This window comes from Denitrobaculum tricleocarpae, from assembly GCF_007004665.1.
GTDB classification, from domain to species: Bacteria; Pseudomonadota; Alphaproteobacteria; order Kiloniellales; family Kiloniellaceae; genus Denitrobaculum; species Denitrobaculum tricleocarpae.
Map to the genome: position 1 here is coordinate 229703 of NZ_ML660056.1, position 54991 is coordinate 284693.

General features: G+C 61.4%; 58 protein-coding genes and 1 pseudogene (2 of these 59 cut by a window edge). 39 read left to right on the forward strand and 20 right to left on the reverse strand.

The window, feature by feature from the left end:
- Both FKG95_RS15870 and FKG95_RS15875 read left to right on the forward strand, forming a co-directional pair.
- Positions 1-1288, forward strand: partial view of a divergent polysaccharide deacetylase family protein gene (locus tag FKG95_RS15870; protein ID WP_142897367.1) — the 3' portion only. Its footprint begins 71 nt before the window's first position; only the last 1288 of its 1359 coding nucleotides appear in the window; the start codon falls outside the window, past its left edge; its stop codon occupies positions 1286-1288.
- Positions 1275-1982: a nucleotidyltransferase family protein gene (locus FKG95_RS15875; protein ID WP_218940217.1), complete on the forward strand. Its 708-nt coding sequence runs from the start codon at positions 1275-1277 to the stop codon at positions 1980-1982. The genes FKG95_RS15870 and FKG95_RS15875 overlap by 14 nt, the downstream gene beginning before the upstream one ends.
- Here the strand turns inward: FKG95_RS15875 and FKG95_RS15880 are convergent.
- Positions 1943-2521 carry an inner membrane-spanning protein YciB gene (locus tag FKG95_RS15880; protein ID WP_142897369.1) on the reverse strand — a complete coding sequence of 193 codons (579 nt, stop codon included), beginning with the start codon at positions 2519-2521 and terminating at the stop codon, positions 1943-1945. The two genes, FKG95_RS15875 and FKG95_RS15880, sit on opposite strands and share 40 nt — an antisense overlap.
- Positions 2522-2588: 67 nt before the next feature.
- Positions 2589-2939 (reverse strand): winged helix-turn-helix transcriptional regulator, encoded by a 351-nt coding sequence (locus FKG95_RS15885; protein ID WP_142897370.1) that lies wholly within the window; start codon positions 2937-2939, stop codon positions 2589-2591.
- Positions 2940-3015: 76 nt separating this feature from the next.
- Here FKG95_RS15885 and FKG95_RS15890 point away from each other — a divergent pair, with 76 nt between their 5' ends.
- Positions 3016-3906, forward strand: coding sequence for a DMT family transporter (locus FKG95_RS15890; RefSeq protein ID WP_142897371.1), 891 nt, complete (start codon positions 3016-3018; stop codon positions 3904-3906).
- Here the strand turns inward: FKG95_RS15890 and FKG95_RS15895 are convergent.
- Positions 3903-5087, reverse strand: a complete 1185-nt coding sequence (locus tag FKG95_RS15895) for a phytanoyl-CoA dioxygenase family protein (RefSeq protein WP_218940218.1) — start codon at positions 5085-5087, stop codon at positions 3903-3905. The two genes, FKG95_RS15890 and FKG95_RS15895, sit on opposite strands and share 4 nt — an antisense overlap.
- Positions 5088-5219: 132 nt before the next feature.
- Positions 5220-5726 (reverse strand): MarR family winged helix-turn-helix transcriptional regulator, encoded by a 507-nt coding sequence (locus tag FKG95_RS15900; RefSeq protein WP_142897373.1) that lies wholly within the window; start codon positions 5724-5726, stop codon positions 5220-5222.
- A 164-nt stretch (positions 5727-5890) separates the two neighbouring features.
- On the opposite strand from FKG95_RS15900, the gene FKG95_RS15905 reads away from it, so the two are divergent.
- Both FKG95_RS15905 and FKG95_RS15910 read left to right on the forward strand, forming a co-directional pair.
- Positions 5891-6505 carry a DUF3237 domain-containing protein gene (locus tag FKG95_RS15905; RefSeq protein ID WP_218940219.1) on the forward strand — a complete coding sequence of 205 codons (615 nt, stop codon included), beginning with the start codon at positions 5891-5893 and terminating at the stop codon, positions 6503-6505.
- 211 nt (positions 6506-6716) lie between these two features.
- The gene (locus FKG95_RS15910) at positions 6717-7298 is read left to right on the forward strand and encodes a methylated-DNA--[protein]-cysteine S-methyltransferase (protein WP_218940220.1); all 582 of its coding nucleotides are present in this window, start codon (positions 6717-6719) and stop codon (positions 7296-7298) included.
- A gap of 90 nt (positions 7299-7388) precedes the next feature.
- Here the strand turns inward: FKG95_RS15910 and FKG95_RS15915 are convergent, their stop codons facing one another.
- Both FKG95_RS15915 and FKG95_RS15920 read right to left on the reverse strand, forming a co-directional pair.
- Positions 7389-7970 carry a GNAT family N-acetyltransferase gene (locus tag FKG95_RS15915; protein ID WP_142897374.1) on the reverse strand — a complete coding sequence of 194 codons (582 nt, stop codon included), beginning with the start codon at positions 7968-7970 and terminating at the stop codon, positions 7389-7391.
- 71 nt (positions 7971-8041) lie between these two features.
- Positions 8042-8629, reverse strand: a complete 588-nt coding sequence (locus tag FKG95_RS15920; protein ID WP_142897375.1) for a PEP-CTERM sorting domain-containing protein — start codon at positions 8627-8629, stop codon at positions 8042-8044.
- Positions 8630-9190: 561 nt separating this feature from the next.
- On the opposite strand from FKG95_RS15920, the gene FKG95_RS15925 reads away from it, so the two are divergent.
- The gene (locus tag FKG95_RS15925; RefSeq protein WP_142897376.1) at positions 9191-9691 is read left to right on the forward strand and encodes a PAS domain-containing protein; all 501 of its coding nucleotides are present in this window, start codon (positions 9191-9193) and stop codon (positions 9689-9691) included.
- A gap of 96 nt (positions 9692-9787) precedes the next feature.
- Here FKG95_RS15925 and FKG95_RS15930 read toward each other — a convergent pair whose 3' ends face one another.
- Positions 9788-9982, reverse strand: coding sequence for a hypothetical protein (locus tag FKG95_RS15930; protein ID WP_142897377.1), 195 nt, complete (start codon positions 9980-9982; stop codon positions 9788-9790).
- Between the two features lie 440 nt (positions 9983-10422).
- On the opposite strand from FKG95_RS15930, the gene FKG95_RS15935 reads away from it, so the two are divergent.
- Both FKG95_RS15935 and FKG95_RS15940 read left to right on the forward strand, forming a co-directional pair.
- On the forward strand, positions 10423-12027 hold the full coding sequence (locus tag FKG95_RS15935) for an alpha/beta hydrolase (RefSeq protein WP_179954120.1): 1605 nt from the start codon (positions 10423-10425) through the stop codon (positions 12025-12027).
- 86 nt (positions 12028-12113) lie between these two features.
- Positions 12114-12869 carry a GNAT family N-acetyltransferase gene (locus FKG95_RS15940; RefSeq protein WP_142897379.1) on the forward strand — a complete coding sequence of 252 codons (756 nt, stop codon included), beginning with the start codon at positions 12114-12116 and terminating at the stop codon, positions 12867-12869.
- Positions 12870-13214: 345 nt separating this feature from the next.
- Here the strand turns inward: FKG95_RS15940 and FKG95_RS29695 are convergent, their stop codons facing one another.
- A complete protein-coding gene (locus FKG95_RS29695) occupies positions 13215-13613 on the reverse strand; it encodes a CARDB domain-containing protein (protein ID WP_179954121.1) in 399 nt (132 codons plus the stop codon).
- A 526-nt stretch (positions 13614-14139) separates the two neighbouring features.
- Here FKG95_RS29695 and FKG95_RS15950 point away from each other — a divergent pair.
- The gene (locus FKG95_RS15950; RefSeq protein ID WP_142897381.1) at positions 14140-14943 is read left to right on the forward strand and encodes a polyphosphate kinase 2 family protein; all 804 of its coding nucleotides are present in this window, start codon (positions 14140-14142) and stop codon (positions 14941-14943) included.
- A 115-nt stretch (positions 14944-15058) separates the two neighbouring features.
- Here the strand turns inward: FKG95_RS15950 and FKG95_RS15955 are convergent, their stop codons facing one another.
- The 3 genes from FKG95_RS15955 to FKG95_RS15965 are packed head-to-tail and all read right to left on the reverse strand — an operon-like array spanning position 15059 to position 18958.
- Positions 15059-15451, reverse strand: a complete 393-nt coding sequence (locus FKG95_RS15955; protein WP_142897382.1) for a GFA family protein — start codon at positions 15449-15451, stop codon at positions 15059-15061.
- Positions 15452-15506: 55 nt separating this feature from the next.
- Complete coding sequence (trpE, locus tag FKG95_RS15960) at positions 15507-17033, reverse strand: anthranilate synthase component I (protein WP_142897383.1); 1527 nt, start codon at positions 17031-17033, stop codon at positions 15507-15509.
- Between the two features lie 20 nt (positions 17034-17053).
- A complete protein-coding gene (locus tag FKG95_RS15965) occupies positions 17054-18958 on the reverse strand; it encodes a peptidyl-prolyl cis-trans isomerase (RefSeq protein ID WP_179954122.1) in 1905 nt (634 codons plus the stop codon).
- Positions 18959-19216: 258 nt separating this feature from the next.
- Between FKG95_RS15965 and tpiA the strand changes: the two genes are divergently transcribed.
- The 6 genes from tpiA to FKG95_RS15995 all read left to right on the forward strand — a co-directional run bounded on the left by tpiA (position 19217) and on the right by FKG95_RS15995 (position 25127).
- Positions 19217-19996 (forward strand): triose-phosphate isomerase, encoded by a 780-nt coding sequence (gene tpiA, locus FKG95_RS15970; RefSeq protein ID WP_142897619.1) that lies wholly within the window; start codon positions 19217-19219, stop codon positions 19994-19996.
- Positions 19997-20245: 249 nt separating this feature from the next.
- A complete protein-coding gene (gene secG / locus FKG95_RS15975) occupies positions 20246-20599 on the forward strand; it encodes a preprotein translocase subunit SecG (protein WP_142897385.1) in 354 nt (117 codons plus the stop codon).
- A gap of 154 nt (positions 20600-20753) precedes the next feature.
- A complete protein-coding gene (locus tag FKG95_RS15980) occupies positions 20754-22382 on the forward strand; it encodes a CTP synthase (RefSeq protein ID WP_142897386.1) in 1629 nt (542 codons plus the stop codon).
- A 49-nt stretch (positions 22383-22431) separates the two neighbouring features.
- A complete protein-coding gene (gene kdsA / locus FKG95_RS15985; RefSeq protein WP_142897387.1) occupies positions 22432-23280 on the forward strand; it encodes a 3-deoxy-8-phosphooctulonate synthase in 849 nt (282 codons plus the stop codon).
- A gap of 77 nt (positions 23281-23357) precedes the next feature.
- On the forward strand, positions 23358-24635 hold the full coding sequence (eno, locus tag FKG95_RS15990) for a phosphopyruvate hydratase (RefSeq protein ID WP_142897388.1): 1278 nt from the start codon (positions 23358-23360) through the stop codon (positions 24633-24635).
- A gap of 276 nt (positions 24636-24911) precedes the next feature.
- On the forward strand, positions 24912-25127 hold the full coding sequence (locus tag FKG95_RS15995) for a hypothetical protein (protein WP_142897389.1): 216 nt from the start codon (positions 24912-24914) through the stop codon (positions 25125-25127).
- A gap of 56 nt (positions 25128-25183) precedes the next feature.
- Here FKG95_RS15995 and FKG95_RS16000 read toward each other — a convergent pair whose 3' ends face one another.
- Entirely contained in the window at positions 25184-26002 is an 819-nt protein-coding gene (locus tag FKG95_RS16000) for a hypothetical protein (RefSeq protein ID WP_142897390.1), read from the reverse strand.
- 140 nt (positions 26003-26142) lie between these two features.
- On the reverse strand, positions 26143-26757 hold the full coding sequence (locus FKG95_RS16005) for an SCO family protein (protein WP_142897391.1): 615 nt from the start codon (positions 26755-26757) through the stop codon (positions 26143-26145).
- 324 nt (positions 26758-27081) lie between these two features.
- On the opposite strand from FKG95_RS16005, the gene FKG95_RS16010 reads away from it, so the two are divergent.
- The 13 genes and pseudogenes from FKG95_RS16010 (at position 27082) to FKG95_RS16070 (ending at position 38653) form a co-directional block, all read left to right on the forward strand.
- Positions 27082-27417, forward strand: a complete 336-nt coding sequence (locus FKG95_RS16010; protein WP_142897392.1) for an FtsB family cell division protein — start codon at positions 27082-27084, stop codon at positions 27415-27417.
- 169 nt (positions 27418-27586) lie between these two features.
- Entirely contained in the window at positions 27587-28633 is a 1047-nt protein-coding gene (gene pdhA, locus FKG95_RS16015) for a pyruvate dehydrogenase (acetyl-transferring) E1 component subunit alpha (protein ID WP_142897393.1), read from the forward strand.
- A gap of 117 nt (positions 28634-28750) precedes the next feature.
- Positions 28751-30127, forward strand: a complete 1377-nt coding sequence (locus tag FKG95_RS16020; RefSeq protein ID WP_142897394.1) for a pyruvate dehydrogenase complex E1 component subunit beta — start codon at positions 28751-28753, stop codon at positions 30125-30127.
- Between the two features lie 16 nt (positions 30128-30143).
- Positions 30144-31469 (forward strand): pyruvate dehydrogenase complex dihydrolipoamide acetyltransferase, encoded by a 1326-nt coding sequence (locus FKG95_RS16025; protein ID WP_142897395.1) that lies wholly within the window; start codon positions 30144-30146, stop codon positions 31467-31469.
- A 12-nt stretch (positions 31470-31481) separates the two neighbouring features.
- Positions 31482-32885 (forward strand): dihydrolipoyl dehydrogenase, encoded by a 1404-nt coding sequence (lpdA, locus tag FKG95_RS16030; RefSeq protein WP_142897396.1) that lies wholly within the window; start codon positions 31482-31484, stop codon positions 32883-32885.
- Positions 32886-32943: 58 nt separating this feature from the next.
- A complete protein-coding gene (gene lipA, locus FKG95_RS16035; RefSeq protein WP_142897397.1) occupies positions 32944-33927 on the forward strand; it encodes a lipoyl synthase in 984 nt (327 codons plus the stop codon).
- A gap of 227 nt (positions 33928-34154) precedes the next feature.
- A complete protein-coding gene (locus tag FKG95_RS16040) occupies positions 34155-34826 on the forward strand; it encodes a tetratricopeptide repeat protein (RefSeq protein WP_142897398.1) in 672 nt (223 codons plus the stop codon).
- Positions 34827-34859: 33 nt separating this feature from the next.
- Positions 34860-34973, forward strand: a pseudogene (locus FKG95_RS30195) (lipoyl synthase); the annotation flags it as partial.
- A gap of 282 nt (positions 34974-35255) precedes the next feature.
- The gene (locus FKG95_RS16050) at positions 35256-35864 is read left to right on the forward strand and encodes a TetR/AcrR family transcriptional regulator (protein ID WP_142897399.1); all 609 of its coding nucleotides are present in this window, start codon (positions 35256-35258) and stop codon (positions 35862-35864) included.
- 2 nt (positions 35865-35866) lie between these two features.
- Positions 35867-36196, forward strand: a complete 330-nt coding sequence (locus FKG95_RS16055) for a DMT family transporter (RefSeq protein ID WP_142897400.1) — start codon at positions 35867-35869, stop codon at positions 36194-36196.
- Positions 36197-36220: 24 nt separating this feature from the next.
- Complete coding sequence (locus FKG95_RS16060; protein ID WP_142897401.1) at positions 36221-36559, forward strand: ClpX C4-type zinc finger protein; 339 nt, start codon at positions 36221-36223, stop codon at positions 36557-36559.
- 59 nt (positions 36560-36618) lie between these two features.
- Complete coding sequence (locus FKG95_RS16065; protein WP_142897402.1) at positions 36619-37860, forward strand: M28 family peptidase; 1242 nt, start codon at positions 36619-36621, stop codon at positions 37858-37860.
- Between the two features lie 340 nt (positions 37861-38200).
- Entirely contained in the window at positions 38201-38653 is a 453-nt protein-coding gene (locus FKG95_RS16070) for a type II toxin-antitoxin system RatA family toxin (RefSeq protein ID WP_142897403.1), read from the forward strand.
- A gap of 30 nt (positions 38654-38683) precedes the next feature.
- Here FKG95_RS16070 and FKG95_RS16075 read toward each other — a convergent pair whose 3' ends face one another.
- Positions 38684-39022 carry an ArsR/SmtB family transcription factor gene (locus tag FKG95_RS16075; protein WP_142897404.1) on the reverse strand — a complete coding sequence of 113 codons (339 nt, stop codon included), beginning with the start codon at positions 39020-39022 and terminating at the stop codon, positions 38684-38686.
- Entirely contained in the window at positions 39009-39467 is a 459-nt protein-coding gene (locus tag FKG95_RS16080) for an SRPBCC family protein (protein WP_142897405.1), read from the reverse strand. The genes FKG95_RS16075 and FKG95_RS16080 overlap by 14 nt, the downstream gene beginning before the upstream one ends.
- Before the next feature lie 414 nt (positions 39468-39881).
- On the opposite strand from FKG95_RS16080, the gene FKG95_RS16085 reads away from it, so the two are divergent.
- The 6 genes from FKG95_RS16085 to FKG95_RS16110 all read left to right on the forward strand — a co-directional run bounded on the left by FKG95_RS16085 (position 39882) and on the right by FKG95_RS16110 (position 42578).
- Positions 39882-40472 (forward strand): TetR/AcrR family transcriptional regulator, encoded by a 591-nt coding sequence (locus FKG95_RS16085; protein ID WP_246116801.1) that lies wholly within the window; start codon positions 39882-39884, stop codon positions 40470-40472.
- Positions 40473-40589: 117 nt separating this feature from the next.
- The gene (locus FKG95_RS16090) at positions 40590-40838 is read left to right on the forward strand and encodes a VOC family protein (protein WP_142897407.1); all 249 of its coding nucleotides are present in this window, start codon (positions 40590-40592) and stop codon (positions 40836-40838) included.
- A gap of 12 nt (positions 40839-40850) precedes the next feature.
- Complete coding sequence (locus FKG95_RS16095) at positions 40851-41204, forward strand: DUF1428 domain-containing protein (protein ID WP_142897408.1); 354 nt, start codon at positions 40851-40853, stop codon at positions 41202-41204.
- Positions 41205-41215: 11 nt separating this feature from the next.
- Entirely contained in the window at positions 41216-41641 is a 426-nt protein-coding gene (locus tag FKG95_RS16100; protein ID WP_142897409.1) for a YybH family protein, read from the forward strand.
- A 69-nt stretch (positions 41642-41710) separates the two neighbouring features.
- The gene (locus FKG95_RS16105; protein WP_142897410.1) at positions 41711-42346 is read left to right on the forward strand and encodes a glutathione S-transferase family protein; all 636 of its coding nucleotides are present in this window, start codon (positions 41711-41713) and stop codon (positions 42344-42346) included.
- Position 42347: 1 nt separating this feature from the next.
- A complete protein-coding gene (locus FKG95_RS16110; protein WP_142897411.1) occupies positions 42348-42578 on the forward strand; it encodes a hypothetical protein in 231 nt (76 codons plus the stop codon).
- A gap of 101 nt (positions 42579-42679) precedes the next feature.
- Here the strand turns inward: FKG95_RS16110 and FKG95_RS16115 are convergent, their stop codons facing one another.
- From FKG95_RS16115 to FKG95_RS16135, 5 genes are all read right to left on the reverse strand, one after another.
- On the reverse strand, positions 42680-45328 hold the full coding sequence (locus tag FKG95_RS16115; RefSeq protein ID WP_142897412.1) for a molybdopterin-dependent oxidoreductase: 2649 nt from the start codon (positions 45326-45328) through the stop codon (positions 42680-42682).
- Positions 45329-45746: 418 nt separating this feature from the next.
- Positions 45747-46568 carry a CPBP family intramembrane glutamic endopeptidase gene (locus FKG95_RS16120; RefSeq protein ID WP_142897413.1) on the reverse strand — a complete coding sequence of 274 codons (822 nt, stop codon included), beginning with the start codon at positions 46566-46568 and terminating at the stop codon, positions 45747-45749.
- On the reverse strand, positions 46568-47107 hold the full coding sequence (locus FKG95_RS16125; RefSeq protein ID WP_142897414.1) for a CinA family protein: 540 nt from the start codon (positions 47105-47107) through the stop codon (positions 46568-46570). Before FKG95_RS16125 ends, FKG95_RS16120 begins: the two co-directional genes overlap by 1 nt.
- Positions 47097-47705, reverse strand: a complete 609-nt coding sequence (locus FKG95_RS16130; RefSeq protein WP_218940221.1) for a phosphatidylglycerophosphatase A family protein — start codon at positions 47703-47705, stop codon at positions 47097-47099. Before FKG95_RS16130 ends, FKG95_RS16125 begins: the two co-directional genes overlap by 11 nt.
- Positions 47706-47711: 6 nt before the next feature.
- Positions 47712-48905 carry a bifunctional 2-C-methyl-D-erythritol 4-phosphate cytidylyltransferase/2-C-methyl-D-erythritol 2,4-cyclodiphosphate synthase gene (locus FKG95_RS16135; RefSeq protein WP_142897415.1) on the reverse strand — a complete coding sequence of 398 codons (1194 nt, stop codon included), beginning with the start codon at positions 48903-48905 and terminating at the stop codon, positions 47712-47714.
- Between the two features lie 149 nt (positions 48906-49054).
- Here FKG95_RS16135 and ccsA point away from each other — a divergent pair, with 149 nt between their 5' ends.
- The 5 genes from ccsA to FKG95_RS16160 all read left to right on the forward strand — a co-directional run.
- The gene (gene ccsA / locus FKG95_RS16140; protein WP_142897416.1) at positions 49055-49861 is read left to right on the forward strand and encodes a cytochrome c biogenesis protein CcsA; all 807 of its coding nucleotides are present in this window, start codon (positions 49055-49057) and stop codon (positions 49859-49861) included.
- A gap of 200 nt (positions 49862-50061) precedes the next feature.
- On the forward strand, positions 50062-51048 hold the full coding sequence (dusB, locus tag FKG95_RS16145) for a tRNA dihydrouridine synthase DusB (RefSeq protein WP_142897417.1): 987 nt from the start codon (positions 50062-50064) through the stop codon (positions 51046-51048).
- Positions 51048-52205: a two-component system sensor histidine kinase NtrB gene (locus FKG95_RS16150; protein WP_142897418.1), complete on the forward strand. Its 1158-nt coding sequence runs from the start codon at positions 51048-51050 to the stop codon at positions 52203-52205. Before dusB ends, FKG95_RS16150 begins: the two co-directional genes overlap by 1 nt.
- Positions 52205-53650 carry a nitrogen regulation protein NR(I) gene (gene ntrC / locus FKG95_RS16155; RefSeq protein ID WP_142897621.1) on the forward strand — a complete coding sequence of 482 codons (1446 nt, stop codon included), beginning with the start codon at positions 52205-52207 and terminating at the stop codon, positions 53648-53650. The genes FKG95_RS16150 and ntrC overlap by 1 nt, the downstream gene beginning before the upstream one ends.
- A gap of 162 nt (positions 53651-53812) precedes the next feature.
- Positions 53813-54991 carry the 5' portion of a sensor histidine kinase NtrY-like gene (locus tag FKG95_RS16160; protein WP_246116803.1) on the forward strand. 1212 nt of this gene lie beyond the right edge of the window, so only the first 1179 of its 2391 coding nucleotides appear in the window; it begins with the start codon at positions 53813-53815; its stop codon lies off the right edge, out of view.

Below are 54991 nucleotides of genomic sequence, written 5' to 3' on the forward strand. Positions count from 1 at the left end.
TAGAGCCCTGTCCTGGCTTAAGATTTTGCTGCCTGCCCTGGCGCTGCCGGTCGTGGTGATCGGCGGGCTCTATGCCGGTGTGGTCCTGCTGGACGAGGCCGCAGAGCCGCCGGAACCGGAGGTTTCTCCGGCTGCTCCCGAGTCGCCGACCGAGTCTGCAGCGTCAAGTACGGCCGAACCGCAAACCGCTCTTGTGCCGCGGCCGCAGCGACCGGTCGAACCGCTCGATATGGACAAGCTGCGCATTACCGACACGGTCGTCAGCGACACGCGGGTCGAGATAGAAAAGCTTCCAGGTAACAGTCAATTAGACAGCGTTCCTCAAGAAAAAACTGCGGGGCCTGAAGTTGTCCAGACAAGTGAGCCGGATAAGGTTCCGTCACCTGTGGCTGGGCCTGAAACGCCCCCTGAACCACAGACCGAAATCGCCGCTATTGAAAGTCCTGCAACGTTACAGAACCCGGTAAAACCCGAAACCTCCGAAAACCAGGGTCAAGCGCAAGTTATCCCACCGTTATGGCTTAGAAATGCCACAGCCCCGAGAGCGAACCGGGGGCAACCCATGATCGCCGTGGTCATCGACGACATTGGCCCCAATCTCCGCAACGCCCGCCGCTCGGTCACCTTGCCTGCGCCCCTGACGCTCGCCTTTCTGCCCTACGCCAATCATCTCGAGGATCTGACCACAAAGGCAAGCCAGGCCGGCCACGAACTCATGGTCCATATGCCCATGGAGCCGAAAGAGAGCAGCCAGAACCCCGGCGAAAACGCCCTGCTGACAGAATTGGGCCCCGAGGAGCTGAAGCGGCGCATCCGATGGAACCTGGAGCGCTTCTCCGGATACGTCGGGGTGAACAATCACATGGGCAGCAAATTCACCGGATCCGGGCCCGGCATGCGCCTGGTGATGAGTGAGCTCTCCAAGCGCGGCCTGCTGTTCCTGGATTCGCGCACAAATGCCCAGAGCCAGGCGGAGCAGGCGGCGGCGCTGTTCCGGGTGCCCTTTGCCCAGCGCGATATCTTCATCGACAACGACCACACGAATCCCGACGCGATCCGCGCCCAGCTCGCCAAGCTTGAGGAGCAGGCGCGCAGCCGCGGTTATGCTGTCGGCATCAGCCATCCCCATGACAAGACGCTCGAGGTCCTGGCCGAGTGGCTGCCCGAGGCCCGCAAACGCGGCTTTGCCCTGGTACCGATCTCGGAGATCGTGAAACAGCGTCTGCAGCTTGCCCGGGCGGGCGCAGCGCAGGACCCAAATGCCGGGAGCAAGAGTGGCCAGCCCTGAACTCCAAGGTCCTGAATTGGACGCCCGTGAATCGGATAGCTCTGACCCGGATGCCGGTTTGCGCCAGCGGCTCCATGACATCCTCCGCGCAGACCGGCAGATCTGGTCCGCGCTTCAAGTGGCGCGCAGCCTCGACCTACCCGATTGCTTCATCGCCAGCGGGGCGATCTACCAGACGGTCTGGAATGCTTTGAGCGGAAGGGCCTCGGGTTACGGCCTCAAGGATATCGATCTGATCTACTTCGACGGCGGCGATCTGAGCTGGGAGGCTGAGGACCGGGTGATCGCGCGCAGCAACGCCGCGTTCGCCCTGTCGGATGTACGCATCCCGGTGGAGACCCGCAATCAGGCACGCGTACACCTGTGGTATCAGAAGCGTTTCGGTTCGCCCTATGCGCCGCTCCGCAGTGCGGCGGAGAGCCTGACACGCTACGCCGCCACGACTCACGCGGTCGCGGTCCGGCTGGAGGAGAATGGCGTGCTGACCATCGAAGCTCCCTTCGGCCTGGAGGATGTCTTCAGCATGACCCTGCGGCCCAACCCGAAGCTCGATAACAAGGGCACCTACGACGAGAAGGCGGCGCGCTGCCGGGATCTCTGGCCGCAGGTCAAGGTCATTCCCTGGCCAGAACGTCACCGCACGGCTTGCGAACCTCAGTCCTCGTCCTCCTCGTCCTCATCCTCCAGCCAATAGTACTCCGCGAGCAGGCGCGTGATCAGGATATAGCCGAGGATCGCAAACGGGGTCAGGACGGTTCTGAAGATCACCCAGTGATCCGTTTCCAGCGTCCGCCAGACCACTTCGTTCAGCCCCGCCAAGCTGAGCGCCAATGCGATCCAGGAGAGGGTCAGGACCCGCCAGCCTTCTTCCGTGAGCTGGATATGCCCGCCGAACGTCTGCACCAGGAAGCTGGGCCTGAAGAGGAGGCCGACGCCGAGGGCCGCCGCAAAGAGACAGTTGCCGACGGTCGGTTTGATCTTGATGAAAATTTCTTCCTGGAAAACCAGGCTTGCGCCGCCCAGCAGCAGCACCATAGCCAGGGTCACGACCGCGAGGACAGGAACCTTGCGGTCCAGGACGACTCCGGTGCCCACCACGACCAGGCTGGTGAGCATGACCGCCGCTGTCGCGGCCATGAGGCCCCAGCCGAAGTTCACGACGAAGAAAACCAGCGCGGGACAGATTTCGAGCAGCAGGGATCTGTTCAGATAACGTTCGGCAAAGCTCATCATGGGTTCTGGATCGTTACAGGTGGCCGGAAGCTAGAGGCGGGAGGCGGGAGATGACTGTGGGTAGAACTTAAGCGCTCGGGCCGTCTGCTGGAAGCCCCTCCGCCCAGCGGATCGCCCAGGCGCCGAAGGGCTCGAGCAGGGTGAAGAGTTCCCGGCCCGTTGCCGTGAGCTCATAGCCGCTGTCACCCCGTGCGAGCACGCCACTTTCCTTCAGTTCCTTCAGGCGTTTGTTCAGCACCGTTGGCGACACGCTTTCACAGCTTTCCTGAAGCTGCCGGAAGGTCATCGGGCCGTTCGACAGCTGCCAGATCACACCGAGCGCCCAGCTACGGCCGAGCAGGTCGAAGAGGGCCATGATGGGTTTTCCGCTCTTGGAGCCGCGCACGGGCGCGCCGGGCCGGGGAATAGAGGACGGCATGAGAGATCTCCTCTTGCTACTTTTTATGTAGCGAGTTATTGCTACTCTTTACGTAGCGGTTTTTCAGGAAGCTGTCATGCTGATTCTGCCTGCCTTTGCAGCCCTCGCGGCCTCGTTCGGCTGGGCGACGGGCATCGTGCTGGCGCAGCGGCCCGCGCGGATGATCGGTGCCTTTGAGTTCACTCGCATTCAGTTGATCGCCTGCGCGGCCATCCTGAGCGTGATCTGCTCGCTGTTGGGATATTGGCCGACGGTGGCGTGGAGCCATTGGCCCGCTTTCACTGTCAGCATTTGTTTCGGTATCCTCCTGGGCAATCTCGCCATGATCGAGTGCCTGCGCCGCGGTGGACCCCGGCGCACGGAATTGCTGCTGTCGCTCAAAGCTCCGATCGTCGCGGTCCTGGCGTTTCTCTGGCTTGGCGAAACGCCTTCGATCCTGGACCTGGCCGGGGCCGGGGTAGCGCTTTGCGGTGTCTGTCTCGCGATCTTCTTCGGCGGGAATGAAGCCTCTGAGAGTGACGAGATCCGGGGATCCATGACTAGTGTTGTCCTGCTTGGAGTTGCGGCGACTGCCTTCCAGGGCTTCGGCTTCCTGATCATGAAGCCCGCCATGCTGGCCGGGACCGAGCCTTTGGCGGCCTCGGCCATCCGCCTGCTGGGGGCGGCCTTCGTGATCTCGTTGCTTGCGCTCTGGCCCGCGCGGGTCTTCCGGTCGCAGGCACGCATGACACCGGCTTTGCTGGGCCGAACCATCCTGCCGGGCTTTATCGGCTACGGGATTTCCTCGTCGCTGCTGCTCTACGCCTTCGCCATGACCGATGCAGGCGTCGCGGCGGTCCTGGGCTCGCTCTCTCCCGTGCTGGTCCTGCCGATCCTCTGGATGAAGGAAGGGCAGGCGCCGAGGCCGCAGGCCCTCGTGGGTGCCGTGCTCGCGGTCTCAGGAACGGCGTTTATCCTCTTGTTTTAGCGGCTTTGCTGGCGTTTCGCCTGCCGGACCAGAGCCTCTCGGAACGCATCCTCGGTCCAGTGGGCCGCCAAGGCCCTGTGGAAGAGCGCCTGCTGGGTTTCCGGCGCGAGGCCGTCCAGCGGCGGGTCGAGGTCGAGGTTGGTCGGGAAGGAGTAACCCTCGGCGGAGGCGGCGATGACGGCTTGGAGCCGGGCGGGGGAGAGCCTGCCGGTCTCCAGGAGTGATAAGAGAACGGGATAGAGCCGCTCGCACATGCCCTGGCGATCGATCGTCTCCATGGCGCGGCCGAAGGCGGAGGAGATCTGGAGCAGGTTGGCCATACGCTGCACATCGCTGCTGCTATTCGCACCGGCCGCGTGGAAGAGGGCCGGATTGAAGAAAAAGGCATCGCCCTTCGAGAGAGGTAACTGAACGCAATGCGCCTCGAAGTGTGCGCGGAAATCGGGCCTGCGCCAGGCGGTGTAACCGGCGGCATAGCGCTGGGAGAAGGGCAGGAGCTTGGTCGGACCGCTCTCTACGGGCATGTCGCAGTGTGCGATGCCGCCCTGCAGGGTCAGGGTGGGGGAGAGCAGGTGGACATGGGCTGGATAGAGCCTGGAGACCTCGTTGGTCTGGAAGCCCAGGTGGTAATCCCGGTGCGCTTCCTGCGCCGCCGCGCCGGGGCGCACCAGATTGACCTGCGCCGTCATCTGGTAACCGGGGCCGAGCCAGGCTTCGCAGACGGCATCCACGGCGGGGCTCGAGAAATAGAGCGCAAAGACGTCCGGCGCCTGCTCACAGAGTTTCTGGAGTGCGTTCCAGATCCGGTCGTTGTTGCCGGCCGTCGCAAAGTGGTCGGCGCCGCCGCCCTTGGCCTGCTTTTCCGCCGCGATAATGCGGTTGAAGATTTGCGTCGCGGCATCGATGCAGGCGGTGTCTGCGTAAGCGTTCTTAAGCACCAGAACGCCGGAGCCGTCTCCGAGCACCTGCGCCCATTCGGCCATGAGGGCCCGGCGGGCGTCCGGGCTGTTCAGCGCCGGACCGAGAGCGGATAGATCGTAAAGGGGAATACTCGCCTTAATAGCCGAGGCATGAGGAACCTGCTTGGCGTTCAGCGAGGCCGACGTGATCGCGACGAATTCCGCCAGATCACAGTCGTCGGCGTCAAAATAGGCGGCAGCCTGCGGTATCTCTGTTGCCATGACGGGCATTCTGATCCCGTTTCTGACGAAAATCTATCAGGAAACAGGCTGCTGATCGCGACGTTTCACGGGCGCCGCGATCATTCTGTAACCTGTGACCGCTCGCTTCGAGCGAGGCCGCAGACCACGCGGTCAAGTCTCGGCCAGCGCATCTGCCGGAATGGGGCAGTTGGTGCAGACGCGATTATCGCACAGGCGACAGAGCGTGCGTCGGTCGTCGGCGGTCGTCTCCATTGAAGACAGCATCTTGTGCAGCAGTGTCGCGAGGGTCTCCTGCTCCAGAGCGGTCAGCGGGGTCAGCAGGGGCCGGATGGCGGCGAGGCGTCCCTTCAGGAGATCCTCGCGTCGAGCCATGCCCCGTTCGCTGAGGTAAAGCGCGATCGTCCGTTTATCCCGCCCCTTGCGGCGCTCGACGAGGCCATCGGCAACGAGCCGGTCGACGAGGCGCACGCAACCCGGGTGGGACAAGCCGAGAATGTGCCGCAGCTGATCGTTGGAGGGGCCGGAGCCGTATCCGATGACAACCAGTGCCGCAGGGGTTTCACCGCCGTGACGAAGGATGTCACGCGCCGCGTCTCCGATGCGGTCGGCGACAGCGAGCCCGACGACACCGAGCAAATTGGCGGTACGGTCAATCATAAATGCGAGTTTATGTGCGGTGCGCACGAATTTCAACTTGACAATATGTGCGCACCGCACATGATTGTTGAAATGGCGTAGCAGCGGCCTCGTTGCAGAGCCACGGGGCGGCGGGCGCCAGCCCGAAATGAGTGTGTGAGTGTGACCGTTGCGGAGGGCAGTTCATGGCAGATGCGAGACGTAGAAGTATGTTTGTCGGCGCGGGACTTTATGCGGCAAGCGCGCTTTTGGGGCGCGGCAATGCTCATACCCTGGACCCGGGCTCCGGTGGCCTTTCACTCGATGCCGCGGGCTGGGATGCGGACAGCCCTCCCGAGTTGGAGTTCTTGTTTGAGGCGCGGGTCCAGCTTCACCTTCCGCCGATGGACGTAGGCCCGACACCCGAAGGAAATCGCCTCATCTTCCTCGTAAAGGGCGGCACGTTCGAAGGCCCCCACCTTCGCGGACGCGTCGTGCCGGACGCAGGGGCGGACTGGGTGCGCGTCCGGCCAGATGGAACGGGCGTCCTCGATGTGCGTTTCTCCCTGGAGACGCACGACAACGCGTTGCTTTACGTCCACTGGCAAGGGCGGTTCTGGTCGGGGCCGGAAGATGCCGAATATGCGACCGATCTCGAAAAACCGGACGATCCGGCAGGCGCATGGCGCTACTACTTCCGCGCGGCACCGCAATTCGAAACCGGCGATCCCCGCTATGCATGGCTCAATAACATCATCGCCGTGACCAAGTCCCGAACGGGCGATGGCGGTCCCATCCATCGCGTTTTTGCTGTGAAGTAGGACGCCCCAGTTTGCTGCGTTGATCGTGCTCCGCGCTTGCCCCGGCTGCCCAAAATGGCTCGCATGAAGGCGTAAACGACGGCAAAATCGAGGACTGATATGTATCGAAATCGCCGGATGGCTTAGGCAGGGAAGCTCAATGTCGCCGGGCAGGCTGCATCTCGTTCATCTGAAGAGATTTCAGAAACAGCAATTCGGTTGGTGTACAAGCATGCATGACGCTCGAACCATGGTGCGATACGCGCTCTTTCCGACTCCGCTCGGCGACTGCGGCATTGCCTGGCGCAATGACAGGGTCGTCGCAACGCGTCTTCAGGACAAAAGCCCCGCTGACACCATCCACCGTCTGGCCGCGCGGACAGGCGGGACGAGGGGCGAGCCGCCGATCGCAATTCGTCGCGCCATTGCGTCGATGACCGCTCTGCTCGCGGGTGAACGGACGGATCTCACCCACATTCTCTGCGACTTTGGTGGGATCGATGGGTTTGCGGCTCAAGTCTATAGCGCAACGCGCGCGATCCCGGCCGGCGAGACAGCGACCTACGGCGCCATCGCGTCGCAACTCGGCGACAAACGGCTTGCCCGTAACGTCGGACAGGCTCTTGGCCAAAACCCCTTGCCGATCATCGTGCCGTGCCATCGTGTCATCGGCGTGGGCGGCAGGTTGACAGGCTTTTCGGCGGCTGGCGGCGTCGCGACGAAGCTCAAGATGCTCGAGGTTGAAGGTGCGCAGCTTGGCAGCGCGCCGAGGCTGTTCGATGACCTCCCGCTGGCGGCAAAGGCGCCAAGGTGACGCTCTCCGACCTTCGCCCAGTTGTGACAGTGCGCCGAACTGCCTCGCGTTGCGGCGCTATCTTGTCCGGCGAGGCCCGCGCGGAGAGCGTTACAGGGTCAAGGTCACCACCCACTTGTGCTTGCCGATCTTCCGTGAGCGCTCGAAGCCGAGACGCTCGAAGGTCGAGAGCGTTCCGTTGAAGAGGAATGCCGGCGAAGCCTTTCGGCCCTCGATATCTTCCGGGTATCCCTCGATGCGCCCGCCGCCCAGCTTCCTGATCTGCCCGATCGCACCCTCTAGCGCGGCGGACGCAACGCCGGTGCCGCGATGGCCCTTGCCGGAAAAGAAGCAAGTTATCCGCCAGTCGGGGAGCGCCGGATCGGTCGCCAGATAGGCGCGCTGATTATGGATTCGCGGAAGCTCGTCCGGCGATCCGAACTGACACCAGCCGACGCAATCCTGACCATGAAAGACCAGCGAGGCATGCGCCCGTCCTTCCCGGACGCGGCATTCCTTCGCCGTGCGTTTTTCCGCCGGGGAGCCGCTCGAACCTTCGTCCTTGCCATGATACCACATGCACCAGCAGCCGCCCCAGACGCCGTTGTTGGCTTCGACCAGACGTGCGAAGTCCGGCCAGGTATCCGCATCGAGTGCTCTCGCTTCATATTTTAGTGCAGGTTTTCCAGGCATCAGTTATAGTTATGTGCGCGACGCACATTTCGTCAAGCTGAAAGTCCTGCGCGTCCTACGTCGCGACGGCCTTATCGGGAGCGGCGCCGCGCAACGCCGGCGAGGCCGATCAACCCTAGGCCCATGAGCGCCAGTGTGCCGGGTTCAGGCACAGCCACCGTAGTGGTTCTGCGGGTTGCCGTCAGGGTCGACTCCTCGATGGGGATCGTCGTGCTGCGGGGATCGAGTACACCATCGATACAGAAGCCTTGAAGTAAGTTACCGCTGACAAAGCCAAATCCCGGCATTGGGCAATCCGCTCCTTGGCGACTGGTGTTCCAGAGTTGTCCGCCGCGACTTTCAGAAGGTCCGCCGACGACGAACGCCTCAAAAAAAGAGTCGAAATTGAAATTCAGCGTGCCGAAGAGACCATCGGCAAGATTGACGCTTCCGAATGATTTGCCATTCAGGAAGCCCTCGAAGGAAAAGGTTAGAAGATCGCCCGCATTTTTGATGCGTTTCCGGGGGTTGCCGTCGTCGAAGCTGAATTCCCCGGTCATGCTGTAGCCGTTCTCGCCGGTCCAGCTGATATCGTAACTGATCGGAACGGCCTTGGCGGGCAGTGAGAAGAGCAAAGCCGTGAGCGCAATTGCCGCTGCGGCGCAGTGAGTGAGTTTCATTTTGAGTCCCCCAATTCATACTCAGATTTCACGAGACGGATGGTGTCCTGCCTGCGCGACGGCTGACCTGCTTACCCGGGTGTCAGGTTTGCTGGGATGTCACGCCAGCGCCCAGGCTCCGCCGAACTGGAGAAGAGGCTTAGGAGAAAGCCTGAGGGATTGATAGCTGCGCACCGCACTTTGTCCAATACGTGCTCAATTTTGTCCGAAATGCGCGCAAGTCGACCCAAAACGGAGCTACGAAATCAGCGTCCGCGGCGGCGTTTGCGGGAGAGGCGGCAGAAGAGAGAGTCGTGATCGCGCCCAACCTGGCAGGCTTCAAGCCGGCCCGGCGGACCTCAAGGAAGCAACGGCCGCATCAGATGAGTCGGACTAAATCAGGTCTGTCCCAAGACGCTCGAAATGCATTTTTGATTTTCCTGAAGCAGAGATCTGCTGCTCAACTCAGAGTAAGCAAGTTTAATCGTTTTTTATGGATAACAGCGTAAAACCACAGTGAGAAAAACACTCGTTTTCTTTGTTGATTTTGAAGAACAGATAGTGCGCGAACCAGAGTTACACATGCTGAATCAGCCTCTGCATGCGATTAAGAAGTCCTCGCTCGGACCCGTCATCGCTCAGTCCTCACAATTCATTTCGCCTTTAATCGATGAAGCCTTCAATCATTGGCACGACCATAGAGGCGCGGACCATCTTCCGCGGCTCGCTCATCTCGTTTCCGAGCCTCCACCGGATTTTTGGCCTCACACGATCGTTTTGGATATTGTCGATGACGACTATCTTGCGCGCTACGTCGGGCTGAAGTCCGCTCAAACCTACGGCGACGTAAGCGACAGTTACCTCTCGGAGCTTCCGTCGCCGCTGAAAGAGCGGGTCGCTGACTTGCTTGATACCTGCGCAGGGAAACAGGCGCCCATCTACGCGTTCTGGCCGAGAAGCGCTGTCAGGGGACAACCCTTTATCGGTGTGGAAGTCCTTTGCCTTCCCTGGTCAAAATCCGGCGACAGCCTCGATCATATGACCCTTGTAAACGTGAACGCCTACGGGAGCGCAATGATCTAGCGAATGGCTAGAAACAGCATGCGTCCTGTTATCGCGCGACCCCTTATCGCGCGACCCCGTGCGTCCACCGATCCTGAACCGCGATAGAGCCGCCGCTCAGATCCGTTTGTGGCCGAAAGCCTGCATGGCTTTGTCGCGGTGCTGCAGCTCTTCTTTCCTGGATTCAACGGCATCAACCATGCGCAGCTTGCCGGTCCGGTCCCGGACCCGTTTGAAGCGTTTCAGCTCTTTATCCTGCGCCTTCAGTTTGCTGCGCTCGCGCCCCGCCAGTCTTTGAAGATCTCCGGTCATCGGTCATGCTCCCAGAATGGTTGCTCCATTTCCATAAAATACAGTCTACAGTAAGTGGCGTCAGATGCCTTGAGGCAAATCAAGGCCGGACAGGCGAGCTTGCCTCGCTCTGCAACGATACTGTGCTGGTCATCTACAACGTTTCAGACATGAAGATCTGTAAGGTTTCAAGTTTGTCCGATCGTTGGAATCAAGGGATTCGTATCGTTTCAAGACTATTCATTCTGCTACGTTACATATCGCGTAAATCGTGACGTTGCAGAACCAACCCCAGCCCGGTTGCAGATCGGGCGGCATTCCTGCCGTCTTCAATTGCATCATTGCCAATTCCCGGGCAGGGGGCTGATCTGCTATAGCTCTCACGCCCGACAACCAACAGGCGCCATCAAAACCATGCCTTCATTCCTTTGCCCGCGCGCCTTCCTTCTGGCCGCCGCCCGGTGAGTTTCTCCTCCGGACCTTCCGGCCGGCGGCGCCTGCGCCGAGGTTCCTGGCTTCCCGCCATCCTGTCGGCCCTGCTGCTGATCGCCGGGTTCGCCAGCTATGTCGCCTTTTACAGTGCGGCGCCCACGGAGCCGGGCTTTCATGCGCAGGCCTGCTGGTTTGATACGGATATCGTCGGCGATGCGGACTGCGGCACGCTTGTGGTCCGCGAAAACCGGCAAAGGCCGGACAGCCGCACGATCGGCCTGCCGATCGTTATTCTGAGAGCCCAGGGCGAAGAGGCGGAGAGGGGGCGGACGCGCGAGCCGATATTCTACCTCACCGGCGGTCCAGGAGACCGCTTTCCTTTCTCCAGCCAGCAGGACATGGATTCCTGGTCGCTCTGGCGCAAGGATTTTCCGCCCGAGCACGACCTCATCCTGGTCGGTCCGCGCGGCACGGGCAGGCATGCGGTAGACTTCGGCTGTCCCGAAATGCGCAAAGCGGCGATCAGCGCCGGGGCGCATAGGCCGGGCGAACCGCCGCCGGACAGCCGCGCGCTCGCGGTCGAAGCCGTCACCGCCTGCGCCCGGCGTTTGCAGTCCGAGGGCGTGGATCTGACGGCTTACAACAGCCGTGAAAGTGCCGCCGATATTGCCGAACTGCGTCAGGCGCTGGAAATCGAAACCGCAGTGCTTTACGGCGTTTCCTACGGGACGCGCTGGGCGCTGAGCATTCTGAGATACCATCCGGAGGGCATCGCGGCGGCTATTTTGGACGGTTTGGTGCCGCCCGAAGCCGCTGAAGGCCTGGAGGTCGCCGCCTTTTACCGTGAGAGTCTGCAGCAGGTCTTCGATGACTGTGCCGCGCACAGCGTTTGCCGGCATCAGTTCGGGGATGTCGAGCGGCGGTACGAGCGCCTGCGCGAAGGGCTGAAGGCGCGCCCGCTCAAACTTCCGCTCGAGAATTATCTCGATGGGGATGAACTGAGCGCTCTGGGGGACGCGGAGGGGCGCAGTATCAGCTTTGACGACACCTGGTTCGGCTGGCTGCTGTTCGACGCCATTATGGACCGGGATGTGCCGTTTCTGATTCCGCTCCTGATCGATGACCTGGAACAGAAACGTTTTGCTACCCTGAACGCGCGCCTGCGCGAGAGCCTGCTGCTGATACTCGAATCCCAGGCCTACAATTCCTGGGCCATCTATCTTTCCCATATCTGCCGCGATGAAGCCGCGTTCGAGACGCCCGAGGCTGTGGCCGCCGCAGCGCGGACGGCGGGTGACCTTGCCTTCATGGTCGAGGACTATGCGCCCAATTACCTCTGCGCCCTCTGGCCGTCCGGAAAAGCCGATCCGGTGGAAAACCAGCCGGTCAGGAGCGCTGTCCCCACCTTGCTGCTGTCGGGCCGTTTCGATCCTCTGACTCCACCGGCTCTGGCCCAAAGGGCCGCCGCGCATCTCTCCAACAGCTACCTCTATACCCTGGCGGAGAAGGGTCATGGGGCGCTCTATGACAACGCCTGTGCCCAGCATCTGGTCCGAAGCTTTCTGAGAAGCTTTAAGCGCCCGACGCAAACCCGCTGCGAACCACAAGATCTGGCGGTATCCGCCGGAAACTGAGGCTATATACGGAACGTACGGGGGATAGCTGACGCTTACGAGTGATAGCTGAGAGCCGGCGCGTACGAGGAAAGGCGAGAGAGGCGATGTCATTGGAAATCCGGCCGCTGTCCGAACGCGAACGGCTCCTGGTCCTGGATTGGCTGGAACGGGAAGAGGCGGCGCCGGACAGGGAATTCGCCGCGCAAAAAGACGCTCTTGCACGCGCAGAGGATGCCGGTGAGCTCTGGGGGCTCTTCGAAGACGCGGATCCGGTTGCCTTTCTGGCCGGCGGACTGCGCAAGGACGGGTTTTTGAGGGTGCGGGCCGATCGCCGGCGGCGGGGGTATGGCCGCAGGCTGGTCCGGCATCGGATCGACGCGCTGCGTGCCGATGACAGCTGCTGTCTGCTGGACATCCTATGCGAACCGGCGGACTCCATTCCCTTCTGGCGGAAGATGGGTTTTACCCTTTATGGCGGGTCCTGCGCCTTCAAACGCCTGGAGCGGCGCTTTGAGGTGCCCAGGGGCGCCGAAGCCATCGCTGTCAGGATCCGAAGCTTTCCTGATTTCGTCCTGCGGACGGGCGAGCTGGTGGAACCGCTCGACTCGTTCCGGCCGGATGCTGTGATTCTCCCCGGCGGCAATATCCAGCTGGCGGAACGGGTGATTTTTTTCGCCGGGCCGCTCAACCGCCGCTACGACCTTGTGGTCATGATCGAGGTCGGCGGGCGGACTCTGCTGTTCGACCGGGTGAGCAGCGACGCCGCCTACGCGGTGGGAGTCAGCGAGGATGGACAGGCGAACCACTTTCTGGACCGGATCAACGACCCGCCTCTGACCGAGATTCCTTCCCGGCGCTGATGCCGAGTGATCAGCGTAGGGGAATGGCCAGTGTAGGGGGGTGGCAAGCTGTAACCTTTCAGATATGAGAATTCGTGACGTTACAGCGCCGCCGGTCGGTAACCTTGCCGGCCGGTCGACCTGTGACATTGCTGTTCGCGGTCTCTCGAGCGTTTCAGCCCTATCGTAACGTTACAGAAGGGTGGAGCCGTAACGTTACAGGCACAAAAGGCTGAAAGGTTACAGATCGCGCTCTTCGTATCGATGCAAGTGGCTGAACAGCAACGTTTCAGCTGGTTCGGACTGCCGTCGCGAAGGATAGAAAAGTTGAAAGGTGACAGCTTTGCGCCGGTCCGTTGGCGCCTATCAGGTGACCGGTTCGACGCAGGTGTATTCACGCTGGTTGTTGTTTTCACCGGCGCCTTCCTTGATGTCATTGCCTGTATCGATCTTCATCTTGAATTTGGCTTCTCCATCTTTCCAGGCGCCCTTTGAAAGCGGAAACTTCACGGTGCCCACAGCACCGGCCGCAAGCGGACCGAGCGGCTTGTTAACGGTCGAAGTGGTGGTCGGGCTCGTGCGCATCGTAACGCTGACAAAGCTGTTTCGGACCGGCTTGAGACCCTTGTTCCGGACGCCGACGACCACTTCACTGGCGAGGGCTGTGCTGCCTTGTTTGCCGCAGTAACCGGTCTTGGGCGCGCCCGGAAGCGGACCGCTCGGATAAGGCATGTGGAAGACCAGGTCCGGAAGAATTTCGATCACAGAGTTTCCCGGAGCTTTATTGCTGTTAGGTCCCCCATGCGGTTTGGGCTTGGTCGGCTTACCGAGTTTTCCGGATCGGGCCGGTCTACCGGGCTCCGCGGAGCCTCTGCCCTGTGACCCCACGTTCACGTGTGGCTTGGTGCGTTCGAACGTTTCTTTCGCGGCTTCCGCGGGCAGGGAATGAGTGAGTGCCGCGACCGAAACCACTCCGGCAACCATCAAGCATAACATATTGATTTTAATCATATAACTTAACCTCTTTATCTGCTTTATCGCTGGGCGCCGCTTTCCTTGGAACCGGTGGATTTCACGTGAAAGACCACCGTTTCTCATCGCTTGAGACGCGCTTCTTCAGAGAAAGGTTCAAAAGAAATGCCGGACAGGTCAGAATGGAGAGGGCAGAATGAAGAGGGGTGTGACGCCGCGGAGGCTCTGAACCCGGTCAGCGCTCTGTATCGTTACAGTGTTCTATCCGCTGGCAAACAGCAGGGTCTGGCTCAACGAACGCTTACAGATCGGTCGAGTGATGTCGAAAAACGGAAAGCACCACAAGGCAAAGCGTCTCGCAAAGATCGAAATGGACCGCGAACTGGGACGTGACGCTTACGAGGCGCGTCTGGAGAAGCTGCAAACCAAGCTGCGGCGGATCCAGCAGGCTTACCTTCACAGCGGCGATAGCGCGGTGATTGCCTTTGAGGGCTGGGACGCGGCGGGCAAGGGCGGCACGATCCGGCGCATGTCCGCGGTGCTCGATCCGCGCGGCTTCAAGGTCTGGCCGATTGCCGCCCCCAAGCCCCATGATCTGGAGCGGCACTATCTCTCGCGCTTTTGGGAACGCCTGCCGGCGCGCGGCGGCCTCGCGGTTTTCGACCGGACCTGGTACGGGCGGGTCCTGGTGGAGCGCGTCGAGGGCTTTGCGGCCCACAAGGAATGGAAGCGGGCCTATGACGAGATCAATGACTTCGAGCGCCTGATGATCGATAACGGCACGCGCCTCGTGAAGCTCTTCATGCACATCACGCCCGATGTGCAGTTGCAACGTTTCGAGGCCCGTCTGCAGGATCCCATGAAGCGCTGGAAACTCAGTATTGAGGATTTTCGTAACCGGGAAAGCCGTCCGGCTTACGAAAAGGCCATCGATCAGATGTTCGAACGGACCTCCACCGACCAGGCGCCCTGGCATGTGATCCCGGCAAACGACAAGAAATATGCGCGGATCTCGGCCATGGAGATCATTTCGGATCACCTCGCCAAGGGTGTCGACCTCAGGCCGCGTCCGCTGGACGACCGGGTTCGTGAGGAGGCCGAGCGAATTTTCGGGCTCTACTGATTAGGACGGTGATCAGGGCGGGCCTTGCCTGGACTCCGCTCTAAATTTTACTGCTGGATCAGATTCACAAGGTTGATAGATCGCCTTCGGCGATTCCATCTAAACTTGACCAGATCTAGTCCTCACGGCGGCCCGGGGTATCACGATCTCGCTCGTAGCGCTGTTTTAGCGGAAAGGGCGGCAACCAGGACTCTCGGCGGATTGTCCAGCTTTCGTAGGTCGGCATCAGCTGATCGGGCGCGTCCAGGCTGCCAAGGTTCACTTCGATTTCATCGTCACTGCGCGCGAACACCGACGAACCGCAATGCGGACAGAACGTGCGTCCTTTGTAGGCGCGGGTTTCGCCGGTGATTGTCACGGCATCCTCAGGGAAAATCGCGGAGGCGTGAAAGAGGGCGCCGTGATGCTTGCGGCAGTCCAGGCAGTGACAAAGACCCACCCGATAGGGCCGTCCCGACGCCTCAATCCGGACCTTGCCGCACTGACAGCCGCCGGTGAACCGCTCCATGCCGCGCTTCCTTTCTCAATCGTCCGTGAATTGCCTGGAAATCAGATATTCCGAGTCAGATGTTCGACTTCTGGGAGGCGAACCTGACGGCTTCCTCCGCCGCGCGCACCAGGGCGCGGGCTTTGTTGCGGCACTCCTGGTACTCGCCTTCGGGAAGACTGTCGGCAACCACGCCGCCACCGGCCTGGATGTAAATCCTGTCGTCCTTGAGCACGGCGGTGCGCAGGGCGATGCAGGTATCCATGGTCCCGGTCGCGCCGAAATAGCCCACGGCCCCGGCATAGATCCCGCGCCGGTCCGGTTCCAGCTCATCGATGATCTCCATGGCGCGGACCTTGGGAGCGCCTGAGACCGTGCCTGCCGGAAAGCCGGCGTAGAGCGCCTGCATGGCGTCGTATTTCTCGTCGAGTTCCCCGTCCACGTTGGACACGATGTGCATGACGTGGCTGTAGAGCTCGACCAGCATCTTCTCGGTGACCTTGACCGAGCCGACCTTGGCGACCCGTCCCACATCGTTGCGACCCAGATCCAGCAGCATCAGGTGCTCGGCCAGTTCCTTGGGATCCGACAGCAGGTCCGCTGCCAGTTCCTTGTCTTCCTGAGGCGTGGCGCCGCGCTTGCGGGTGCCCGCGATCGGGCGGATCGTGACCTTGCCGTCGCGCAGGCGCACCAGGATCTCCGGACTGGAGCCGACAATCGAGAATTCGCCGAGGTTTAGATAGAAGAGGAACGGCGAGGGGTTGATGCGGCGCAGCGCCCGGTAGAAAGCGAAGGGCGGTAGCTCAAAGGGGATCGAAAAGCGCTGGGACAGCACGACCTGAAAGGCGTCGCCGGCCAGGATGTACTCCTTGGCCTTCTCGACCATGGCATGGAATTCGGCCTGGGTAACGTTGGAGTCCGGTTCAGGCAGGACCGTGTCGCCCATGTAGACGTCGCGGCCGCGCGGCACCGGCTGTTCGAAGTCGCTGACCACGGCCGCCAGCCGGGAATAAGCCGCCTCGTAGGCGTCGCGGGTGGATAACTCCTGGCCGGGCCAGACCGGGGTCACCACCGTCACCTGGTCCTCGACCCGGTCGAAGATCGCAATCACGGTCGGGCGAATGAACATGCCGTCCGGGACCCCCAGGAAATCCGGATTCTGGTCCGGCAGATGCTCCATCAGGCGCACGGTCTCGTAACCCAGATAACCAATGACCGCAGACGCCATGGGCGGCAATCCCTGGGGCAGATCAATCCGGCTTTCGGCGATCAGGCCACGCAGGCTGTCTAGCGCGTCGCCCTCAAGCGGCGTGAAATTCTCGAGATCCTGCAGGGCGTTCCGGTTGATTTCGGACTGATTGCCCCGGCAGCGCCAGATCACGTCGGGTTTGAAGCCGAGAAAGGAGTAGCGGCCGATATTGGTGCCGCCCTCGACCGATTCGAAAAGCACGGAGTTGGGCTGGCCCTCTGCAAGCTTCAGAAAGGCGGAAACCGGCGTCTCCAGATCGGCGATCAGGGTCGTCCATACAACCTGGGCTTTCCCGCTCTCGTAGAGCCTGGCAAAGCCGTCGTAGTCCAACCCCGTTGGATCCTGCGTACCCATGACCTTAGATACCCGTAGCCCTAAAACTGAGACAGGACGGTGTCGAGGTTCTGATGATTGATTTCGACTCTGTAAGATTCGTTCAGGGTGTCGGTAAACTGGGTCACCAAATCGCCCTGAATCCGATTGACCAGATTGGACTGCAGCGCCGCGATCGCCGTATCTGCTTCCGCATCGGGCGCCGCGGTAATGTTGGAAAGGCGCGCGACCATGATGCCCTCGGCATCCTCGACCACATCAGCCTTGCCTTCTTCCAGCTCGAAAAGCTTGCTGGGCAGATCGAGCGGAATGCCAGGTGTCGGCGTGGTGTTGAAACGCCGCATTGCCGGTGTGGCCGTTGGTATCAGTCCGGCCTCCTGCGCCAGAGCCGCAAAATCTCCGCCGTTGTTCACGGCCTCGACCAGGACCTGCGCCTGCTCCGTCAAAAGACGAGCCCGCTCGGCAGCTTCCCAGCCGGCGATGACATCCGCGCGTACTTCATCCAGCGGTTTGGCGGCTGCGGGGATGTCCTCGTGTACCCGGACAACGAAGTAGCCGCCCTGTGCGGTTTCCGTGAGCAGGCTCTCATCGCCGATTTCTGTGGAGAAGGCGGTGTTGATGAAGGTCCTGTCATTGGGCAGGGCTTCGATCGTCTCGCCGTTTTCGTCGCTGCCGCTGCGGTCGACCCGATCGAAGCGCTCGATCTTCAGGCCGAGGGACGCCGCCGCTTCTTCCAGGGTCGCGCCGCCCGCCATGGTATCGTCAAGCGCGTTCGCCAGTTCGATGGCGGTGTCGGTTGCGAGGGTCAACTGCAAGGTCGCGCGCAGATCTTCGACCACCTCCTCAAAGGGGGAGACGCTTCCCTCCTGGATCTCGGAGACTTGTGCCAAGTGCCATCCAAGCGGACTTTCCACGGCCTCTGAAACACCGCCTTCTTCAGCCGCGAAGGCGCCTTCGGCCAGGGCCGGAAGCTGATCCGCCAACTCCGCGCGGGAGATCAGACCCAGGGAGACGGGCGCGCCCACACCGGCTTCCGCCGCCACCGCGGCAAAGTCGCGGCCTTCACGAATTTTGGCCAGCGCGTCATTGGCGGCTTCCTGATTGGGAAAAAGCACCTGGGAGACATTCCGGCGTTCCGGGACCGAGTAGGCGTCAATCCGCAACTCGTATTCCTCACGCAGCCGTTCATCGGCGACCGCGACTTCGTCGGTGAGGGCGGCGGGGTCGATTTGGAGGACGCTCAGGCTGCGGAATGCGGGCGCCAGAAAGTCGCCGCTATTCTGGTCGTAGTATGTCCTGATCTGTTCGTCGGTCGGTGCGGGTAAATCCGTGATGCTGTCGTTGCGGAAGACAACCGTGTCCGCCGTGCGTGTTTCCGCGCTGTAGCGATAGAGTGCCTCCGCCATGGCGCGCGGCATGGTCACCGCGCCGGAAATCGCGTTGACGACCTGCTGGCGCTGGATATCGCCGGTCAAACCCTGCAAAAAGGCCTCTTCGCTCAAGCCACTGTTTAGAAGGGCATTTTGGAACGCAAAGCTGTCGAACCTTCCGGTCGCCTGATCCTGGAAAGCAGGGAGAGACCTGATTTGCTCGAGGAGTTGATCAGTGGTCACCACAAGACCCAGATCGTTCGCGTGCTGCTCGAAGAGGGCGCGGGTGGTGAGGCGGTCCATGACCTGCTGTACAACGCCGAAGGCCTGCGCCTGCTCGATGTCCAGGCGTCCGCCAAACTGCGGCGCGAGCCGGGCCAGTTCCTGCCGGAGATTCCGGCTGAATTCCTGCTGGCCGATTGCAACCTTGCCGACCTGCGCGACGGAGTAGGTATGCTGCGGACCCTGAAAAATATCGCCGATGCCCCAGACGCCGAAACTCAGGATCAGCAGCGCGAAAAGACAAAAGGTGACGAACTTCTTGATTGGGTTGATTTTCTTGTCGGCCAAGGCCATGGCTAATCCCTGTTTACGGCAGTGGGTGTCCGGCATCGGATCCGCGATGTATCCGCAGGCTCGTCCCAGCAAATAAAGTGCGCGGCATATTAGGTACCGCCCGGGGTGCGGGCAATACGCAATTGCGTGCAAACATGGCCGTGCGCGGCCTGAAGAGTTGGCCTGGAGAGTTGGATTGGCACGGCCGCCATGCTAGGTAATCGCAAAACACGCCAGAATCCGGCTGTTTAAGTTCGAACTACCCCTCATATGGAGAGATTGGCCATGCGGCGCAAGTTGATTGCCGGGAACTGGAAAATGAATGGTTTGCGTGCCGGCGGGATCGCCCTGGCGGGCGACCTGGCGGGAAAGTGTAAGGCCGAGGCGCCAAATTGCGATTTCCTGGTTTGCCCGCCCGCTCACCTGCTGATCAGCGTTGCCGAAGCGATCGCGGGCAGCGGCGTCGCGCTCGGCGGCCAGGATTGCCACACCGCGGCGTCAGGGGCGCACACCGGGGACATGAGCGCGGAAATGCTGGCCGACGCCGGTTGCGGCTTTGTCATCCTGGGCCACTCGGAACGCCGCGCTGATCATGGCGAAAGCAGCAGCCTCGTTCGGGCGAAGGCCGCCGCGGCCGAGCGGGCCGGTCTGACGGCCATTGTCTGTGTCGGGGAAACCGCCGATGAACGCGAGGCGGGCAAGGCGCTTGAGGTGATCGAAAGCCAGGTTCGTGAGTCCCTGCCCGAAACTGCGCCCGAAACTGCGCCCGAAGCAGCAGGGGCGTCGCTGGTGGTGGCTTATGAGCCGGTCTGGGCCATCGGAACCGGTCTGACCGCGACTCCGTCGGATGTTGCGGAGGTCCATGCTCATATCCGTAAGCTCCTGGTCGAGCTCTATGGTAACGATACAGGCAGCGCGATTCGCATCCTCTACGGCGGGTCGGTAAAACCTGGAAATGCGGCGGAATTGATGGCTGTCGGGGACGTTGACGGAGCGCTGGTCGGCGGAGCCAGCCTGAAGCTCGACGATTTTTGGGCGATTGGACGCAGTTGCCCCTAGCCATCGGGCTCTCAAAGAGCTAAATACCCAGCGTTCCTGACCGGCTGGTGGCCGAGCTTCCGCGCGCCTCAAGCCTTGCTGGGATAAAAGATGTGTAGCGGCGCCCCAAGCGGCGCAGTCCTGCCAGAGAAACCGCAAGGGATTGTTCGGATCGCCTTGCCGCTTTGAAACGGCAGTTCTGCGTAGTTTTTTGTTGGGTGCATGCCGAGATATGGTCCGCAACGGACCGAATACTGAAAGACTGATTCGATGGAAAATGTTTTTTTGGTGATCCATTTGCTGTTGGCGCTGGCGATGATCGGTGTCGTGCTGCTGCAAAAGAGTGAGGGTGGCGGCCTGGGAATCGGCGGCGGCGGCGGGTCCGGCGGTGGTTCGGGCGGCATGGGCGGATTTCTGAGCGGACGCGGATCGGCCAACCTTCTGACCCGCACGACCGCGGTTCTCGCGGGCCTGTTTATGATCAGCAGCCTCGGCCTGACCATTCTCGGAAATCAGGGCCTTGAGCGCAGTTCGATTGTCGACGATCTCCGCTCGCAGCCGATCGCGCCGATTCAGGCGCCGGTCGAGCCCCTGGCGCCACCGGTACCGGCGCCGCAGAACTGAACAGGACGCTGACCACACGCCCCCGCCCGGGGGCGCGTGACGGCAAGGAGAAGCCGGAGTTACTATCTGATCCGGCAAGGGTGTTTTTTCAGACGCCGTCGGGGTCGCCCGAACGGGACAGCGTTTTGAGCAAGGGCGGTTTGAGCAAGGGTAGATGACGCGCTTTATATTTATTACCGGAGGCGTGACCTCCTCACTTGGAAAAGGGCTGACATCGGCGGCCTTGGGCGCGTTACTCCAGGCGCGGGGCTTTAAAGTCCGCCTCAGAAAACTGGACCCCTACCTCAACGTCGATCCGGGCACCATGAGCCCTTACCAGCACGGTGAAGTCTTCGTGACCGACGACGGCGCCGAGACCGACCTGGATCTGGGGCACTACGAGCGCTACACGGGCGTCGCGGCGCGGCGCAGCGACAACGTCACCACCGGTCAGATCTATTCCAAGGTTCTGCAGAAGGAACGCCGGGGCGATTACCTGGGCGCCACCGTGCAGGTCATTCCGCATGTGACCGACGCCATCAAGGAATTCGTCCGCAGCGACATCACCGACGAAGACTTCATTATTTGCGAAATCGGCGGCACGGTCGGCGACATCGAGGGCCTGCCGTTCCTGGAAGCCATCCGTCAACTGGGCAACGAACTCGGGCGCGAACGCAGCATCTTCGTTCACCTGACCCTCTTGCCCTATCTGGCCTCCGCCGGAGAGCTCAAGACCAAGCCGACGCAGCACTCCGTAAAGGAATTACAGTCGGTCGGTATTCAGCCCGATGTCATGGTCTGCCGCTGCGAGCATGAAATCCCCATGGACGCGCGCCGCAAGATCGCACTCTTTTGTAACGTTCGGCGCGAAGCTGTTATCCAGGCCTTGGATGTAGACACGATTTACGCCGTGCCGCGCGCGTACCACGAAGAAGGGCTGGATCAGGAAATCTGCCGGCATTTCGGCCTGGACGACGCGCCGCAGCCGGATCTCTCGCGTTGGGACTCCGTGACGGACCGCATCCGACAGCCCGACGGAGAAGTGACCATCGGTGTGGTGGGCAAATACACTTCCTTGCTCGATGCCTATAAATCCCTGGCCGAGGCGCTGACCCATGGCGGGATCGCCAACAACGTCCGGGTCAAGGTCAACTGGCTCGATTCCGAGATCTTCGAGCAGGACGGCCCGATCCATGCGCTGGAGAACGTGCATGGTATTCTGGTGCCCGGCGGCTTCGGCGAACGCGGCTCCGAGGGTAAGATCAAGGCGGCCGGTTTCGCGCGGGAGCGCAACGTTCCCTACTTCGGGATCTGTTTCGGCATGCAGATGGCCTGCATCGACGCGGCGCGCAATCTGGCAGGCATCGAAGGGGCCGGTTCCACCGAGTTCGGAACCTGCGACGATCCGATTGTCGGCCTGCTGACCGAGTGGACACAGGGCAACGAGGTGGTGCAGCGCAGCGGCGCCGACGACCTGGGCGGCTCCATGCGCCTGGGCGCTTATCCCTGCACTCTGAAACCGGGCAGCCGGGTTCAGGAAGCTTACGGCGCACAGGATATCGAGGAGCGCCACCGCCACCGCTACGAAGTCAATATCAACTACCGCGAAAAGCTGGAACAGGCAGGACTGCTGTTCTCGGGCCTTTCGCCCGACGGCGAGCTTCCAGAGATCGTCGAGCTGCCGGAGCACCCCTGGTTCATCGGCGTGCAGTATCACCCCGAGCTGAAGTCGAAGCCCTTCGATCCCCATCCGCTCTTCACCTCCTTCGTCGCGGCGGCTGTGGCCCAGTCGCGCCTGATGTAAGAGGCGCTTGGGCCCAGCAACCTGACCGCAAGTAAAGGATAAAGCCCGAATGACCCAGGCACGGCATGTCGCAGTTGGTTCGCTTACGCTCGGTAACGATCTGCCTTTCGTTCTCATTGCCGGGCCCTGCGCGATGGAAAGCCGCGCGCATGCGCTGGAAATGAGCCACGCCTTGACCGAAATGGCCTCGGAACTGGGGATCGGCTTGATTTACAAGTCTTCTTTCGACAAGGCCAACCGGACCAGCCTGAATGCGGGGCGCGGCGTGGGATTGAAAGACGCGCTGCCGATCTTTGCCGAAGTCCGTGAAACCTACGGCTGCCCGGTCCTGACCGACGTCCACGCCGCGGAGCAGTGCGCGCCGGCGGGAGAAGCCGTCGATGTGCTTCAGATCCCCGCATTCCTTTGCCGGCAAACCGATCTGGTGGTAGCGGCCGCGAAGACCGGCAAGGCGGTCAACGTCAAGAAGGGTCAGTTCCTGGCGCCCTGGGACATGAAGAATGTCGCGGCCAAGGTGCTGGACAGCGGCAATCCGAACGCCATGGTCTGCGAGCGGGGGGCGTCCTTCGGCTACAACACACTGGTTTCCGATATGCGCTCGCTGGCGATCATGGCGGAAGACACCGGCTGCCCGGTGGTTTTCGATGCCACCCACTCGGTACAGCAGCCCGGCGGGCGCGGAGGCTCCACCGGCGGTCAGCGTGAGTTCGTGCCGGTGCTGGCGCGTGCGGCGATTTCGGTCGGCGTGGCCGCCGTCTTTATGGAAACGCACCAGGATCCGGATTCGGCGCCCTCGGACGGTCCCAACATGGTGCCTCTGCACCAGATGAAGGACCTGATCGCGACGCTTATGGCTTTCGACGCCATTGCCAAGGCCAACCCCGTTGCTTTGACCTGACCGGTTATTTCGAAAAACTGCAGCGGCCTCGTGCCGCCTGCGGAACGTCACACACTAAAGCTTGGAGCAGATATCCCATGACGGCGATCGTAGACATTCGAGGGCGTGAAATCCTTGATTCGCGCGGCAACCCGACGGTTGAAGTCGATGTAACCCTTGAAAACGGTGCCTTCGGGCGCGCTGCCGTGCCTTCAGGCGCCTCCACCGGTGCCCATGAGGCCGTCGAGTTGCGCGATGCCGACAAAGGCCGCTACGGCGGGAAGGGCGTGCTCAGCGCCGTCGAGGCGGTCAATCACGAGATCTTTGACGTGCTCTCCGGCCTGGACGCCGAAGACCAGCTGCTGATCGACCAGACCATGATCTCCCTGGACGGCACAGCCAACAAGGCGCGCCTGGGGGCAAACGCAATTCTGGGCGTCAGCCTGGCCGTGGCCAAGGCCGCCGCCGAGGATGCGGGCCTGCCGCTTTACCGCTACGTCGGCGGTGCCTTCGCGCGGACCCTGCCGGTGCCGATGATGAACATCATCAACGGCGGCGCGCACGCGGACAATCCCATCGATATTCAGGAATTCATGGTCATGCCGGTCGGCGCGGCCAGCGGCACGGACGCCATCCGCATGGGCGCCGAGATCTTCCAGTCCCTGAAAAAGGCGCTGCAGGACGCCGGGCACAACACCAACGTGGGCGACGAGGGCGGCTTTGCCCCGAACATCGGCTCGACCGATGAAGCGCTTGGTTTTATTGCCAAATCGGTTGAAAGCGCGGGCTACAGCCTGGGTGATGACGTGATGCTTGCGCTCGACTGCGCCTCCACCGAGTACTTCAAGAACGGCAAATACGAGCTTGAGGGCGAGGGGAAATCTCTCGATCCCGCGGCGATGGTCGACTATCTGGCCGCGCTTTGCGACCGCTACCCGATCCTTTCCATCGAAGACGGCATGGCCGAGGACGACTGGGAGGGCTGGAAGCAGCTGACCGAAGCGGTTGGCCATAAGGTCCAGCTTGTCGGCGACGACCTCTTCGTCACCAACCCCAAGCGCCTGGCTGACGGTATCGCGCGCGGGGTCGCCAACTCGATCCTGGTCAAGGTCAACCAGATCGGCACGCTTTCCGAGACTCTGGAGGCGGTCGATATGGCCCATAAGGCCGGCTATACGGCGGTGATGTCCCATCGCTCGGGCGAAACCGAAGACTCCACCATTGCCGACCTGGCGGTCGCCACCAACTGCGGCCAGATCAAAACCGGCTCGCTCTCCCGTTCGGACCGTCTGGCCAAGTACAACCAGCTTATCCGCATCGAGGAAGAGCTCGGCATTGCCGCGCACTATGCGGGCCGCAATGTTCTGAGAGGTTAGGTGTTCTGAGAGGTTAGGTGTTCTGAGAGGTTAGGCGTTCTGAGGGGCTAGCTGCTCCAGGAAGCCAGGTTCTCCGAGAGAGCAGCTCCTCTGGCGGGTCGTCCCGAAAAGCATTCTCACAAGACGGCGTCAGTCACTTCGCGGGCTGACGCCGTTTTCGCGTCATGAATTGTGGTGAAAATGACGTGTCGTCCCCGCGCAGGGCATTCTAACCCTTGAGATATCATGCCCGCTGCCCCATTTTCCTTTCAGGGAGTGAGCTGTAAGGATCAGGATATGTCGGATCTCAAAAACAAACAGAGAGCACGTGCCAAGGTGGCCGCCGCCGAGGATGACCGGGCGCTCAAGATCGTGATGATCGGGTTTTTGGGCCTGATCGTTTTTGCCGCCAGCGCGTTAGCGGCCTTCCCCTCGATGGGGGCGGTCTTCGTGGAGTCCTATAAGCAGCAGTATCAGGCCAAGGTCACCGAAGCGGTGATCTGCCGCTTCTGACCCTCTCTTCCGGCCTCGCCTGCCGTCCCTGACCGGGTCGGCCGGGGCAGAGCAGCCTACATCAGCATCAGCTTGTCGTTCAGGGCCAGCCATCCCGAGGGCTCGCCCATGATCTTGGCAGTGTCGTACTTGCCGAAGATCCGTGTGATTCCCCGTTTGGTGAAGACTTCGTACATGATCGCGCTGGCGGGGCCTTGCGGTTGACCCGCCTTGCCGCCGAAGCGGCTGGAGAGCTGGGTTTCCACGTGCGCGCGCCAGTGCACCTCCATCGCGGTGCGGGCGATCAGCTTGCCCAGGGTCAGCTTCACCCCGAGTTTTGCAATGGCGGAGGCCGCGCCGGTTGCAAGGCCCAGGCCCGCCACCGGGATCACGGCTCCGGCAAGATCCGTGCTGCGCACGGCTATTTTGGCGGCCTTGGCCTTTTGAATTGCCGAGATCCAGCCGGTCACCGTGTCGCTCTTGCGGAACCCTCTACCCGCGGCATTGACCCCGACCATATGAGCGGTCGTGGTGCCGATCGCATTGCCGTGCTGGATCGCGCTTAAAACATCGACCTGTGTCACGGTGCTGCCGACACCGCCCGCGATGCCGATCGCGGCGCCGCCCAGACTCTTGAAGCCGCGGTTCCGCAGATAGCGGGCCGTCTTTGGGGAGGAGCCGTCGTGGCCGTTGGTGACGAAGTAGGGATTGGGGACCAGATCGTCGGCATAGTCCTCGTCGAGCAGTCCCGTCGTGCCGGCCGACTTCAGGAAATTGATGACCTTGACCACACCGCCGGCCCCGGCGCCGGCCTCGGCAATCAATTCGATCACGCTCCAAAGAAATTCCTCGGCATCATCCTGACCCAGATCGTTGGTCGCAAGCACGCCCGCCATTCGCTGTTTCCCCTCACGTGTTTATGTCTTTCTGCTTCGGATTTCTGCGAGAGAGTAGCTGAGTTCGCAACCCTCGCGCCAGAGAATGTTGAAGACCTCACAAGGTGCAGCAGTGAGCCGCTCGAAAAGACGAGTCCGGTTCAAAGCCGCTCTTTGATGGCCGCGGCCATGACTTCGGGGGAGGTGCCGTGCCGGAACACCAGCATGAGGTTCCAGTCCTCGTCCATCAGATAGGTATAGGAGCTGTGGTCCACGGGATAATCGACCGGGTCGATGTCCGTGCGGATCGAGTGGTAGACCCGAAAGTCCCTGGCCACCGCGTCGGTCCGCTCCTTGGGACCGGTCAGGCCGACCATGCGCTCGTGAAAGAGTTCCACATAGTCCGCCAGGTGCGCCTGGGTGTCGCGGTCCGGATCGACCGTGATGAAGACGGGCCGGAGTTTGTCTCCATCCGGACCCAGCGCCTCAAAGGCCGCGGACATGTCCTGGAGCGACGTGGGGCAGATATCCGGGCAGAAGGTATAGCCGAAGTAGAGCAGGACCTTCTCGCCCCTGAAATCGGCTTCCGTGGTTCTGCGCCCGGTGTGATCGATCAGATCGAAAGGACCGCGCATGTCCGCGGGCACGGAGACGATGCCTGTGCCTGCGGGCGTCTTCTCCTGGGTCAGCCGGGAGCCCAGGATCCAGCCGGTCGTGCCGAGCGCGATCACCGCGATGACGACGGCGGAGGAGAGAAGGGCGCGATGAGAAAGCATTGGATCCGGTTTTTCCGTGCCATACCGCTACAGAAGGGATGACAAAAACTGGACCGATCCGGCTGCTGTGTCAAAGGCAGAAACGCCGGCAGCTGCAACAGTGGAAACGGCGCAAATCGACCCACGGAATAAAATCCCATCCGAATTTGACGCCTGGAACGTTTGTTTCAAAGGGTCGGGTGAGCTCAGCTCATCTCAGGAAATGAGTCCAAAAGGAGTCCAAAAGGGGAATGGATGGGAATCAATTCGGAGAAAATGAATCATATTGGAATCATTGCATTTTTTCGGTTGACCGCAGGAATCGAACTGTGATTCGTTCTCCTCATGACTATTGCCTGGGAAATACGCAGCCGCGCACGCTTCATCCTTCCGAGGGTGTTGGCGGTCTGTACCGTCGTCTACTTCGCCTACCACACGCTGGAGGGCGACCGGGGCTTTTTGACTTGGCTGTCCCTGAAGCAGGACCTGGCGCAGACCCATATCGCGCAGGGCGAGCTGCGGGCGCAGCGCCAAGAGCTCGAGGCCCGGGTTTCGCTCTTGCGTCCGGACAATCTGGACCCGGATCTTCTGGAGGAGCGGGCGCGTGACGTCCTCAACTACGGCCATGAAAACGAGCTGATCCTCATTACACCTCAGCGCGAAAATTCAATCAAAAAATGACAGGAATATTGAGAATTTTGCAATATTAATCAAAATCAAGTTAATAATAAAAATTCATAATTATTTCATATGGTTAACTCGTATTGCAATTCTGACAGTTTCCCCCTATCTTAACGGCATCGATGGGGTGCGCCCCCTGTATGTTCACGCGTAGTCAAGGGGGGAGCCAATGGCGACCAGAAAAGCCCCGGCGAAAAAGCCTGCGGCGAAACGCAAGCCCGCCAGTGCCGCAAAGTCTTCGGCGGTCAAAGTATCCAAAGACGAGCTTCTGAACCATTATCGGGAAATGCTGGCGATCCGGCGTTTCGAAGAGAAGGCCGGCCAGATGTACGGCATGGGCCTGATCGGCGGCTTTTGTCACCTCTACATCGGTCAGGAAGCCGTCGTTGTCGGCATGCGCGCCGCGACCACCGAAAACGACACCGTCGTCACCTCCTACCGCGATCACGGCCACATGCTGGCCTGCGGGATGGACCCGGATGGCGTAATGGCCGAGCTCACGGGCCGCCGCGGCGGTTACTCCAAGGGCAAGGGCGGCTCCATGCATATGTTCAGCCACGAGAAGAAGTTTTACGGCGGACACGGCATTGTCGGCGCGCAGGTGCCGATTGGCACCGGGATCGCCTTCGCACATCAGTACCTGGAAGAACCCGCCGTCTGCCTGACCTATCTTGGCGACGGCGCCCTGAACCAGGGACAGGTCTACGAAGCCTTCAACATGGCCGCGCTCTGGAAGCTGCCGGTGATCTACATCATCGAGAACAACAAATACGGCATGGGCACCTCGATCGAGCGCTCTTCGGCCAAGAGCACGGAACTCTACAACCGTGGCCAAGCCTACGGAATTCCGGGCATGCAGGTTGACGGAATGGACGTTCTCGCGGTGAAGGAAGCCGGAGAGAAAGCCGCTGAACATGCCCGGAGCGGGAAGGGGCCATACATCCTGGAGATGATGACCTACCGCTATCGCGGCCACTCCATGTCGGACCCGGCGAAATACCGTTCCAAGGAAGAGGTGCAGAAGATGCGCCAGGAACGCGATCCGATTGAGCGTCTGCGCGGTCTGATGCTGGACCAGGGGCACGCCGAAGAGAGCGAGCTCAAGGAGATCGACCGCGCCGTGAAGGCCAGGGTATCGGCGGCCGCCGAGTTCGCGCAGAACAGCCCCGAGCCTGATCCGTCGGAACTCTTCACTGATATTTACGTGGAGGCCTGATCGCGCCCTTAGGCTTCAATGCCTTGAGCCGCGAAACCGGCCAGACCCGAAACCTCGCGCCCGCACTCACAGCAAACGGCGGGCCTGCTGCAGATTTCTATCCCGGAGAGGGACCACATGCCGATTGAAATTTTAATGCCCGCACTCTCGCCGACCATGACCGAGGGTAAGTTGGCCAAATGGCTGAAGAACGAAGGCGACGAGGTCGCCGCCGGTGACGTCATTGCCGAAATCGAAACCGACAAGGCGACCATGGAGGTCGAAGCCGTGGACGAGGGCGTTCTGGGCAAGATCCTGATCGCCGAAGACACCGACGGTGTCGCGGTCAACACGCCGATCGCGGTGTTGCTGGAAGAGGGCGAGGACGCATCGGCGCTCTCAGCGGCCCCGGCGGCTGCGCCGGTTGCTGCCCCCGCCGCCGAGGCACCCGCGCCGGTGCAGGACGCGCAAACCGCACCTGCCAACGTTGCGACACCGGCACCGGCGGCCGAGCCTGAGTGGAGCGGGGCCACGGTCACCCTGACCGTACGCGAAGCGCTGCGCGACGCCATGGCGGAGGAAATGCGGGCCAACCCCAAGGTCTTCCTGATGGGTGAGGAGGTCGCCGAATACCAGGGCGCCTACAAGGTCAGCCAGGGGCTGCTGGATGAGTTCGGTGCCAAACGGGTCATCGACACGCCGATCACCGAGCACGGCTTCACCGGCCTGGGCGTCGGAGCGGCTTTCTACGGACTGAACCCCATTGTCGAGTTCATGACCTTCAACTTCGCCATGCAGGCCATCGACCACATCATCAACTCGGCGGCCAAGACCCGCTACATGTCCGGCGGCCAGGTCAGCAGCCCGATCGTGTTCCGCGGCGCCAACGGCGCGGCTTCGCGGGTCGGTGCCCAGCACTCTCAGTGCTACGCCAGCTGGTATGCCCACTGCCCGGGCCTGAAGGTGGTCGCGCCTTTCTCGGCATCCGACGCCAAGGGCCTGCTCAAGTCGGCCATCCGGGATCCGAACCCGGTGATCTTCCTGGAAAACGAAATCCTCTACGGACAGAGCTTCGAGGTGCCCGACAGCGACGACTGGACCGTGCCCATCGGCAAGGCCAAGATCGTGCGCCCCGGCACGGATGTGACCATCTGTGCTTTCTCCATCATGGTCGGAAAGGCGCTGGAAGCCGCAGAGGCTCTGGCGGCTGAGGGGATCTCCGCCGAGGTGATCGATCTGCGCAGTATTCGGCCGCTGGACACCGAGACCATCGTGGCGTCGGTCCAGAAGACCAACCGTCTGGTCTCGGTCGAGGAAGGCTGGGGCTTCGCCGGGATCGGTTCGGAATTGGCCATGCAGATGATGGACAGCGCCTTCGACTGGCTCGATGCCCCGGTCAAGCGGGTCTGTGGTCCGGACGTACCCATGCCCTATGCCGCCAACCTTGAAGTTCTGGCCCTGCCGCAGTCGTCGCACATCGTGACCGCGGCCAAAGAAGCCTGTTATCGCGCCTAAGCGGGGGAGAGAAACCATGCCAGTAAATATTTTGATGCCTGCTCTCTCGCCGACCATGACGGAGGGGACGCTCGCCAAGTGGCTGATGAAGGAGGGCGATCAGGTTTCCTCCGGCGACGTGATCGCCGAGATCGAAACCGACAAGGCCACCATGGAGGTCGAAGCCGTCGATGAGGGCACCCTGGCCAAGATCGTCGTGGCCGACGGCACGGAAGGGGTCGCGGTCAACGCCGTGATCGCTGTGCTGCTGGAAGAGGGCGAGGACGCGTCCGCGATCAGTGATGCGCCCGCAGCGCCTGCACCTGCAGCAGAACCTGCGGCTGCCGCTCCGGCACCTGCACCCGCCGCCGCTCCCGCAGCTGCACCTGCTGCATCACCTGCACCCGCCGCACCGCAAGCGGCAAGCGGTGGCCGTATCTTTGCCAGCCCGCTGGCCCGCCGCATGGCGGCGCAGGCCGGTCTGGATCTGGCCGCGCTGACCGGCAGCGGTCCCAAGGGCCGGATCGTCAAAGCCGATATCGAGGCGGCTGTCGCGGGCGGCACCGGAAAGGCTGCGCCCGCAGCGGCTCCAAGCACAGCACCGAGTGTTGCTCCTGGTGCCGCAGCGGCTCCAGCGGTTAGCGGGCCTTCGGCTAAAGAGACCGCGGACCTGTTGGGCATGGAATACGAACAGGAGCCGCTGTCGGGCATGCGCCGGGTCATTGCCAAGCGCCTGACGGAATCCAAGCAGACCGTGCCGCATTTCTACCTGACCATTGATTGCCAGGTCGACGAACTGCTGAAGGTCCGCAAAGAACTCAACAGCCGTTCCGATGATTACAAGGTCTCGGTCAACGACTTCGTCATCCGCGCGGCGGCGATTGCCCTGAAGAAGGTTCCGGCGGCCAACGCTTCCTTCGATCCGGACGGCATGATGTACTACAAGCACGCCGATATCTCGGTGGCTGTCGCGACCCCGAGCGGCCTGATCACGCCGATTATCAAGGCGGCGGAAGGCAAGGGACTGGCCACCATCTCCAACGAGATGAAGGATCTGGCGGTCCGCGCCCGCGACGGTAAGCTGAAGCCCGAGGAATATCAGGGCGGAACCTTCTCGGTCTCCAACCTGGGCATGTTCGGGGTCAAGGAGTTCGCCGCGATCATCAACCCGCCGCAGGGCTGTATCCTGGCGGTTGGTGCGGGCGAACAGCGCCCCGTGGTCAAGGACGGCGCCTTAGCCGTTGCGACCGTGATGAGCTGCACGCTCTCGGTTGATCATCGGGTGGTGGACGGTGCGGTCGGGGCCGAGTTCCTGGCGGCCTTCAAGAAGCTGATCGAAGATCCGATCACGATGCTGCTGTAGGAGTCTGAGACAATGGCTGATACCAACTTCGATGTCGTGGTGGTCGGCGGCGGTCCCGCCGGTTACGTGACCGCAATCCGCGCCGCGCAGCTCAAGATGAAGGTGGCCGTGGTCGAGAAGCAGCACCTGGGCGGCATCTGCCTGAATTGGGGCTGCATTCCCACCAAGGCGCTGCTGCGCTCCGCCGAGATCTATCACTACATGAACCATGCCGATGCCTTCGGGCTCTCGGCAAAGAGCGTGGATTTCGATCTGGACAAGGTTGTCCAGCGCTCCCGGGCGGTCTCCAAGCAGCTCAACGGCGGCGTCGGGCACCTGCTCAAGAAGAACAAGGTGCCGGTCATCGACGGCGAAGCCAAGCTGAACGGTCCGGGCAAGCTGAAGATCACCAAGGACGGCAAGCCGGTGGCGGATCTGACCGCCAAGCATGTCATCCTGGCCACGGGTGCCCGCGCGCGCTCCCTGCCGGGCCTGGAGCCCGACGGCAAGCTGGTCTGGACCTACATGGAAGCCCTGGTGCCCGACATCATGCCCAAATCCATGCTGGTCATCGGCTCGGGCGCGATCGGCATCGAGTTCGCCAGCTTCTTCAAGACCATGGGCGCGGAGGTGACCGTGGTCGAGGTCATGCCGCAGATTCTGCCGGTCGAGGACGAGGAAATCGCCGCCCATGCCCGCAAACGCTTTGAGAAGCAGGGTATGAAGATCATCAGCGGCGCCAAGGTGACCGGCCTGAAGAAAGCCGCCAACTCGGTGACGGTCTCGGTCGAGGATTCCAAGGGCAAAACCAGCGAAATCACCGTGGACCGGGTGATCTCGGCGGTCGGCGTCGTGGGCAATATCGAAGGCCTCGGCCTGGAGACCACGAAGGTCAAGACCGACCGGGGCTGTATCGTTGCAGATGAGTTCTCCCGTACCGACGAGCCCGGCGTCTACGCCATCGGCGACGTGGCCGGGCCGCCGATGCTGGCCCATAAGGCCGAGCATGAGGGCGTGATCTGCATCGAGAAGATCGCGGGCCTGCCCCACGTGCATCCGATCGACAAGTCCAAGATCCCCGGCTGTACCTACTGCCATCCGCAGGTCGCCTCGGTCGGCATGACCGAGAAAAAGGCCAAGGAAGCCGGGCGTTCGGTCAAGGTCGGGCGCTTCCCCTTCATGGGCAACGGCAAGGCGATTGCCCTGGGCGAGCCCGAAGGTCTGGTCAAGACCGTCTTTGACGCCAAAACCGGCGAACTGCTGGGCGCGCACATGGTCGGCGCCGAGGTAACCGAAATGATTCAGGGTTTTGTCGTCGCCATGGGGCTGGAAACCACGGAAGAAGACCTGATGCATACGGTCTTCCCGCATCCGACTCTCTCTGAGATGATGCATGAGTCGGTGCTTGACGCCTATGGCCGCGTCATCCACATGTAGTCTGGTATCTGTCTGGAAGGAGTCATCTCCGGGCAGGGAAGGAAACAGGTAAAGCAGCATGAGCAGCGAAAGCACGACGGTGGTGAAGCCCGTGGCCGCAGCGGCTGAAAAGCGCGTCCGCCATCCGGAAAAGGCCCACAAGCCCGACAATCCGATCCAGCGCAAACCGGCTTGGATCCGGGTCAAGGCGCCGACCTCCGAGACCTATCACGAGACCCGCAAGATCATGCGGGACAACAATCTCGCCACGGTCTGCGAGGAAGCGGCCTGCCCGAATATCGGCGAGTGCTGGTCCAAACGCCACGCCACCATGATGATCATGGGTGAAATCTGCACCCGGGCCTGCGCCTTTTGTAACGTTGCAACCGGCAAGCCCAACGCCCTGGACCCCTTCGAGCCCACCAACGTGGCACAAGCGGTGGCCAAGCTGGGCCTGAAACACGTGGTGATTACCTCGGTGGACCGCGATGACCTGGACGACGGCGGCGCAGCCCACTTCGCAGAGGTGATCCGGGCGACCCGCGAGGTCTCGCCTGAAACTACCATCGAGATCCTGACCCCCGACTTCCTGCGCAAGGAAGGCGCGCTGGAGGTCGTGGTCGCGGCCAGGCCGGACGTCTTCAACCACAATCTGGAGACCGTACCCCGGCTTTACGGCGAAGTGCGCCCCGGCGCGCGCTATTTCCACAGCCTGCGCCTGCTGGACGAGGTCAAGCGGATCGATCCGAGCATCTTCACCAAGTCCGGCATCATGGTCGGCTTGGGCGAGGGCAAGGAAGAGGTCCTGCAGGTCATGGACGACCTGCGCTCCGCCGATGTCGACTTCATGACCATCGGCCAGTATCTGCAGCCCACCCCCAAGCATCACGCCATCGATCGTTTCGTCACACCCGACGAATTCGGCCACTACAAGAAAATGGCCCTCTCCAAGGGCTTCCTGGTGGTGGCCTCCACGCCGCTGACCCGTTCGTCTTACCACGCTGACGAGGATTTCGCGCAGTTGCGTGTGGCCCGTGAAGAGAAACTGGCGGCGAACGGTTAATCCGGATCATCTGAGTTACCGTAAGGGACCGATTTCGCCTAAGTGCAGAAGGGCACTTCAAGGTGTGGTTCCATACACTTGCCGTATTTGTTCGGCGTAACGAATGCCCGGTTTGAGCCCGGAACCGCCATTCACCGACGGACACCGAAGTTCGCGTTCATCATCAGAATTGGATACGCTGCGCTCGCCCGCGGATTTCGACGTCGACGGTTGAAAGGCCTAAACAAATGCATACGCGACGCACCATTCTCTGCCTTGCTATCATCTTCTTCTGGTCGGCTTATGATCCCGACATGGTCTCTGCGCAGTCGTCCGAGTGGGTTGAGGCTGCGAGACTGTATAACGAGAACTATCAGCGGGCCGCCGCTGCCCAGAATGCAGGCGACTATCCCGGCGCCGAAGAATGGCACCGGACCAACCTGGCGCTAGTCGACTCCACCCCTGGTGTTCCGCCTGAGGCTCGAGTTCAGGCTCGCTACAACCTGGCGAGCACCCTTACGGCTCAAAGTAGATTGGACGAAGCCGAACCGATCTTGGATGAGGCCCAAGGCGTCCTGGACGCCAACCCAAAAGTCGATCCGATTATCAAGGCGTACCTGATGCTTAACTGGGGACGACTTAAAGGCGCACGGTCCGAATTCGAAGTGGCCGAAGAGATGCATGAAGAGGGATTGGCCATTCTTGAAGACAGGATCGGCCTTTCTGGCGCAGCCACGGCAGGCGCGCAGATTGCTTTGGCACGGATCCAAGTGCAACTTGGCAAGTTCAAGAAGGCCGAGGGCAATTATCGTCGCGGGCTCCAGGTTCTCTCCGCATTTGGGGGCGTTGAATCCAATCCATTTTTCCTGGACGCCATGAACGAGCATGAAGCACTGCTAAGTCGACTTGGTATCCAGTAGGTCCGATTAAGACCTCCTGCTTCCGCGCTTTCCAAGGGTTTCCTGGTGGTCGCCTCCACACCGTTGACCCGCTCGTCCTACCATGCGGACGAGGACTTCAAGGCCCTGCGTGTGGCCCGCGAGCAGAAACTGGCCGCGAACGGGTAAAGCACCGCCGCGCGCTCCGGGCGGCTGCCGACAAGCACCGTCCGGTTATTTGTGTTTTCCGGCGGGTCTTCTGGCGCATCTTCCTGTCATCTCCACGCGCCTCGGTGTGCCTGTACGCCACCGAGGGATCGAAGGGCCTGCCCGAATCATGAACAGGTCCGGTTAACCGCTCCGCACACAGAGTTTTTACGCCGCACCTCTGGCTGTGGCTGCGTGTCGCACTTGATTTTAGGTCAATGACCTAATAGTTATATCTAAGGTCAGTTCAAAGGTGCGGCAGCGATGAAAAGTAAATCGGCAAGGAGTCCAAAAGGCGAAGCGCGCCGCGACGCGATTGAGGTAGAAGGCCGCCGAATGCTGCTCGAGGAGGGGTATGCGCGCGTATCTCTCAGGGCGATTGCGATGAGGCTCGGAATTTCCGTCGGAAACCTGCAGTACTACTTTCCCACGAAGGACGATTTGGTCGAAGCTGTCATCGCGGCGGAGATCGAGGCGTCTTTGTCGATTCTGGACGGCATCACTTGGGATCCCGGCAGGCCAGGAGAGTGCATTCATGGAGCCGCGCGCGCCCTCCTGCATCACCATGCCGGCGATTCCGGGCGCTTTTACGCGATCGCCGAGTTCCTGGCCCTGAATGACCCGCGTTACGCCCGGCTGAAGGCGAGGGGCTATGCCCACGTCTTTGGCTACGTTGAGGGATTGGTGCACCTGATGGCCTCCCACCTCGAGGCGGATCTGCGGGCCCGGCTGGCGCACATCCTCGTTGCCCTGATCGACGGCGCTTCGTTGCAGGTTCAGTTTGCCCAGGCGCAATTGCCGGAGGAACACATCGATGCCTTGGCATATGACGTTGCCGAGGCAATCCAGCACCTTCTTAAGAACTGGAAATAACGATGCACTGGGTTTACCTCTCCATCGCCATCCTTGCAGAGGTCGCGGGCAGCGCGGCCCTCAAGCAGTCATATGGCTTCACCCGTATGTGGCCTGCGGTGCTTGCGGTCACGGCCTTTGTGACGGCCCTGTTTTTCCTGTCCCTGACGCTCCGGGTCTTACCGCTCGGCATCGCTTACGCGATTTGGGCGGGTGTCGGCGTCGTCGCTGTGTCGCTGCTCGGTCTGGTCGTTTTCCGGCAGGCCCTCGACACCCCGGCCATGATCGGGATTGCCCTGATCGTTGGCGGCGTGATCGTCATCAACACGCTTTCGGACACGACCGGGCACTGATCGCCGGGGAAAAGGAGGTATGACATGCTGGCCTGTTCGTTTTGCGGCAGGAAAGCCGATGCGGCTGGTGCTCTGGTTGCAGGACCGGCCGTAAACATCTGTGATCATTGTATCGGCGTCGCTATTCGGGTGATCACAACCCGCGACGCGTTGGAACAATCCGCGTCCGGCCAATCCGACTGGTACGAGACCGGGGACGAAGTGCTTCTTTGTGAGATCGCGGCTACATCCGAACTCGTCGATAGGACGCGAGACAGGCTCCAAAATCAGATCGGCGAACTGCGCCGGCGCGGCATCGGTTGGCGCGTTATCGGCACCGCGCTTGGCGTCTCTCATCAGATCGCACAAGAGCGTTTCGGCTAACAGCTGCGCTGGGCGACAGCCTCAGCGGTCTTATGTTCCACCAACAGACGAGATAAGACATGACGACATCCGAACCGCAGACCTATGCTGAACAGTGCGCGCAGGTCATGGCGCATCTGACGCGACTCAGCGTCGATATTCATGACCGGAGTGCCGGCTGTGCAGGCAACCGTGCGGCAACGGACTATGTTGCCGCGGTTTTGACGGCGCAGGGTTGGTCGGTTGCAACAGAAAGCTTCGATGCGCTTGACTGGCACGAGGGTGGGGCGACGCTGACGGCTGAAGACGGGGTCGAATTCGGCGTTTTTGCCAGCCCCTATGCGCTGGGTTGCGAGATACATGCAGTTTTGGCGGCCGTGGCGACTGTGGAGGAGCTGGAAGCGGCGGCGCCCGCTCGCAAGCTTCTTTTGCTCCATGGGGAGATTGCTCGTCAGTCTTTGATGCCGAAAAACTTTCCCTTTTACAGTGATGACGCGCACCAGCGGATCATTGCGTCGCTGGAGGCCTGCGATGCCGCGGCAATCATCACCGCGACGGCCCGCAAAGGCGGCGCGGCTGGAGACGGGAGTTACCCGACGCCCATGATCGAGGATGGCGATTTCGATATTCCATCGGTGTTCACGACCGGGGAAGAGGGCGAACGCCTCCTGCAAAGGGCCGGAGAACCGCTGACTCTGGTCTCGCAGGGCAGTCGGGTCGCTTCCAGGGCAGCTAACGTGATCGCGAGGATCAACGAACGCGCTCCAAGGCGTATCGTGGTCACGGCCCATATAGACGCCAAGAAAAGCATTCCGGGTGCGCTCGATAACGCGACCGGGATCGCAACCCTATTGCTTCTGGGGGAACTGCTCGCCGGCTACAAGGGGCGGTTCTGCATCGAACTCGTCGCCTTGAACGGTGAGGATCACTATGCCGTCCCGGGCCAGGTCGCTTATATGGCGGCTAATCGCGGCCTTTTTGATACGATCGCCTTGAACATCAATGTGGACGGCGTTGGCTATCTTGAGGGTGATACGGCGTTTTCCCTGTTCGGTCTACCGGATGGCATGGCGGCTTCGGCCTCACAGGAATTGCTTGCCTCCGAGGGCGCGTGTGCCGGAAGTCCCTGGGTCCAGGGCGACCACAGCATGTTTCTCCAAGCCGGGCGTCCGGCCATCGCGATCACATCAGACTGGCTTCTGCAAAACATGGCGACACAGACCGTGACCCATACATCCCAGGATACAATAGATCTTGTAGCGCCTCAAAAGCTGGTGTCCTGCGCGTTGTCGGTGAGGCGCTTTATCGACGCACTTTCTTAGCTAACTTTCCAACCTAATTTTGTGTCCCGAAGTGCAGGCACAAACGTGACGGTCTATGTTTGTCCGACAGAAGCCTGCGCAGCTGCGCAATTACACGCGAAGGACGGACTGTGCAGGTCCGAACCGGGCTTTGGAGCAGCCGGCGAAACAGCCTTGAGATGAAGAAGACCTTCGCGGGAACAATCCAGGAGACGAGAAGGGTGCGAGCAGTTCCTTCAGAGGGCTCGGCTCCTGGTTCCCGGAGAGTCTAAAAACAAAGTTACCCTGTGGAATTCGGCGTGCCGCCGCGCGCGAGCTGTGGTAAGACCGGCGGTCATGTCATTTATAAGCTCTCGGTCTTATGCCCACGCACGCTGAACGGCGGGTTCTGCCCTACACCCCGGAACAACTCTATACCCTGGTCGCGGAGGTCGAGCACTATCCGGAGTTCCTGCCCTGGTGTGTGGCCGCGCGCATTCGCGAGCGCAAGGAAGGGCTGATCACGGCGGATCTGGTGATCGGCTTTCGCATGATCCGCGAGCGCTTCACCAGCAAGGTGGCCCTGGATGACGAGGGCAAGAAGATCCACGTGACCTATGCCGAAGGGCCCTTCAAGTACCTCAACAACCACTGGCGCTTCGAGGAGCATCACGACGGCTGCGTGATCGATTTCTACGTGGACTTCGAATTCAAGTCGAAACTGCTGCAGAAGATGATCGAGGCCCTGTTCCATGAGGCGGTTCGCCGCATGGTGGCGGCTTTCGAGACCCGTGCCGAGGATCTTTACGGGCCCAAGCCGAGGGTCGGAGGTTAGAGGCGCAGACGCCCAGCCGATCCGGTTTCGTCACTTCTCAACGAAGGTCTTAAGACGCGACAGCGTTCTATCCCACTGTCCGGAGACTCGATCCAGGTAGCTCCTGGTTTCCTCTATGGCATCGGGGCAGATCAAAAACCTGCTTTCCCTGCCAACGCGCTCGCTGGAGAGAATACCGGCCTCTTCGAGCACCCGCAGGTGTTTGCTGACGCCTTGCCGGGTTAAATCGATTCCGTCCGAGAGCTCCGCGATGGAGCGCGGCTGGCCGTCGCCCAGGCGCATCACCAGTGAGAGGCGCGTCGGGTCGCCAAGCGCCGCGAACAAGGGTGCGGCGCTCGTGACGGCGAGGTCCGCATCAGGTTGTGACATGACTCTTGATGTTGTCAGCCTGGATCTCCCATCCCTTTGTGTTTTCGCGCAAGACTTCAAGTCTCCGCGGATCGGGCAGGGCGGCAAATCCGGATTCCGTAATATGCAGCCGCGTCGATCCGCCATCGATCGCTTCCAGCCGGAACTCTACCAAAGTGGTCGGTTGTTCAGAAACGTCTTTATCCGATTTCTCGTCGAAATCGTGCCATTTGAAGGAAAACAGGGTTTCAGGCTCCATGCGTTCAACTCTGGCCCGCCAGGGATAGTCTTCGTACCCGGGGAAGGTCATTTGTCCCGTCACCACGGCGCCGGGCCGAAAGGGGCCGCTGAGCTTCACCTGGAACCATTCACCGAATTCTCTGTGATCCGTCAGCGCCCGCCAGACCCGGGGAAGCGGCGCCGCCAGGTCGATTGTCTTTTCGATTTTGTCTTCCGTACTTTGCATAAGGCAACTCCTTGGTTGCCTTTTTGTGACACAGGAACTGTCATTAAGCAACCATTTAGTTGCGTAAAATCAGCGCAGGTAGTTTCGTGTTTGCTGATCGTTGCTGCGGTCGGTGTAAGTGTGAACCGAGCAGTGAGGTGGCTGGGAACACCTGATGCCGAGGTGCTTTATGGCCCCAAACCGAGAGTCGGTGGGTAGAGGCGCTTGAGACAGCGAATCGTCAAAGACTTGGGTCAAAGCTGAGCCGGAAAGGACCTTCCTGCTCAATTTCACGTTGAATCACACTGGTTTCATGACCTCCACAGCAACGGAGAAAAAGCTTACTTGATTCACATACCAACTATTCGGTATGTATTCTTTATGCCACGACCGACCAAACGCCACCCTGAACGCGGAGACGCCAGAACACGCCTCTTGGAAGCTGCGAGAGACGTCATCCGGCAAAAGGGCTTCACGGCCACGACCGTCGATGATCTCTGCAAGGCTGCCGGCGTGACCAAAGGCGCTTATTTCCATCATTTCGAGAGCAAAGAGGCGCTTGGCGTTGCGGCTGCGAAGTTCTGGGCCGAGACGACGGGCGCGTTCTTCAGGCAGGCGCCCTACCATGCGCCCGAAGATCCGCTCGATCGCGTGCGCGCCTATGTCGACTTCCGCAAATCCATTATCGAGGGTGTTCCGGCCGAATTTACCTGTCTTGTCGGGACCATGACCCAAGAGACCTATGACTCCTATCCGGCCATCCGTGAGGCCTGTGCAGAGAGCATCTTCGGCCACGCGGCGACGCTGGAGGCCGATATCGAAGCCGCGATGAAAGAACGGGCCATCTCGGCGGACTGGACAGCGGCAAGCCTTGCGCGCCACACGCAGGCGGTTCTTCAGGGCGCGTTCATTCTCGCGAAGGCGACGGGCGACCGCGAAATCGCGCGTGAGAGCGTCGACCATCTCAAGCGCTACATCGAACTGCTTTTCGACCAATCACACGTGGAAGGGGACCGGCATCCTTGAGGCGGCCGCTTGGTTTTAGTCGTCAAGGAACATTGAAAGCAAGGAGATACAGCCCCGGAACCGACGTTTGCACAAATGCGTACCCGGTGGACTTTTTCAACTTGAAAGGACCGCAGAATGAAAAGGATTGTGCCTCATCTCCGGTTCGATGGCGATGCCGAGGAGGCGGCCGAGTTTTATGCCGGTCTGTTTCCCGAGAGCCGGATTGGTAACGTCATGCGCGCGCCAGCCTGCAACCATGAGCTCTTGAAATCCAACGACCGCGTGGCGGCAGAGCGGGTCATGCAGGCGATGCTCAAGATGAACAAGATCGACATCGCTGTGCTCGAAGCCGCAGCGGAATCATCGACCGGTAAAATCAATTAAAGGAGGAGAGCAATGACCTACGTTGACGGATTTGTCGCCGCGGTGCCGACGGCAAATAAGGACGCTTATCGGGTTCACGCGCAAAAGGCGATCGAGGTGTTCAAGCGCCATGGAGCGCTTTCCTCGGTCGAGTGCTGGGGTGACGACATACCCGAGGGCATAACCACATCCTTCTCGATGGCGGTGAAGAAGAAGGAAGACGAAACGGTCGTTTTCTCCTGGATTATCTGGCCCGACAAGGCGACCCGCGATGCCGGCATGCAGGGCGTCTTTGCGGACCCTGATATGGCGGAGGACGCCAACCCCATGCCCTTCGACGGCAAGCGGCTGATTTACGGCGGCTTCGATGTGATCTTTGAGGCTTGAGGAGAGAGACCATGACAGAGAATAAAGACGAAATCATCGCCCTCTGCCAAACGCTCGACCGGGCGCATCATGACAAAGACGCGCAGGCCATCGCCGGCTGCTACGCGCCTGACGCGGTGATCTACAGTCTGGCGCCGCCGCTGGGTGAACGCGGTCTGGACCGGCGCGGTCTCGACGCGTGGCTCGCCACCTGGGACGGCCCGATCCGTATCGACGCGCAGGATATGGAGCTTTCCGTCACAGAGGGGCTTGCCTACAGCTCCGCGCTCAATCGGATCCGCGGCACAAAGACCGATGGGGAAGAGGTCGATGTCTGGTTCCGCACGACGATGTGCTTCCGCAAGACCGGGGAGGGGTGGCGTATCGTTCACGACCATTCCTCGGTGCCCTTTTACATGGACGGATCCACCCGGGCGGCCGTCGACCTCAGACCTTGAGCGACGGCGACGTTGATCCAGCCTGCGGTGTAGCTCGACCCACACTCGTTGCGGAGAATGAGACCGGAGATGAAAACGCAGTTATCTGCCCTCGATTGGGCGCCCGAGTTTGCGCAAGGCTATGTGAAGGATTTGCGTGTGCGCTGGGCGCTGGAAGAGGCGGGCCTGTCCTACGAGGCGGTGCTGCTTGACGATGCGGCCCGCGCGGGCGACGCCTACCGCACCTGGCAGCCCTTCGGCCAGGTCCCGGCTTATCGTGACGGCGAGGTGGAGATGTTCGAATCCGGTGCGATCCTGCTGCATCTGGCTGCGAAATCCGAAGCGCTGGCACCGCGCGACCCTGCCGGATTTGCGAAGGCCACCTCCTGGGTGATCGCGGCCCTTAATTCAGTCGAACCCGCTGTGCAGAATCTGGTCCATCTTGATGTCTTCTATGCGCACGAGGCCTGGGCGAAAGCGCGTCGTCCGCAGGCAGAAATTGAACTGAGCGGGCGGCTCGAAAAACTCGCTAACTGGCTCGGCGCCAAAGACTATCTTTTGGATCGCTTCACGGCCGGCGATCTTATGATGGCGACGGTGCTGCGTGAAGTCCCGGATCTTCACGCCTACTCCGCGACGCTCGATCGCTATCTTGAACGGTGTCTGGCGCGCCCCGCCTTCGAACGCGCGCTCGACGCGCAGATGCGGGCCTTTCGGGCAAGTTAAGGTGAGGCCGAAACGGCTACAGGAGAGCAAGAGTGCGAGTGATCTTTGGCGGCATTTTCAGTCACTCGACGGCGTGATGCAGGCGCTCGGCGGGCCAGAGAAAGACCCGAGCGGGGGCTTTGCCCTCGCCACCTACGAACCGGACGGCGAAGTCCCTGTCGGATCATTCGGGCTGCCCGAACCCAGCGGCGCTGAACCTGAGCGCCGTGAGCGGATGGCGGGCGAAGGATAACGCTGCAAATTCACGTATCTGAGTCAAATCAGGCAAGACTCACGGCCCAAGCCGTGAATCCTGCCTGAAGGAGTTGTCCTCAACTGGCGTTCGATGAGGATCTAACCGGCATCTCTGGCGTTCTGGTAGAGGAAATCCAGGATAAGTTTCTGGTCCTCGCCCTCGACCCCGGCGTTGGGGAACATGCTTTCGGTGATGCCTTTCCATTGGGCCTTGGTGTGGCTCTTTGGATCCTGCGGGATGTGGCAGAGCGTGCACTTCTCGTAGAACAGGCGTTCGCCGGGCTCCATGGCGCTCATGAAGCTCTCCGCGATGTTCGCGGCCCGGTCGATGCCGAGGCTGTCCGGGTCCAGGCTGGCCACCTGATCGGAAATCAGATCCGGTTCGACGTAAGCCTGGTTCGGCCCTTCGACATCCACCGCCTTTTTCAGCGTGGCGATGCAGGTATTGGCGGCTGTTGCCTGGCTGAGCTGGCTCGAGGCCCGGCTGGAGGTCAGCACGTTGATCGAACCGGAGTTACAGCGGCCCTTGCTGTCGAAGGACAGCCAGGCGCCTTCGTAGAGGGAGACCACGCCGGGCATGATCTGGTCCGTGACCCGGGCGCCGGCAATGGTCGTGCCGCGCTCGTTCGACAGCTCGACGAGATCGCCGTCCTTGATGCCCCGGGCGGCCGCGTCCTCTGTATTGATCCGCACGAATTCGCGGTCCTCGACATTGAGTTCATGCCGCAGATCGGATTGTGCAAACTGGGAGTGGATGCGGTTATAGGGGTGCGGGCTGACCACATGCACCTGCCCGGGTTCGGCGTTGCCGAGATATTCCGCCGGCTCCAGCCATTGTGCCATGGGCGGGCAGTCTGGCACGTTCATCTCGGCGATGGCCTCGCAGTAGAGCTCGACCTTGCCAGAACGGGTGTGCAGAGGGTTGGCATCCGGATCTTCGCGGAAGGCACCGTGGCGCACCCATTCCAGTTCTTCCGTCGGGATCGGAACCCGCGCAACGCCGCGCTCCCAGAATTCCTCGAAATCCATGGTCTCCGCGGCGGAAGACTTTTCGTAAGAGGCCTGGATGATATCGATCCGGTCAAGTCCGTCGGTGAACTGCTGCTCCACATTGAAGATCTCGGCGAGCCTGCGGAAGATCTCGAAGTCATCCAGGGATTCGCCCACCGGATCGATCACCTGCCGCATGGCATAGACCTTGTCTTTCGAGTAGGTGCCGCCCGAGCTGATCTCGTCACGTTCCACCGTGCTGGTTGCCGGCAGGACGATATCCGCAAAGCGGGCGGAAGCGACCCACCAGGGATCGATACAGACCACGGAGTGGCACTTCTGCATCGCTTCGATCAGTTCGTTGGTATTCTGGTGATGGGACAGGAAGTTGTTGCCCGAATTGAAGATCATCTGCGCATCGGGATAGCTGTATTCACCGCCGTTGCGGATGAACTTGCCGCCCGGGTTCTTGAGCATCTCGGTGATGCGCGAGGCGGGGCAGAAGCCGACCACCTGGTTGCGGCCCTGCGGCAGGCCGCCGGGCGCACGGGCCTGGGCAAAGAGCGCGCCGCCCTGGCCCCAGTGCCAGCTGAAACCGATCCCGCCGCCGGGCAGGCCGATCTGGCCTGTCATGGCCGCGAAGGAGGTGATGGCCCAATAGGGCATCTCGCCGTGATGCGCCCGCTGGATCGCCCAGGAGCCGGCGAACTGCGTGCGTTTGACGGCGCATTCCTCGGCCAGCGCGATGATATCGGCCTCGGGAATGCCTGTGATCTTGGAGGCCCAGGCCGGAGTCTTGACCGTGCCGTCGTCCTGACCGTTGAGATAGGCGATGAATTTATCGGCGCCCACGGTATAGCGCTCGAGGAATTCCTGATCATGCATGCCCTTGGCATGCACGTGCTGGCTCATGGCCAGGAAGAGGGCCGTGTCGGTGTTGGGGATGATTTTCATCCACTCCGCCTTCAGCCACTCGTCGGTCGTGGTGTATTGCGGATTGATCGAGAGGAATTTCACGCCGCTGTCGCGGATCACTTCCCAGCGCGGATACATGGAGTGGTCCGTGGTCCGGCCCTCGGCGCGGCCGTTCTTGTGGGGATCGGTGCCGATCAGCACGAAAAGCTCGGTGTTCTGCAGGATCTGCCACCAGGAGGTCTGACGGGAGTAAACCTCCATGTCACCCACCACATGCGGCATGATGACCTGTCCGGCGCCACCGGAGTAGTCGCTGACGGTCACGCTCATGCCGCCGATCAGATTGAAGAAGCGGCCCTGAAGGACGTTGGGGGTCAGAACCCCGCCGTGCGCCCAGGCGCCGTAGGAGGAGGAGAAGATGCCGTCGTTGCCGTGGCTGTCGATGGTGTCGAGAATGGCTTTGGAGGTCAGGTTCAGGGCCGTCTCCCAGTCCACGCGCACAAAGGGCTCCTTGCCGCGCAGTTCCGGCTTGCGGTCGCCGTCGAGGTTTTCCAGATAGGATTTCCGCACGTAAGGATACTTCACGCGGGTCTGGTGATAAGTGCGGCTGACCAGGCCGTCGGTGATCATCTTGGTCGGTCTGGGATCAAACTCGGTGCGTGGAATGGCTTTGATGAATTCGCCATCCTTCTTGACCGCCCAAAAAACGCCGGCCTGGCCCGCGTGTGGAATAAAGGTGACATTGCGGCCCGCGCCGGCAGAAGCAGCGAAGACCTTCGGGGCAGCCAGGAACATGGCTGTCGCGGAAACAGATGCCAGAAACTCACGACGTGATGTGGTCACGATTTCATCCCTCCGATTTTTTTTGCTCTGGGGGCGTACCATCCCGCCCAAAGCAAGGGTGCACATTGCGCTCATTTTCCATGAGTCGGTTACAGGTATGTTGCCGTTAGTTTTCAGGCCGGATACGCCGTCCGGCGAGACGCTTGGGAACGCGTCCTAACGCACAGTGGATATAGTAATACTTATATTGGATCGGCAAATTGATTGTGATCAATCACACGCCGATTTTTTCGCTTTGTGTGTTGAAAAATAGAGGAGTTTTCGATCACCAGCGCTGCAACCGAAAAGTGTTTTCAGCTGTTACACCGCGAACGTGGGCTAAATTCCCAGCGCAGAACCAAGCTGTGTCTGTGAGAAATCCAACGGACACAACAGCCGCTTTACCCGCCTGGATTTCGCGAGATTGGGCGGGGCTTCCTCAGCCCGCGCCGGACTGTATGATCCCCTGTTGGACGAGCCAGTAGAAGGACGCGATGTTGATGATGTTGAAGACCGCGTGGGCGATGGTCGCCGACAGAACCGAACCGCTCTTTTCGGTGATCAGCGCGAGCATGGCGCCGATCAGGACGAAAACCGGGAATAAAAACGGGATCCCGTGGAGGAATGCGAAGACCAACGAGGAAATCGCCACCGACGCCGCAACCGACAAACGGGCGCGGAGCCAGCCGTAAAAGACGCCTCTCATGACGATTTCTTCGACCAGGGGCACGATCGCGCCTGTAACCAGAAGGCTGGTGATCAGAATCGCGGGCGAGAAGCCGCCAGCGAGGAAGACGTCCATCTGCGGGTTCTCGAAAGGCTCACCGGAAAGTGCCTGAAGGAATTGCGCGACAATACCGCTGACCGGAATCGCCAGCGTGCCAAAGATGACCGACCGGATGACCCAGGTCTTTGATACAAGGACGATTCCAAGATCGGCGAGGCGCAGACCGTGCTTCTTTACAATGATAAAGTAGGTCGCGCCCAGCATGATCAGCGAATGCAGGCCGATCACCATCAGAACCGGGATAATCGGTAATTCTCCGCGGGCCCCGTCTCCCGGACTGCCCGGTTCGGGGGCGCTCAGGAGTATCATTGGCAAGAGCTTTTGCAGGCCGAGCCAGATGATCAGGAGCAGCAGCAGGTCAAGGCCGGGAACCGATTGCAGGGGCCCGGGTCTTATGCCGCCGGACTGCTGTGGGTTTGGATAGGAACCGCCTTGTTGAGGGCCGCTGCTACCCGGCCCGCCGGGAAACGCCATTACGATCCCACCTCATCCGCGCCGCGGGCTTTCCTGCCCAGACTTACTTGGCCGAGACTCATCTCGCCGAGGCCGGCCAGGGCCGCTTGCACGGTCGCGCGGCGAACATCGCTCCGTGCACCTGGAAAGTTCAGTTTGCGATGGCTCGGGGCATCGCCGCGCCGGCAGAGACCCATGAACACGAGCCCTACGGGCTTGGCGGCGCTGCCGCCGCCGGGTCCCGCGACCCCGGTGACCGAGACTGCGATGTCCGCACGGGAGTGCGCCAGAGCGCCCTGGGCCATGGCTTCGGCCACCTCCGCGCTCACGGCGCCCTTTGTTGCCAGGAGGGCTTCAGGCACATCCAGAAGCTCCATCTTGGCCGCATTGCTGTAAGTCACGAAGCCGCGCTCGACCACGTCCGAAGACCCGGCGATCTCGGTCAGGCAGCCGGCGATCAGGCCGCCGGTACAGGATTCCGCGGTGACTACCATCAGGCCGGCCTTGCGGCAGTGCTCCAGCAGCTTCGTGGCCGTTGTCAGTAACTCTTCAGGAAACAATCTGAGACTCCAAAACCCATACGGCCGCAATCAATACAGCCAGCGCGTAAACCGCGGCAAAGATGTCGTCCACCATAATGCCGAAGCCGCCCTTCAGCTTCCGGTCGGCCCAGCTGACCGGCCAGGGCTTAAGGATGTCGAAGACGCGAAACAGCACAAACGCTAGGAGATAGTATTCCAGTTGCAGCGCGACGGGGACAAGGGTCAACCATTGGCCAGCGACCTCATCGACCACGACGGCGCCCGGATCTTCGAGATTATGCCGGCGCGCGTAGACGTCACTGGCCCAGATGCCGACCAGGAACACCAGAACCGCCGCAACCGCCAAGAGCCAGGGGCCGCCGAGCCAGGCCAGAGCCGCGGCAAAGGGCAGGGCGGCCAGTGACCCCCAGGTACCCGGAATCTTGGGCAGGAGCCCGCTGCCCAGCCAGGTCGCGATCAGAGCCGCGGGATGGAAAGGCGAGAGCGGGGTCCCGGCGCCCGGGCCTGAACCTGAGCCTGGGCCTGAACCTGAGCCAGAATTTGGGCCAGAGCCAGAATTTGGATCTGAACTTGGGCTTTGGCTCTGAGATGGAGCAGGGGAAGACGGTACAGCCATGAATTCCTAACGTTCCTCTTGCCCTGGGGGTGAGGACGGGAGCAGAAGACTGGCGGTCGCCTGAGCGGCGATCCCCTCGCCACGCCCGGTAAAGCCCAGGCGTTCCGTGGTCGTCGCCTTCACGTTCACCCGCTCGGGGCTGCACTGGAGGATCCCGGCGATTCGCTCGATCATCGCTGCGCGGTGCGGGCCGACCTTGGGGGCCTCGCAGATCAGCGTGACGTCGCAATGGACGAAACGGCCGCCGCGCGCCGTGACCATCTCCAGGGCGTGCCGGAGGAACAGGGCGGAGTCAGCCCCCTTCCACTGCGGGTCGGAGGGCGGAAAGTGCTGGCCGATGTCACCGGCCGAGAGCGCGCCCAGAATCGCATCGGTCAGCGCATGCAGGCCGACATCTGCATCCGAGTGACCCTGCAGTCCTGACGAATGGGGGATCTCGATGCCGCAGAGCGTCACAAAGTCTCCCGTCCCGAAACGATGGACGTCGAAGCCACTGCCGGTTCGGGTCTCCAGGCTTGTGCTGTTCAGCCAGCGCTCTGCCCGCGCCAGGTCCTCCGCTGTGGTCACCTTGAATGTCTCCGTTGCGCCCTCAACCAATTCTACGCTGTGGCCGGCGGCCCGCGCCACCGCTGCGTCATCCGTGAGGCCTCCTGCGGCGTCGGAACCGGTACTGCATGCCTGATGAGCGGCCAAGATCTCGGGATAAAGAAACGCCTGCGGCGTCTGCGCCCGCCAGAGGCCCTCGCGTGCGACGGCTTCGGTGATCACGCCTTCCGTGCCCCGCTTCAGGCTGTCGACCACCGGAAGGGCGGCGATGGCGCCCACGGCGCGATCCAGAGTCCCTATGACCGTGCTGATGACGCTCTCGGGCACAAAGGGGCGGGCCGCATCGTGAATCAGTACCTTGCCTGGTTTGCTTTCCGCCAATTGTTCAAGACCGCGCCGGACCGAATCCTGGCGTGTCGCGCCGCCAAGCGCCGGTTCGGGCAGATCGAGGCCGGTCACGGCGTCGGCGTAGAGATCTCTGTCGTCGGGATGAATGACGACCAGAATCTTCCCGATTTCAGGATGACGGGAGAAGCTCTCGATGGCGTGCCGCAGGACCGGACGGCCCGCGAGCATGGCATATTGCTTGGGCAGCTCACCACCAAAGCGATGCCCGCGTCCTGCAGCGACGATCAGGGCGCAGACAAGGGTCATAAAATCGCTCCTCATGATTCGCTCTGGAGTCGGGTGCGCGGCCAGAGAAACACTGCGTTGAAAAATTGCGCTAAACCATTGCGCGGTTATTTGCAGGCCACAACGTAGAGTCTCCTGTTGTCGCCGCCAAGAGGTGATATATAGAGCCTATGATCAGCTCGCCGCTTCTCAATCTTTCTGCTGTCGCCGCACTGGTGCCCGTGGCGCTGGCCGCTTATCGCGGCTCGTCGGAGCGTCCGGGACCGGTTTTTTGGGCGGCGATGCTGGTTGCCGTGGCCGGGCCGACGGCCTTGATTGTGCCTGAGCTCATGCGCGCGGCCTGGGACAGCGGATTCAGTCTGGCGCTCTGGGTAACGATCGCCGCGAGTATATGGATCTTTGCACTGATATCACTGCTGTCGCTGCAGGCCTGGCGGCTTGCGCCGCTTCTGGTGCCCTACCTGATCCTGCTGTCGTTACTGGCGCTGGCGTGGAGCGGCGTGTCGAGCGCGACGGTGCTGGCCGCCGAGGCGGATTTCTGGCTGCGGTTTCATATTGCGGCCTCTGTCGGCACCTATGCGCTTTGCACCATTGCCGCGACTGCCGGCGTGGCCGTTTACCTGAAAGAGCGGGAGCTGAAGCTCAAACTGAGCTCACGGCTGGGCCGCCTGCTGCCCTCGGTCGCGGATGCCGAGCGGTTGCAATTCAAACTTCTGGCCTTTGCCGAACTGGTGCTCTTCCTGGGGATCGTCAGCGGTATGGCACGCGGTTATCTGGTCGACGGGCATCTTCTGTCGCTGGACCACAAGACGCTTCTCGCCGTTCTGGCCTTTGCTCTCATCGCTGTCTTATTGCTCATTCAATGGCGCAGCGGGCTCTATGCACGGCAGGCGGCCCGGGCAGTGATGATTGCCTACCTGCTGCTCACGCTGGCCTACCCGGGCGTCAAATTTATTCTGGATGTCATCATCGCCTGAGGCGGCAGACTCTGCCGAAGTCACCAGAATCCGGCCAATTCACCCATAGGAAGACCACATGTAACCGTGCTCCACAGCACTTTGGTGTCGGCGCCGGATTTGACGTTTCTTGGAGTCTTTCTAATTTTTTGTTTGCTTATTGCCTGAGGGCAGGTAAAAAATGGCCTAGTGATTAGGCAGGTTATGAAAGTGCCTAAAAAATGAGCATTGTGCTGGACAGAGTTGTCCTTGAAGACCCGGTGATCCTGGCGCCGATGTCCGGCGTGACAGATATGCCGTTCCGGCGTTTGGTTAAGCGCATGGGCGCCGGGCTCGTGGTTTCGGAGATGATCGCCAGCCAGGCGATGATCCGCGAGACTCGCGAGTCCATGAAGATGTCGAGTAATTGCGCCGAGGAGTTTCCGATGGCGGTGCAGCTTGCCGGCTGCGATCCCGCGGTCATGGCAGAAGCCGCGCGCCTGAACGAAGACCGCGGCGCTGCGATTATCGACATTAACTTCGGCTGTCCGGTCAAAAAGATCGTCAACAAGTTCGCCGGATCCGCGCTGATGCGCGAAGAGAAGCTCGCCGGCGAAATTCTCGCCGCCGTGGTCAAGGCGGTGTCGATCCCGGTCACGATGAAAATGCGGACCGGTTGGGACGACGAGAGCCGCAACGCGCCGACCTTTGCCCGGATCGCGGAAGAGAGCGGCATCCGCATGATCACGGTCCACGGACGCACCCGCTGTCAGATGTACGCCGGAAAAGCCGACTGGGCCTTCGTGCGCCAGGTCAAGGAGGCGACGCAGCTGCCGGTCATCGTGAACGGCGATATCGAGAGTCTGGAAGACGTGACAGCGGCGCTCGCAGAGTCCGGCGCGGACGGTGTCATGATCGGGCGGGGCGCCTATGGACGGCCCTGGTTCCCAAATCAGGTGATCCAGTTCCTGCGCAGCGGCGCGCGGCTGGCGGATCCCGATGTGGCGGCGCGCCGGGATATCCTGCTTGAGCATTACGAAATGCTGCTGGAACACTATGGCACACGCACCGCGGTCCCCCTGGCCCGCAAGCACATCGCCTGGTACAGCAAGGGTTTGCACGGCTGCAATGAATTCAAGGTCGCGGTGAACCGGGAAAGCGATCCCGCGCGGGTCAAGGAACTGGTGCGGAGCTTCTTTACTGAACAGAGCGAACGGGCGGCGGCGTGATGGCGGGACTGCCCAAGGAAAAACCGCAAGAGAAGCAAACCGAGAGGGCACCGGATGCCGTACGCGGTGTCTTTAAAGGTCCCGATCTCGATGGCGGCACGATCCTGAACGCTCTCGCCGAGCCGGTTTTTGTGGTCGATGACGCCGGCTGCGTCTGTTACGCCAATCTGGCTACAGAGCAATTCCTGGCCATGAGCGCGACGGCGCTGCTGGGCCGTAAACTCAGTGACATTCTGCCCGCGGACAGCCCGATTTTCTCACTGATCGAACATGTCCGCACCGGTGGCCAATCCGTCTCGGAATACGGTGTGACCATCGAAACACCGAAGATTGGCTCGCATTTCGTATCGATCGATGTCTCCGCGGTGACGGACTGCCCCGGTGTTGTTGCGATCTCAATCCAGGAACGCTCCATCGCGCGCAAGATCGATCATCAACTGGTGCACCGCAATGCGGCCCGCTCGGTGACGGCCATGGCCGCCATGCTGGCGCATGAAGTCAAAAACCCGCTCTCGGGGATCCGCGGCGCGGCCCAGTTGGTCGAGCAGAACGCCGGCCCCGAAGACCGTGAACTGACCCGCCTGATCTGCGATGAAACCGACCGGATCGTGGCTCTGGTGCAGAAGATGGAAATGTTCTCCGACGAGCGTCCTCTCGAGCGTGAAGCCGTGAACATTCACGAGGTGCTGGGGCATGTGCGTTTGCTGGCGCAGAGCGGGTTCGCCCGGCACGTCCGCTTTATCGAAACCTATGATCCGTCACTTCCACCGGTTTACGGCAACCGGGACCTGCTGATCCAGGTCTTGCTCAATCTGGTCAAGAATGCCGCCGAGGCCGTACCGCAGGAAGGCGGCGAAATCCAGCTGGCGACGCGATTCCAGCAAGGCGTGCGCTTGACGGTCCCGGGGAGCCGGGCGCGCGTCGAACTTCCGCTCGCCGTTTCGGTAACCGATAACGGCGGCGGTATTCCAGAAGATCTTAAAGCTCATCTGTTCGATGCCTTTGTCAGCGCCAAAGCCGGCGGGACCGGTCTTGGACTCGCGCTGGTCGCCAAGATCATCGGCGACCACGGCGGTGTCATCGAGTTTCAGAGCGAGCCCAGAAAAACGGTGTTTCAAATGATGTTGCCTCAGGCTCCCAAGGAGTTCCGGTCATGATGCGGACCGGGAACATACTCGTTGCAGACGACGACCGCGCAATCCGCACGGTTCTCTCTCAGGCGCTTGGCCGTCAGGGCCACACGGTGCAGACCACCGGCACGGCTTCAACGCTCTGGCAGTGGGTCAACGACGGCGCCGGGGATCTGGTGATCACCGATGTGGTCATGCCCGATGAGAACGGCCTGGATCTGATTCCGCGCATCAAGAAGCTGCGGCCCAACCTGCGCGTCATCGTCATGTCGGCCCAGAACACCCTGCTGACCGCGGTCAAAGCCACGGAGCGGGGCGCGTTCGAGTACTTGCCCAAACCCTTCGATCTGCGCGAACTGCTGAGCGTTGTCGAGCGGGCGCTATCCGAACCTAAAGGGGAAGCCGCGGATGCCGAACTGGATCCCCATCTGGAGGAGGAACGCCTGCCGCTGATCGGACGCTCTCCGGCCATGCAGGAAATCTACCGGGTTCTGGCGCGCCTGATGGGCACCGACCTGACGGTGATGGTTTACGGCGAGTCGGGCACCGGCAAGGAGCTCGTGTCCCGCGCGCTGCATGACTACGGCAAGCGGCGTCAGGGACCTTTCGTCGCGATCAATATGGCGGCCATTCCGCGCGAACTGATCGAGAGCGAGCTCTTCGGCCATGAGAAGGGTGCCTTCACCGGCGCCGCGAACCGCTTTGTCGGCCGCTTCGAGCAGGCCGGCGGCGGCACGCTTTTTCTGGATGAGATCGGCGATATGCCGCTCGAGGCGCAGACCCGCCTGTTGCGCGTGCTTCAGGAGGGCGAATATACGACGGTCGGCGGCCGCACACCGATCAAGGCGGATGTGCGCATTGTGACCGCGACCCACCGCGATCTGCGCCAGATGGTGCGGCAAGGACTGTTCCGGGAAGATCTCTACTACCGTCTCAATGTGGTGCCGATCCGGCTGCCGCCGCTGCGCGAACGCAGTGAGGACATTCCCGAACTGGTGCGCCATTTCTTTTCCCAGACTCAGGACGAAGGCCTGCCCGCGAAATCGTTGGAGCCGGATGCCTTGGAGGATCTGAAACGCTACCGCTGGCCGGGCAATGTCCGCGAGCTTGAGAATGTCGTCCGCCGTCTTGTCGCCCTGTACAGCCAGGAGACGATTACCCGCGATATCGTGCGGGCGGAACTGAGCGATTCGCCGGCGGAGGAGGTCAATGGTGTTGCCAACGACGAATCTCTTGGCGATGCCGTCGAGCGGCATCTGCGCGAATACTTCCAGGCCCACGAAGACTCGCTCCCGGCCTCCGGTCTTTACGAGCGGATCCTGCACGAGGTCGAACGCCCGCTGATTGAATTGTCGCTGGCCGCAACCCGTGGTAACCAGATACGCGCAGCGAAACTCCTCGGGGTCAACCGGAACACGCTGCGCAAAAAAATCAGAGATCTGGACATTCAGGTGATTCGCGGCGTTAAGTAGGCCAAGAGCAAATCTGGATCAGGCAGAGCCGAGTGAGTCAGAACCGCCGCAGGCGATCTGTCGTTCCAGTGGATCTGCTTTTTAGAAAAAAGATCCGGGAGTTCCAGAGCCGAAAAGGAGTCCTTTTTAGGACAGATCGCTCTTGACGGAATGGCGGCAGAGTTGAGTACAGCAGCATCGCAAGATGGCACCGAAGCTCGGAACGAGCGCCCGCCGGAGACAAGCGCCGGGCCGAGCGGCGAGCCCGGCGCGGAGTCCGGGCCTGAAGCCGGTCCTGAATCCGTTACCGGTCCCGGTGCCGGGACGCCGGAGAATACTGAAGCGGGTAAGCCCCATGCCTTGGCTGCGAACGAGGGCTGGGTCCGCCGTTTCGGCCACTGGGCGCACCGGCACAAACTGGAGCGCAAAGTCGCGCTCTTCCTGCTGGTTGCCGCGATTGCGTCCGGGATAGCGACCTTTGCGGCCATGACCGACAGCCTGCCGGTCGCCTTGGATCCGCTCTCGGTTCTGCTGCTGCTCAATCTGGATCTTATTCTGCTCCTGGGGCTCAGCGCCCTGGTGGCCCGCCGCCTGGTGATCATCTGGGTGGCGCGCCGGCGCGGCATGGCGGGCGCCCGGCTGCATGCGCGCCTGGTCGGCCTTTTCAGCCTCGTGGCGGTGATGCCCACGATCATTGTCGCGACCTTGTCGTTCTTCCTGCTCGATTTCGGACTGCAGGGCTGGTTCAGCGAACGGGTCAGTACGGCGGTGAAGGAGTCCTTCGCGGTCGCCAACGCCTATCTGGAAGAGCACCGCCAGACCATTGGCGCCGACGTGCTGGCCATGGCCCAGGACATCAGCCGCGAGGGCAGCGCGGTGGCCTATAATCCGCAACGCCTTAACCAGGTTCTGGGCGCGCAGGCGGCACTGCGTTCCCTGACCGAGGCCATGATCGTCGATTCCTCCCAGCGCGTGATCGCGCGCGCCGGGTTCAGTCTGCTGCTCGACTTCGACCCGCAGGTTCCCGAATGGGCGCTGCGCCGGGCGCAGGAAGGGGAGATCGTCATCCTGACCTCGCCGACCGACGACCGCGTCCGCGGGCTGGTGCGCCTGGATATGATCAGTGACACCTACCTTTACGTCGGACGCCTGATCGATCCCCGCGTTTTGGGCCACATCGACCGCACTCAGGGGGCCGTGCGGCTCTATGAGGAACTGGAGGGCAAGAGATCGGGACTGCAGCTGACCTTTACCGCGATCTTCGTCGTGGTCGCACTGATGCTGCTGCTGGCCTCGATCTGGGTCGGACTGGCTTTTGCCAACCAGCTCACGGTTCCGGTCGGCAGGTTGATCGACGCCGCG

Excerpts from the sequence above, each read along its gene's own strand:
- FKG95_RS16065 (WP_142897402.1), top strand. The coding sequence starts at position 36,619 with ATGACGACATCCGAACCGCAGACCTATGCTGAACAGTGCGCGCAGGTC.
- FKG95_RS16095 (WP_142897408.1), top strand. The coding sequence starts at position 40,851 with ATGACCTACGTTGACGGATTTGTCGCCGCGGTGCCGACGGCAAATAAG.
- FKG95_RS16075 (WP_142897404.1), bottom strand. The coding sequence starts at position 39,022 with ATGTCACAACCTGATGCGGACCTCGCCGTCACGAGCGCCGCACCCTTG.
- FKG95_RS15885 (WP_142897370.1), bottom strand. The coding sequence starts at position 2,939 with ATGCCGTCCTCTATTCCCCGGCCCGGCGCGCCCGTGCGCGGCTCCAAG.
- lpdA (WP_142897396.1), top strand. The coding sequence starts at position 31,482 with ATGGCTGATACCAACTTCGATGTCGTGGTGGTCGGCGGCGGTCCCGCC.
- ccsA (WP_142897416.1), top strand. The coding sequence starts at position 49,055 with ATGATCAGCTCGCCGCTTCTCAATCTTTCTGCTGTCGCCGCACTGGTG.
- kdsA (WP_142897387.1), top strand. The coding sequence starts at position 22,432 with ATGACCCAGGCACGGCATGTCGCAGTTGGTTCGCTTACGCTCGGTAAC.
- FKG95_RS16000 (WP_142897390.1), bottom strand. The coding sequence starts at position 26,002 with ATGGCGGGCGTGCTTGCGACCAACGATCTGGGTCAGGATGATGCCGAG.
- eno (WP_142897388.1), top strand. The coding sequence starts at position 23,358 with ATGACGGCGATCGTAGACATTCGAGGGCGTGAAATCCTTGATTCGCGC.
- lipA (WP_142897397.1), top strand. The coding sequence starts at position 32,944 with ATGAGCAGCGAAAGCACGACGGTGGTGAAGCCCGTGGCCGCAGCGGCT.
- FKG95_RS15900 (WP_142897373.1), bottom strand. The coding sequence starts at position 5,726 with ATGATTGACCGTACCGCCAATTTGCTCGGTGTCGTCGGGCTCGCTGTC.
- FKG95_RS15940 (WP_142897379.1), top strand. The coding sequence starts at position 12,114 with ATGTCATTGGAAATCCGGCCGCTGTCCGAACGCGAACGGCTCCTGGTC.
- ntrC (WP_142897621.1), top strand. The coding sequence starts at position 52,205 with ATGCGGACCGGGAACATACTCGTTGCAGACGACGACCGCGCAATCCGC.
- FKG95_RS15890 (WP_142897371.1), top strand. The coding sequence starts at position 3,016 with ATGCTGATTCTGCCTGCCTTTGCAGCCCTCGCGGCCTCGTTCGGCTGG.
- FKG95_RS16005 (WP_142897391.1), bottom strand. The coding sequence starts at position 26,757 with ATGCTTTCTCATCGCGCCCTTCTCTCCTCCGCCGTCGTCATCGCGGTG.
- FKG95_RS16040 (WP_142897398.1), top strand. The coding sequence starts at position 34,155 with ATGCATACGCGACGCACCATTCTCTGCCTTGCTATCATCTTCTTCTGG.
- secG (WP_142897385.1), top strand. The coding sequence starts at position 20,246 with ATGGAAAATGTTTTTTTGGTGATCCATTTGCTGTTGGCGCTGGCGATG.
- FKG95_RS15950 (WP_142897381.1), top strand. The coding sequence starts at position 14,140 with ATGTCGAAAAACGGAAAGCACCACAAGGCAAAGCGTCTCGCAAAGATC.
- FKG95_RS15955 (WP_142897382.1), bottom strand. The coding sequence starts at position 15,451 with ATGGAGCGGTTCACCGGCGGCTGTCAGTGCGGCAAGGTCCGGATTGAG.
- FKG95_RS15880 (WP_142897369.1), bottom strand. The coding sequence starts at position 2,521 with ATGATGAGCTTTGCCGAACGTTATCTGAACAGATCCCTGCTGCTCGAA.
- FKG95_RS16135 (WP_142897415.1), bottom strand. The coding sequence starts at position 48,905 with ATGACCCTTGTCTGCGCCCTGATCGTCGCTGCAGGACGCGGGCATCGC.
- dusB (WP_142897417.1), top strand. The coding sequence starts at position 50,062 with ATGAGCATTGTGCTGGACAGAGTTGTCCTTGAAGACCCGGTGATCCTG.
- FKG95_RS15995 (WP_142897389.1), top strand. The coding sequence starts at position 24,912 with ATGTCGGATCTCAAAAACAAACAGAGAGCACGTGCCAAGGTGGCCGCC.
- FKG95_RS15930 (WP_142897377.1), bottom strand. The coding sequence starts at position 9,982 with ATGACCGGAGATCTTCAAAGACTGGCGGGGCGCGAGCGCAGCAAACTG.
- FKG95_RS16100 (WP_142897409.1), top strand. The coding sequence starts at position 41,216 with ATGACAGAGAATAAAGACGAAATCATCGCCCTCTGCCAAACGCTCGAC.
- FKG95_RS16020 (WP_142897394.1), top strand. The coding sequence starts at position 28,751 with ATGCCGATTGAAATTTTAATGCCCGCACTCTCGCCGACCATGACCGAG.
- FKG95_RS16105 (WP_142897410.1), top strand. The coding sequence starts at position 41,711 with ATGAAAACGCAGTTATCTGCCCTCGATTGGGCGCCCGAGTTTGCGCAA.
- FKG95_RS16025 (WP_142897395.1), top strand. The coding sequence starts at position 30,144 with ATGCCAGTAAATATTTTGATGCCTGCTCTCTCGCCGACCATGACGGAG.
- FKG95_RS16090 (WP_142897407.1), top strand. The coding sequence starts at position 40,590 with ATGAAAAGGATTGTGCCTCATCTCCGGTTCGATGGCGATGCCGAGGAG.
- FKG95_RS15920 (WP_142897375.1), bottom strand. The coding sequence starts at position 8,629 with ATGAAACTCACTCACTGCGCCGCAGCGGCAATTGCGCTCACGGCTTTG.
- FKG95_RS16055 (WP_142897400.1), top strand. The coding sequence starts at position 35,867 with ATGCACTGGGTTTACCTCTCCATCGCCATCCTTGCAGAGGTCGCGGGC.
- FKG95_RS16130 (WP_218940221.1), bottom strand. The coding sequence starts at position 47,705 with ATGGCTGTACCGTCTTCCCCTGCTCCATCTCAGAGCCAAAGCCCAAGT.
- trpE (WP_142897383.1), bottom strand. The coding sequence starts at position 17,033 with ATGGGTACGCAGGATCCAACGGGGTTGGACTACGACGGCTTTGCCAGG.
- FKG95_RS16050 (WP_142897399.1), top strand. The coding sequence starts at position 35,256 with ATGAAAAGTAAATCGGCAAGGAGTCCAAAAGGCGAAGCGCGCCGCGAC.
- FKG95_RS15910 (WP_218940220.1), top strand. The coding sequence starts at position 6,717 with ATGCATGACGCTCGAACCATGGTGCGATACGCGCTCTTTCCGACTCCG.
- FKG95_RS15895 (WP_218940218.1), bottom strand. The coding sequence starts at position 5,087 with ATGGCAACAGAGATACCGCAGGCTGCCGCCTATTTTGACGCCGACGAC.
- pdhA (WP_142897393.1), top strand. The coding sequence starts at position 27,587 with ATGGCGACCAGAAAAGCCCCGGCGAAAAAGCCTGCGGCGAAACGCAAG.
- FKG95_RS16010 (WP_142897392.1), top strand. The coding sequence starts at position 27,082 with ATGACTATTGCCTGGGAAATACGCAGCCGCGCACGCTTCATCCTTCCG.
- FKG95_RS15980 (WP_142897386.1), top strand. The coding sequence starts at position 20,754 with ATGACGCGCTTTATATTTATTACCGGAGGCGTGACCTCCTCACTTGGA.
- FKG95_RS16060 (WP_142897401.1), top strand. The coding sequence starts at position 36,221 with ATGCTGGCCTGTTCGTTTTGCGGCAGGAAAGCCGATGCGGCTGGTGCT.
- FKG95_RS15905 (WP_218940219.1), top strand. The coding sequence starts at position 5,891 with ATGGCAGATGCGAGACGTAGAAGTATGTTTGTCGGCGCGGGACTTTAT.
- FKG95_RS16120 (WP_142897413.1), bottom strand. The coding sequence starts at position 46,568 with ATGGCGTTTCCCGGCGGGCCGGGTAGCAGCGGCCCTCAACAAGGCGGT.
- FKG95_RS15915 (WP_142897374.1), bottom strand. The coding sequence starts at position 7,970 with ATGCCTGGAAAACCTGCACTAAAATATGAAGCGAGAGCACTCGATGCG.
- FKG95_RS16080 (WP_142897405.1), bottom strand. The coding sequence starts at position 39,467 with ATGCAAAGTACGGAAGACAAAATCGAAAAGACAATCGACCTGGCGGCG.
- FKG95_RS15925 (WP_142897376.1), top strand. The coding sequence starts at position 9,191 with ATGCTGAATCAGCCTCTGCATGCGATTAAGAAGTCCTCGCTCGGACCC.
- FKG95_RS16070 (WP_142897403.1), top strand. The coding sequence starts at position 38,201 with ATGCCCACGCACGCTGAACGGCGGGTTCTGCCCTACACCCCGGAACAA.
- FKG95_RS15965 (WP_179954122.1), bottom strand. The coding sequence starts at position 18,958 with ATGGCCTTGGCCGACAAGAAAATCAACCCAATCAAGAAGTTCGTCACC.
- FKG95_RS16150 (WP_142897418.1), top strand. The coding sequence starts at position 51,048 with ATGGCGGGACTGCCCAAGGAAAAACCGCAAGAGAAGCAAACCGAGAGG.